This is a genomic window from Serratia proteamaculans (assembly GCF_004684015.1).
Classification (GTDB): domain Bacteria; phylum Pseudomonadota; class Gammaproteobacteria; order Enterobacterales; family Enterobacteriaceae; genus Serratia; species Serratia proteamaculans_F.
In genome coordinates this window covers 1-56,874 of record NZ_SRIA01000019.1, presented here as the reverse complement: position 1 = coordinate 56,874, position 56,874 = coordinate 1, and the positions used below count along the sequence as shown (strand labels likewise).

The window sequence follows — 56,874 nt, the reverse complement described above, 5'->3', positions numbered from 1 at the left end:
GACATTGCGTAATTCCGGCAAAATCCCCAAGTTCTTTTCCTGTACCAGATCCTGATAAATTTTAAGGATCACCGCTTTCACCACGTCAGAATTCCGTGTCAGGCTCTGTTGTTCCATGATGCTATTTAATTCAGCCAGTTGCTTTTGAGTGATTTTCATCGACAAACGTTTCGACGATTTGGCATTCGCCAACTCGCTGCCTAACAGTGTTTTCAGTTCTTGCTGCTGATAGCGGCCGGTAGTGAGGGCATGGAGGTAGTATAGGATCAGCGTTTTATGAAAGTTTTCATCCAGCGAATCATCTATTTTCTGCGTGGCAACGTTCAGAATATCGAGATAGTGCGCAGGAACGCGTACTTCCAGCGCTGATTTAGCCTGCTCAAACTCGCTTTTAATGCGCGGAGTGGACTGGGCGGGAACACTGACTACCGCATCACACTGGTTGCAGACGGCGGCTAAAATATTCCTCACTGTGCCGCGGCGATCGCTGAAATCCACATCGCGTAAACGATAGGTTGCCATTGTTCGCCCGCAGTTTTGGCACAGAACGCTGCGCGTATCACCTTCTTTAACAATTCTCATTGTGAGCTCCTTGCTGAGTTATTGATGCACGCTGATAAAGATGATGTCGGGTTCTATGAAATAAAATTTCACGTACCAATAGCAACCTGACTTCCAGGGGCGAAGAATATGAACATCAGTAGTGGCGTCCTGATGATGTGGGCAGCACTGATATGCATCTCCGCCCGTTTTCTTGATAAGTTCAATCACCCAGTTTTCATCAACCTGGCCGGTAGCAAACAGATTTTTCACATCGATATTGCCACGTACCTCATGGTCATACGCGCCTTGCTGAAGACAGCGTATGGCGAGTTGCTTTACATCCCTGAATCCCATCTTACCTCCCTATACTGTACGCTTATTTACGTACATGCAAGCTGTCTGAAGTATTTAATCGCAGCCAAGTGTACTGAGGGAAGAGGCAGGGCAGCCAAGCAATGTAGGGAAATAACTGGAGAAAAAGATGAAAAGGCGGGATGCCTCGCAGACTAATGTAACGGGCACCTTCCTGCATACCCAGCCTCAGGGGCAACGACAGCCCAGTTCAACCATAAACTGGGCTTCAAACACTATCAGGCTTTAATAACGGATGGTTTCCTGAGAGACCGAATTGGCCTGGACATCATTGGCACTGAGCCAGGTCGGTTTGTTTTTCAAATCACCGAATAATGACAGCTGATCGTCAAAGTGTTTTGAGCGTTTCCCGTCTGGAGCGATAAAACCGGACTGGCCAGGAGGAGTGACCTCGACGCCGGTGACCCCTTTATGGGTAAAGACCACCATGTCATTTTCGGTCCCGCGGTTCATGGCAAGACGATTCTGAATGTGTTCGTCTGAGCCTGCTTGCGGAACGTTCAGGAAGTTTTTGGTTTGATAAGTGGTGTTTGACACCTTGGTATGCCACGCAGTCATCTTCTCGCCTTGCGCTTTATTCAGATCGTTAACGGCGAGCTGCAGCGCTTCCATCATCAGGCCATCGACGTCTCTGCCTTTGAAGATATCAAAGCCTGAGGTCTTGCCGCCGGCGGTCATGCCCTGATAAAGAATTTTGGTACCCACCGAAATATTCTGGCTGCCCGTGGTGCTTTCTCCCGGTTTCATATAACCGGGATCAAGGAACCACGAAGCCTGTTCCGCAGGCAATATTCCGCCCAGTGACAGAGTCAGCATATGTTGCAGCCAGGCACGGAAGATGGGGGTCGCCGGGGTATCGTAATAACCGTCGTTATTCAGATCCCTTTCCTCATAGTCCCACTTGCCGAGGATGGCGGCAGCTTCACGCAGTTGTGGGTTATCGCTTTTGCCGGCGACCTTGACCAGGCGGGGCACAAAAAAACGCGCGTTAGGATCTTCAAACGCGACGTCCATCAGCAAATCCCATAACTGCGTGGGGGTAAAACGCGGCTGACTATCAATACGGGTGAATAACGACTGGATACGGTCGGCGGTATTCCAGGAGTACCACCATTCGTCCGGGGTGGGGAAGCCTTCCGCAGGGCGGTTGTTCCAGTTGGCGATGTAACCCGTTTTCGGATTGTAGACCTGAGGATTGGTGGCAAATGGCATAAAGCCTTGCCACTCGGAGCTGCCGTCACCCGGCATAGGTAGCCGGTTATCGTGCCCCTTAAGGCGTATTGGATAACGCCCGCCCAGGGCATAACCGATGTTGCCTTGGTTATCGGCGTAGTACCAGTTGACGTTGATGGCGGAATGCTGGACCTGATCGAGCCATTGCTGATGGTTTTTTGCTTTGCCGACCTTATTCCAGGCCAGTAAAGTGGCGACTTCTTCGCCTTCCCAGCCACGACGTTTGGCATAGGCCAGGCCTTGCTTGAGATTGTAGTCGATGACGGCACCTTGCACGCTTCGGTACACTGTCAAATGTTGGGCTTCACCGTCCTTCACCGCGATGGTCTCAACGCGTTTTTCCAGAGGACGGTATTTCCCCTGATAGAAGTACTCTTCAGGGTTTTTAGGGTTCAATTTCAACTGGTATATATCGACATTATCGCCGGCCCCCCAGGTACTCCCCCAACTGATATCGCGGTTGTAGCCGAACTCCACCATCGGATAACCAAATGGACTGTTTCCCACCGCGTCATAACCCGCGCCATGTAACCCAACAGAATAAGTATAAGCAGGCTGATAGAAACCGAACTGAGGCCCGTTTAGCAGAATGCTCTTGGCGCCGTCGGTTTTACGGGAGCCCAGGACGATAATGTTACTAAAGGCTTTTTCCTTCGGCGGCTTCCAGCGAGGCGTTTGTTCATTGGCCGTTGCCTCTGTCGGGAGAGCGGCATGGTTCAGGGGGGATGCCGCCGACGGGGCAGAAACATAAGCCCCATTGCGTATCGAAGGTTGCCATTCACCCTTGGGGACGGTGGTAGGTGCGCCGGGGTTATCTTGAGAAAGCAGCAGGTTAAATATCGCTTTGCCTTGCGTCTCGCCATCCTTTTTTATCAGCCCTGCGAGCAATTGCTGGTTTTCCAGCTCGGTGTTGTAGTCGCCGAATCTGTTGACCATGGAGCCGACGAAGACCATGGCCACATCGAAGTCCGTCCACGGAGCCGGTTTAAAATTATGGTCAATAAACTGTTTTGGCATCAACTGTTGCGGATTGGCATCGATTTTTTTCAGCCATGCGTTAATGCCCTGAGCATAGCCATCAAGAATATCGCGATCACTCTGGGGTAACGCGGCCAGTTGAGCTTTGATTTTGGCAGGGGAATACTGTTGGCGGATACCTATATCAAACGACAGGTAGTCTTTGCCTAACACTTCCGCGACACGCCCTTCAGTACTGCGCCGGGACATTTCCAATTGGTATAGGCGGTCTTGAGCGATGGCATAACCATAGCCATAAAACAGCCCGTAAACGTCATTGGCGTAAATGTGGGGAGTACCATAGGTGTCTCGTTTAATCGTCACATCAGCGGCAAAAGTTTGGGCCATAACCAGATTGCAGCCCAACCCGAGGGCCAGTAACAAAGCAGAACGCGGTTGAAATAACAATTTCATGCAGTTTCCTCGTTAACTCGTGGTGATCGCGGCGGTGGTTTGTTAGCTCAGGGAGGGCGAGCTTGCCGTGAGAGTTCCGTTAGCTTGCTACATAAAATCAACAAAGTGATACATAATTTTAACTTTAATGTTGTTTTGTGTGTCCAAAATCACTGTTCAAGGAATGCTCTATTTATCGAAGTGACCATTAATCTCATTATTAATTCGTTACTTTATGTTGAGGTTTCTCGAGGGTGGGGAAGATTGCGATAAAAAGGGATACTTTATTTTTATTTTTATCTTTAAGAGTAAATCATGACTTAAACAGAGCTACTGACGTGGCAATAGGGTGAGCGGGATGGCTGCCAATAGGTACTGTGAGGGCTCTGCTGCAGGTGTAATCTTTAACAGTGAGCCCCGCAAAGGAAGCATGACTGGAGTAAGCATTGAAGAGTCTGGCTGAAGTGAAACTATGTCCAAAGTGATCTGACAATTTGTTCGGTGCCAGAAGTGGACATTGCAAACTAAAAAGGCCTGGTGAATTGACCAGGTCATTTCATGAGATGTCAGTCAACCCACGGCGAACAACTGCTAGTTAGCTTAGATTGTTTTCCCGTATGGCCTTAAGACCGGCCAACGAGAACTGCTTAAAATGTGCTGTCAGCGCTTTCGTTTGCATTGCGACGATTTCCTGTACGGGTCCTGGCATACGATTTCCCGCTACCATCAGCATCATGCAGGGTGCAACCACACTCAGTATACAGGGAAGCAAGCGGGGATCATCTTCTGAAAGCCCGGCGGCTTCGCCCACAATCCGTCTCACCGACTGAATCTTTCCTGCCCCTTCAGTATTAATAAAATCCCCAAGTTGTGTAGAGGGGGACAACATTTCGCGGGCAAACACTCGACCATGCCAATCATCCGGATTGCTCAGTTTTGCCAGAAATGTTTCCAGGAAAGTCCCTAATTTATCTTCTGCGGATACCTCTGATGCAGCCAGTTGGGCTAGTTGATCGCCATCCAGATAATGATGGTGTGCAAGCGTCAGAACGGCGAGATATAACCCGTCACGACCACCAAAGTGATAGTTGATGGCAGCCAGATCAACACCGGCTTTTTTGGCAATCTCTTTGTTGGTGGTTTGCGCGAATCCTTTTTCCGCGATCAGCTCTCCAGCAGCCTCGAGAATGCTTTCCCGCGTGATATCTCCATCGCTTCGGCGTGCTCTGCTCATAATTCACAACGTCCAAATAAGTTAATTTTGCATGCAGGGTTTATTATTGCATAACTATAGTTTAAATTTGATTTAAACTAAGATTCTCAAGGGACATCGGAACACTACTCTTATGAATAAAAAAATCATCGCCGGGGCTGTCGTGATAGCTCTCATCATTGCTGTATTAGCTTTTTGGCTGATGGGGCGTCCCGATGGAGATAAGAGTTTGTTGAAGCTGCATGGAAATGTCGATATTCGACAGGTCTCACTGGCATTTGAAGATAGCGGCCGCATCAGCACGCTCACTGTCGATGAAGGCGATCGGGTTCGTGCCGGACAGGTTATCGCCACACTGGACACGCGTGCGCTGAAGATTCAGGAGCAACAAGCCCTGGCGCAGCTGGATGCCCAGAAGCAGACGGTGCGTGAACAGCAGGCAGGCGCGCGTCCAGAGGAACTGGAACAAGCCCGGGCGCAGTTGTCCTCAGCGCAGGCGCAATTACAGAAAGCAACTGAAGACATCAGCCGTATTCAACGCATCTCCGCCAGCACCGGTGGAAAGGGCGTCAGTAAACAGGAATTGGACACGGCCCGCAGCAATCTTCGTATTGCCCAGGCCAGCGTGAAAGAACGTCAGGCCAGCCTGACACTGATGGAGAAAGGGGTACGCTCCGAGCAACGTGAAGCATCCGTTGCGCAGGTTCGCGCTACCGAGGCACAGCTGGCGTTGATGCAATACCACCTCTCGCAGGCAGAATTACGCTCCCCCGTTGACGCGATAGTCCGGGCTCGTCTTCAGGAACCGGGGGACATGACCGGCCCACAAAAAGCGGTGTACACCCTGGCACTTAGCCAGCCGAAATGGGTCCGTGTGTGGCTGAATGAGAGTGATTTAGGACGTGTGAAATCGGGTATGTCAGCAAAGGTTTTCACGGATTCGTTCCCGGATAAACCGGTAACGGGTAAAGTCGGCTTTATCTCCTCGGTGGCGGAGTTCACGCCGAAATCTGTCCAGACTGAAGATCTGCGAACCAATCTGGTGTTTGAAGTCCGCATTGTCGTTGACGACCCGGATAACGTTCTGCGCATGGGACAACCTGCCACGGTGACCCTTAATACTCAGCCAGAGAATCAGCGCGATGCCGGTAACTGAAAATCAGGATGTTGTTATTGCCCGTGACCTGGTGCGCCTGTTTCCTGGCGTCACCAAGAAAGCGCCTGAAACGCGCGCGCTTGATGGTCTGACGCTCAATATTCGGGCAGGTGAGTTAACGGCACTGGTGGGTCCTGATGGCGCGGGGAAAACCACCTTTCAGCGGTTGATTGCCGGTCTTTATGAGCCCAGTTCTGGCAGCCTGACCGTATTGGGTACAGATGTGACCGCCGATCCGCAGTCAGTGCAAAACCGCATCAGTTACATGCCGCAGCGCTTTGGGCTATATGACGATCTCAGTGTGCAGGAAAATCTCGATTTGTACGCTGATTTGCATGGTGTTCCCTCCGAGGTCAGACAGGAACGCTTCGAACGACTGCTGTCGATAACTGATTTGACCCGCTTTACGGCGCGTCCGGCAGGAAAACTCTCTGGCGGTATGAAACAAAAGCTGGGGCTGGCCTGCACGCTGGTGCGTTCTCCTGACTTGCTGTTGCTCGACGAGCCGAGTGTCGGGGTTGATCCGCTCTCCCGTCGCGACCTGTGGAAAATCATCGAACAGCTGGTTCAGGATGAAAAACTGAGCGTGATCATCAGCACCGCCTATATGGATGAAGCCGAGCGCTGCGCGCAAATCTATGTCATGAATCACGGCAAAATTCTCGCTGAGGGTAAACCTGACATGTTGCGCCAGAAGGCCTCAGGCAGAACATGGTTGGCGGTTCCTCCGCAAGGCACGAAATCACGTATTTTACAGGCCCATCTGCTCGAAAAACGCGACGCCATTGCCGATGCCGTCCCCAAAGGTGATGCCGTCCGCTTTATCTGTCTGTCTCCCGATGATAAAGCCACCCCACATGAGGTGGACGCCACGCCCAGAGAGGCAGAACTGGAAGATGGTTTCATGTTGCTGCTGCATCAGGCGCAGCAGCATGATGTGACAGCGCCAGCCGGGCCGGTAAAAGCGGAAATGGTCTCTGCCCAGAGCAGTGACAACGGCAGTGACAAACCGGTCATCGTCGTGAAAGACCTGGTGCGAAAATTCGGTGATTTCACGGCGGTGGCGAACACTTCTTTTGACGTCAAACGCGGCGAAATCTTCGGTTTGTTAGGGCCGAATGGCGCAGGGAAAACAACCACGTTCCGTATGTTGTGTGGCCTGTTGCCCGCAACCAGTGGACAACTGGAAGTCGCCGGAATGAACTTGCGCACGGCACGTGCAAAAGCGCGTGCCCGTATTGGCTACGTCTCGCAGAAGTTTGCCCTTTACGGCAACCTCAGCGTGCGGGACAACCTGACTTTCTTCGGCGGAGCCTATGGCCTGTCCGGTGAAAAACTAAACCGCCAGATTGAAGCTTCGCTAAAGCAATTTGAACTGAATCCGGATGCCATTAGCGCTGAACTTCCGGGGGGATTCAAGCAGCGTTTATCCATGGCGGTGGCATTGCTGCATGAACCGGAAATCATTTTTCTCGATGAGCCGACAAGTGGGATTGATCCGCTGGCGCGGCGTCTGTTCTGGTACACCATCGGTGAGTTGGCGAATAAGGGCATCACCATTATTGTCACCACGCATTTTATGGAGGAGGCCGAGTATTGTGACAGGATCGCGATTCAGGATGCCGGGAAGCTACTGGCGCTGGGTACGCCGAAAGAAGTCCGTCAGCTCGCAGGGCTGGATCATACTGCGGACATGAATACGGCCTTTATTGCCATCGTCGAAAATTCCCGCTCGCAGGTGGCTAAAAAGGATCTCCAGAATGAATGAGTCAAGGTTCCTTCATCGGCTGGTCTCGCTGACCCGCAAAGAAACCCGCCAACTGGTGCGCGATAAAAGTAACCTTGCGGTTGGGTTTTTACTGCCCATCGTGCTGATCCTGCTGTTTGGCTACGGTGTCTCTTTTGATCTTAGTACGGCGCGTGTCGCAGTGGTACAGGAGCAGCATACCGCTCAGAGCCATCAGGTTATTACCGCATTGCAGGGCAGCCGTTATCTCTCCGTGCAAGAATACCCGAGTCTCGTTGCGGCGCAGGCTGCGCTTCAAAAGGATGAAACGGATGCCATAGTGCGTATTCCTTCCGACTATGCCGAAAGCGCGGCGTCTGGAAATGGCAAATTGCAGGTACTGCTCAACGGTGCCGTTACCAGCGTCGCCTCTGCGGCACAGGGCTATATCACGGGTGCATTGGGTACGCAGACCGCCATTGAGTCTGACAGACAAAACCTCACGTCAACGACAGGAACGGTATCCATTGAGCAACGCATGTGGTTCAACGAGGCCGGGATCAGTACCTGGTTTATTGTGCCGGGGATCCTCGTCCTCATCTTGACGCTGATTGGGGCATTTCTTACCGGATTGCTGATTGCCCGGGAACGTGAAAGGGGAACGCTGGAGGCGTTGTTTGTCACACCGGTTCGCCCACTGGAGCTGGTGCTTGCCAAACTTGCGCCGTATATGGTGATTGGTGCTGTCGATCTCGTTATCTGCCTGCTTGCTGCGCATTATCTGTTTGCGATCCCGATCAGAGGTTCTCTTTTCGCCATCATCACGTCCTCGCTGCTGTATCTGCTGGTCTCTTTGGGGATGGGGTTGACCATCTCGGGTTTTGCTCCAAGCCAGTTTTTGGCGAGCCAGATTGCATTGATTGCGAGTTTTATGCCCGCAATGATGCTCTCCGGTTTTGTTTTTGATATCCGAAACTTACCGGTAGTCGTTCAGGTCGTCAGCCAGATTTTACCTGCCACTCATTTTATGTCGCTTATCAAGACGCTGTTTCTGGGGGGGGACGACTGGCCCCTGTTTTTCCGCCAGTGCGGCATCCTGCTGCTCTATGCGGTTATCCTGATTAATGCCTCACGGCTTTCACTTCGCAAACGGCTGAGGTAGCGCATGATATCTGAACTCCAACAATGGTTGCGGCACATCAGCTTTCTGATAAGAAAAGAAATTCTGACCATCGTTAAAGAACCCGCCAACAGGGTGATCCTGATTGCTCCCGTTTTTATGCAGGCATTACTGTTTGGCTACGCGGCCACCTACGATGTTAACCACGTTGATTATGCGGTACTGGATCAAAGCCGTGGTCAGGCTTCAACCCAGATCATCTCGCATCTGGATGGGACAGGTGTATTTAACCGGACTGCCACGCTGACGTCGGCGTCGCAAATTCAGCAGGTGGTGATGGATGGCAAGGCTCTGATGGTACTGACATTTCCGCCTGATTTTGAAAGTAAGCTAAACCAGGGGCAGACGTCACCGTTACAGGTGATCCTCGATGGCCGTAATTCCTCGACCGCAGGGGCAGCAGCAGGATATATCAGCGCGGTGGTCAACGACTTTAACCAGCGCAGGACAGGCAATCTCTCACCGATAAATGTTGAGGTCCGCGCCTGGTATAACCCGAATCTTGAGTCTCGATGGGGACTGATGCCCACGTTGATTGCGGCAATCAGTATGATGCAGACTCTGCTGTTGTCGGCTCTTTCGGTCGCCAGAGAACGGGAGCAGGGGACCTTTGACCAATTGCTGGTCACACCTTTTACGCCTATGCAACTGCTGATTGGCAAAGCTATCCCGCCGGTTTTGGTTGGACTGGTGCAGTCGACAATCATCTTGTTGGTGATTTTATTCTGGTTCCAGATCCCGATGAACGGATCGCTGTTTCTGCTCTATTTCGGACTGCTCAGCTTCAATATTGCCGCTGTCGGTCTGGGCCTGTCGATTTCAGCGGTTTCCATCAACATGCAGCAGGCCATGTTGTATACCTTCTTACTCATCATGCCGTTGATGTTGCTTTCCGGGTTGTTGACGCCGGTCCAAACCATGCCTGCGGTACTTGATACCCTGACTTATGCCAACCCACTGCGTTTTGCCATTGACCTGGTGCGGCGGGTCTATCTCGAAGGTGCCGGGTTTAGCGACGTCGCCCTTGATTTTATTCCCATGATAGCCATGGCAGTCATCACCATGCCGTTGGCCGCGTGGCTGTTTCGCAACCGACTTTACTGATGCAGGGATCCAGATGAATAACCGTTTTTCACTTTTCAATCGTCATGCATTATCCGCGCTGGCGGCGATGACTGCACTGACCCTCATCAGTGGTTGTACAGTCGGTCCGGATTTCAAAGAACCAAAGGCAGCGGCGCCGACCGACTGGACAACCTGGCGCAGCGGTGATGCCGCGTTGCACGCGTTACCGGGCGGCAGTGTTGTCTCAGATAACCAGTGGTGGAAACGCTATAACGATCCTGTGCTCAATGCTCTGGTAGAGAAAGCTTTATCGGCGAGCCCCGATATTCGCACCGCCACGTTGCGGTTTGCCAGTGCCCGTGCCCAGCAGCAGATAACGGCTTCGCAGCAAACGCCGACGGTGAACGCCACTGGCAGCGTTACCCGCATTCAGCAAAGCGAGAACAGCCCCTCGACACGTGCTCTGAAGGAAGCGTTGCCGAACCCGGACGAACTCATACAACTGATGGCCGCGCCGTCGAACTGGTATCAGGGTGGACTGGATTTCTCATGGGAAATCGATCTGTGGGGACATGTACGTCGCGCAATCGAAGCCTCTGACGCGGATGTTCAATCCCAGAAAGCGATGCTGGAGATGGCAAGGCTGAGTATTGTCGGCGATGTGGTGAATAACTATTACAACCTGCGCGGCATTCAGCAGCAAATTTTGCTCGCAAAACAGGATGAAAAAGCACTGGATGAACGTCTTTCTCTGATTCAGGCGCGCACAGAAGGGGGAGAACTGGATGAGACCAGCCAGGAAAGACAACGCAGTGAACTTGCTGCTACCCGGGCGAACCTGATAGACCTTCAGGCGCAGGAGGGGGTAGCGATGAACCAGCTGCTTTTGTTGTTGGACGAACATCCTGGCGCGTTGCAGCAACAACTGCAATATCGTGCAGACAGCCTGAAACCAGACAAATTGCCACCGCTGCAAATGGGTATTCCATCGGAGGTGGCACTCAATCGTCCCGACATTCGGGCGGCAGAAGCAAAGCTGCATTCAGCAACGGCCAGTATCGGCGTCGCTCAAGCTGAACTTTATCCGAGCATTACGCTGGGGGCACGTATCGGTATGGATACCTACAGCGCGGATAATTTCACGGAGTGGGGCAGCCGCAGTTGGTCAGTGGGGCCGAGTCTTAATCTGCCGCTGTTTGATCGTGGTCGTCGTAAGGCGACGGTGGTTTTGCGGGAAACCGATCAGCAGCAGGCGGCGGTCGATTATCACAAAACAGTTCTAAAGGCGTGGCAGGAAATTGATGATGCCCTGAGTCGTTATGCCGCTGCGCAGCAAAAACTGGCTGAGCAACAAATCCGCGCAGACAGTGCCGAACAGGCACTGAAGCTAATCCAGGCACGCTACGATGGCGGACTCAGCAATTTTATCGATGTGCTGGATGCGCAGCGCAGCAATATCCAGGCCAGGCAGGCGTTGGCTGTGAGCCAGCGCGATGTGATGACGGCATGGGCGGCAGTGAACCGCGCAGTGGGCAATTATCCCCGCTGATCAGATTAGGTGGAACGGAAACTTTAAAGGGCTTTGCGGGTTGGGTAACTTGCTGATTTTAAATCAATAAATATTGATGTGTTTCGTTACCGAACTTTCTTGAGCCCAATTCTGAATCTGAGCACCAAATTCTTCCGATGCAGAGAGGAAACTAAAAATGCATCAGGGGGGATTTTACACGCTAATTGATGGGGTCGGAAATACGGAGGGATTTGCAAAGCGACATGAAAACAAGAAGTTGGCTCCTCTGACTGGACTCGAACCAGTGACATACGGATTAACAGTCCGCCGTTCTACCGACTGAACTACAGAGGAATCGTTTGAACGGTGCGAATAATAACGGGGTGACTCAGGCTTGTAAAGTCAGAAAACGCCTTGATGTTTCGTTTGCTGCAAGATTATTCAACCTGCTGCTTTTTATGGCTTTTATCGCTGCACTGCTGCGCAGTGGTTCACTGTCTACCACTAACCCATGCCATCATGCGTTATGTTGGTGCAAGCTTTGGCTATTCCCCGCCTGTGCAGGGGGAGGTATTACCGACTTTAACATCATTTTTTCTTATTTTTCCGTCGATTAGTTGGTGATTTCTCTTATTCCGTCTGTCTGGCCCGGATCTTGCTGTGGTTTATCTTAACCCAGCCAAGTGGCATGACGGAGGCAGTATGAATTTCAGACGTCTTAAGTATTTCGTAAAAATCGTCGATATCGGCAGCCTGACCCAGGCGGCAGAAGTGCTGCATATTGCCCAACCGGCCCTCAGCCAACAGTTGGCGACGCTGGAAGGAGAACTGAAACAGCAGTTGCTGATCCGCACCAAGCGCGGGGTACAACCTACCGAAGCCGGCAATATTCTTTATGCCCATGCCCAGACCATTTTGCGCCAGTGTGAACAGGCGCAAAGCGCGGTCAATAGCGCCGGGCAGGCGATGAGCGGCCATGTTTCCGTCGGGCTGGCGCCGGGCAGCCTGGCGTCACAGCTGGCATTGCCGCTGTTGCAGGCGGTGCGCGATCAACATCCGGGTATTTTGCTCAGTCTGAATGAAAATATCGGCTCGACACTGGCCGGGCAGGTCGCCAACCAGAACCTGGATATGGCGGTGATCTACGGCGCTAAAATGCCCACGGGCCTGCAAGCGACGGCGTTAATGCGCGAAGATCTTTATCTGGTGGCGACGCGTGCGGTACCAAACCCAGGCAATAGCGTTGAGCTGTTGGACGTTGCCCGGCTGAACTTATTCTTACCGCGCGAGGGGGATGTGGTACGTAGTCAGGTGGAGGAAGCTATGGCGATACGTAAACTGGCCGTCAACGTGATTGGTGAAATTGAAGCCCCAGGCACGCTGAGCGCGGCCATTGCCAGTGGCCTGGGCGCCACCATTTTGCCAGAGTCGGTGGCGCGCGCGATGATTGGCCCGGCCAAGGCATGGATGGCGCGTATCAATGCACCGTCATTGAACGTACCGCTTTCACTGTGCACTTCCACTCAGCAGTCCCTGTCAGCCCCCGCGCTGGTGGTGAAGGAGATCCTGCTTTCTATCGCTGCCAGCCGCAGTCAGGAAAAACGCGTGCTGGCGTTGGTGCAATAATTCGATTAGCTGAGTTGGTAGCGGCTGTCCGGCTGGGTGACGGCGGGTAAATCCGTCTCGTCATTCATTTCGCGCAGGTTGATCTCAATGGCATTGCACATGGCATTGAGCGGCAGATCGTTGGCGGCGGTGCCAAATGGATCTTCCAGCTCTTCTGCCAGGGAATCCAGCGAGATAAAGGTATAGGAGATAAATACCGACACCAGCGGCGTCATGTAGTGCAGATCCGGCACCAGCGCAAAGGGCAGCAGGGTGCAGAACAGGTAGACAGTGCGGTGAACGATCAGGCTGTAGGCAAAGGGGATCGGCGTATTGGCGATACGCTCGCAGCCCCCGAGGATCTCCGACAGGCGGTTGAGGTTCTGGTCGATGCTATGAAAAAGTACGTCTGACAGCTGTGCCGATTGCCGTTTCTCACCCAGCCATTGGCCCATCATCAACAACAGTCGGTTGCAGGGGGAGGCGCTGTTTCTAATGGCCAACAGGTCGGCGTTGGGTAGCAGGCGCTGCAGGTCTGCGCTGCTATCGCTGCCGCGCAGTTGGTGTTTCAGGCAGTAGCTAAACGCCATCAGCAGGGCGGCAAAGTCACGCGCAGCCTGATCCTGGTGCGGCAGCAGGCTTTTAACCTGGCGCAGCAGCGAACGTTGGACAATTAACAGTCCGCCCCACAGTAACCGTGCTTCGGTGAAACGCGCATAACTGACACTGTTGCGAAAGCCGAGAAAGATAGCGATCGCCACGCCCAGCAAGCTAAAGGGGGCCAGAGTGAGTTTGACGCCCAGGTGTTCGTACCACTGGAAACAGAGCACGGCAACAATTGACATCGCCACGTTAAGGCTGAGACGAAACAGAATTTTGGAGAGCACCGAACCGTGCCAGACGAAAAGCCGTCTGAACCAGTGTTGCTGAGGTCTGACAATCATAAGAGTGGTTATTACTGGGGAATAAGAGCCGCTGTTGTAACAGATTAGCAGCGCGATCATCAACGTTCTGATGAGTAAAAGTTAAAAATTTCGCCGAAGATCAGAGGCTGCAAGGTTGAGCCTGACGCCCTGTGGCGGCAAGGATCCTGCACCGAAATTGAACTGTTTCCTGCCATAACCCTCAGATTTTTATTTCGTTTTCATTACATTTTCTGATGACGCATACGCTATGGTAATAGCGTGGGCGCGGGATGCTCCCGGCGAGCGGGGGAAGGCGACCAGCGGTCAGACTGTCTGCTCGGCATCAACATAGGAGAAGATAAATCTGTTTAGTAAGGTGAGATTATGGTGAAGCAACGTAAATATTTAACCCGCAACGAGATTGAAAAAATCTTGCGCGCCGCAGCACGGGGCCGACATCCGCAACGCGATGCCTGTCTGTTAAAAATGTGTTTTATTCACGGCTTTCGGGTCAGTGAATTGGTTCGTTTGACCCTGTCAGACATTAATCTGGAGGCTGGCATTGTTCATGTCCGGCGACTTAAAAACGGGTTCTCCACTACCCATCCTTTAACGCCGGAGGAGTTGCCATATCTGCATGCCTGGCTGGCGCACCGATTTACCCTGGATGACCGCTCGGCTCCCTGGCTGTTTCTGTCGCAAAAGGGCGGGCCGCTTTGCAGGCAGGCGGTATACAGCCTGCTCAAGCGTCTTGGCCGACTGGCCGGGGTCGATGTGACCGCACACCCGCATATGCTACGCCATGCCTGTGGGTTTGCACTGGCCGATTTAGGGGCGGATACGCGGCTGATACAGGATTATCTGGGTCACCGTAATATCAATCATACGGTGATCTACACCGCCAGCAATTCGCAGCGATTCAATGAAATCTGGACTCGAAATGGGGTGCGGAATTTAAGGGTAAGAGTAAAAGCGGAATAACAGCAATTCATTATTAATCAGTGAGTTACTTTAATAAAAATGTGTCATTTTGTATCAAAGTGTCGCCATATTAAGAATGCCCCCCTATTTTGTCAAGTCCCGTCAACCAATTCTTGTATATAACTGATAAATAACACTTATTTTATCCCCTTTTTTGCGTCTATCGGATCCTCATAGCATTTTCTGCCACACCATTTCTGCTTGCATAGCGATTATCTCGGATTATTCGTCATTTTTTTGGTTATTCGTACCGATAAATGAATTTAATTAGAATTTATAACCAATAAATTAATCATAAATAGATGATAAAACTAAATGTGTCACTTTGATACAAAATGGAACATTGCCTGGAAGGCTTTGCCGTTTTGTTTTGGGGTGAATTTGGTGGCGGCGGAGGGATGTCCGTCTGCCGTGAATGAACACCAGCCTTGTTCCGGCCTTATTGGGAACCGGAATTGAAAATCACGTCTTTTAAGGGATTACAAAGCATGAACATGAACAAAAATCTGATTGCGGCCGTGTTGGCCACCGTAGCACTGGGCTCAGTAGTGTCCACCGCCAATGCCGCCAACCAGGGCAGCGGTACCGTGACCTTTACCGGCTCTATCATCAAGGCACCTTGCTCCATTGCGCCAGATTCTGTCGACCAGACCGTCAATCTGGGCAGCGTGGCCAACAAGGCACTGGAGAAGGGCGGCAAATCCTCACCACAGAACTTCAACATCAAACTGCAGAGCTGCGATATCTCAGATCTGACCGATAAAACCGTTACCACCACCTTCACCGGTGCTCCGTCTAAAGCCAATGCCAGTAATTTGGGCCTGAGCGGCACTGCCAGCGGCGCGTCTATCGTGCTGAGTCAGGGGGGCACGGCCATTAAGCTGGGCGAACCTACCACCGCTATTAAAGTCAGTGACGGCACTAACATTCTGGCTTTTGCTGCTTACCTGCAGGGTGAGTCCACCACCACCGCGGCCAGTGGCAGTACGGCGGCCTCCACCACCTATTCCACCATTGTTCCGGGTGACTTCAAATCGGTCGCCAACTTCACGCTGGCCTATCAGTAAGCCTCGCACGGGCGCGATTGCGCCCGTCCCTTTCTGGCGCTACCCGACTGAAGCGAGGTCGCCTCATGTTGAGTTTTAGGTCTTCATGTTTTACGCCTTGCCTGTGGGTTATTTGCGGGCTTGGGGTGTCGTTTGCAACCCTCGCCCACCAGGGGCAGGGGGTGGTCAATATGCAGGGCTCGATTGTCGATGTGCCCTGTGCCATCGCCGTCAGCAGCCGCGACCAGTCGATTGATCTGGCGGTGTTGCCGATTGGCCAACTGATGCGCGATGGCGAAGGGCCGGTCAGCCCGTTCAGCATTCAACTGGTTAACTGCTCATTGCAACAGATGCGCCCCGGCCGTGCCGACTGGACCCAATTCCGCGTGACCTTTGCCGGTGATATCACCGACAGCGCCTTGTTTGGCAGCAGCGGGCAGGCTGAGGGGATGGGGATACAAATCACCGATGCCGCCGGCAACGTGGCGCAGTCCGGCGTGCCGATGCCGCCCGGGGCGTTGGCACCAGGGGAGACGCGGCTGGATTACCGCCTGCGGCTGGTTGGCACGCATCAGATATTGCGCGCGGGGGCCTATCGCACCACGGTGCGGTTCAAAATGGATTATTACTGATGAAGGAACATGCCGTGTTGTTGTTTCCCTCGCGAACTATATGGATATTGCGCCCTTTGGCGGTGTGGGTTGGCTTGATGCTGGGCACCGCAGGGCAACAGGCGTTGGCGGCCGACAGCATCGAATTCAACACCGACGTGCTGGACGTCAAAGATCGAGATGCCGTTGACCTGAGCGAATTCTCCCGTGCCGGTTACATCATGCCGGGCCAGTATTCTCTGGTGCTGCGGGTCAATAAACAGGAGCTGCCGGAGCAGCCGATCACCTTTCTGCCGCCACCGGACGACGCCAAGGGCAGCGTGCCCTGTCTGACGCCGGCGATGGTGGATCAACTGGGGCTGAAAGCTTCGGTGCAACGCAACCTGGCCTGGTGGCATCAGGGGCAATGTCTGGCGCTCGACTCCCTCAAGGGGATGCAGACGCGGGCTGACCTGGGGTCCGGTTCGCTGTATATGAACCTGCCGCAGGCCTACCTGGAATACACCGACGAGAACTGGGATCCGCCATCCCGCTGGGACCAGGGCATTGCCGGCATGCTGTTTGACTATAACGTCAACGCGCAAACGGTCAGGCAAAGTCAGGGGCAAAACAATCAGTCGCTGAGCGGCAATGGCACCACCGGGGCCAACCTAGGGGCCTGGCGCTTTCGTGCCGACTGGCAGGCGCAGTATGACCATACTACCGGCCAGAACAGCGGCTCACAGCAACGCTGGGACTGGAGCCGTTATTACCTGTACCGTGCGATAGCAGCACTGCGCGCCAAGCTGACGCTGGGTGAGGATTACCTCAGTTCCAATATTTTTGACAGCTTCCGTTACACCGGTGCCAGCCTGGTGTCCGACGACAACATGTTGCCGCCGAATCTGCGTGGCTATGCGCCGGAAGTGACCGGGGTAGCGAAAACCAACGCCAAGGTGACTGTCAGCCAGCAGGGGCGGGTGTTGTATGAAACCCAGGTCCCGGCGGGGCCGTTCCGCATTCAGGATTTGAACTCCGCCACCATGGGCAAATTGGATGTGCGCATTCAGGAACAGGACGGCAGCGAGCGCACTTTCCAGGTGGATACGGCAGATGTGCCTTACCTGACGCGTCCGGGCCTGGTGCGCTACAAGATGATGGCCGGTAAACCGTCCAACTACCGCCACAACAGCGAAGGCCAGGTGTTTAGCGGCGGCGAATTTTCCTGGGGGGTCAGCAACGGCTGGTCATTGTTCGGCGGCGGGCTGCTTTCCGCCGGTTATAAGGCGCTGGCACTCGGGGTGGGCCGTGATCTGCTGGCCTTTGGGGCCCTGTCGCTGGACGCCACGCAGTCACGTGCCGAGTTGCCGGGCAAGGGGACGCCGTCCGGCACCTCCTGGCGGCTGAACTACTCCAAGCGTTTTGACGAATATGACAGCCAGGTGACCTTCGCCGGTTATCGCTTCTCCGAACGTAACTACATGAGCATGTCGCAATACCTGGATGCGCGTTACCACGGCGGCAATTACAGCAACAGCAAGCAGATGTATACCGTTTCGTTTAACAAGCAGTTCCGCACTCTGGGGTTGAGCGCGTTCCTGACTGCCAGCCACCAGACCTATTGGGACCGGCCGGCTAACAACAACTATAACCTGTCGCTGTCGCGCTATTTCGACATCGGTTCATTCAAGAACATCAGCCTGAGCCTGTCGGCCTACCGCACGGTGTTCAACAACAGCCACGACGACGGGGTTTACCTGGGGGTGAGCGTGCCCTGGGGCAGAACCGGGACGCTGAGCTACAACAATCAGTCCACTCGCGCAGGCAGTACCAACACCGTCGGTTATTACGACCGTATTGATGATAACAACACCTACCGCCTGACCGGCGGGGTGGGCAACGGCGGGCGCGGCACTGCCAGCGGCTACTTCACCCATGACGGCGATATTGCCGAAGTGACCGCCAATGCCAGCTACCAGGGCAGCCAGTATAGCTCGCTGGGCCTGGCGATGCAGGGCGGCGCGACGGTGACGCCCAAAGGTGCGGCATTGCACCGGGTTACTACGCTCGGCGGTACCCGCATGATGGTGGACACCGCCGGCGTTAGCGGCGTGCCGGTGCAGGGCTACGGCGGCACCACGGACACCAACATGTTTGGCAAGGCGGTGGTGAGTGACATTAACAGCTATTACCGCAACAGCATCTCGGTGAACGTCAACAAGCTGCCGGATAACGTCGACGCCAACCAGTCAGTGGTACAGGGCACCCTGACCGAAGGGGCGATCGGCTACCGCAAGTTCAGCGTGGTAGCGGGCCAGAAAGCCATGGCGGTGATCAAACTGGCCGACGGCAGCGCGCCGCCGTTCGGGGCCATCGTGGTCAACGACCACCACTATCAAACCGGCATCGTCAATGACGAAGGCAGCGTGTGGCTGACCGGGCTAAATCCGGGGGAAGGCATGGACGTGCGCTGGAATGGCCAGACCCAGTGCCGGGTGCATTTACCCAGCCCGCTCCCCGCATCGGCATTGTTGCTGCCGTGCCAGACAGTGGCAGGAACGGCGGTCACTAAAGCCACTGATACCACCGCGCTGGCGGCCGTTGAATCCTAGCCTGACCCTGAAAGCCAATAACAGTGAGTGAGAAAGATGAAATTAAAGACTTCCCTGGCGGTGACTGCCGTCTTGTTGAGCGGTGTGCTGGGCATGCAGCAAGCGTTTGCCGCCATCGCGCTGGATCGTACCCGCGTCATTTTTAATGGCGACCAGAAATCCATGAGCCTGAGCATCAGCAACCAGAACAAGGAACTGCCTTATCTGGCTCAGGGCTGGATAGAAGATGCCGGAGGCAACAAGGTCACCTCGCCGTTGATGGTGTTGCCACCGTTGCAACGGGTTGAACCGGGGGCGAAAAGCCAGGTGAAAATCCAGGCTGCACCGGAGGTGGCAAAGCTGCCGCAGGACAGGGAAAGCCTGTTTTACTTCAACCTGCGCGAAATCCCGCCCAAGAGCAGCAAGCCCAACACCCTGCAAATCGCGCTACAGACACGCATCAAACTGTTTTATCGCCCGGCGGCGCTGGTGACCCGTGATGCCAAGGCCTGGCAGGAGAAGCTGACGCTGACGCGGGTGGGGGACAAGTATCAGGTCAATAACCCGACCCCCTACTTTATCACCCTGGCAAGTGCTTCGGCGGCTCTGGGCGGCAAGGATATCCCGGGCGTTGACCCGGTGATGATCGCCCCCAAAGGCAAGGTGATGCTGGGCGGGTCGGCGGCGGCGCTGGGCTCTGCCCCGGTGCTGACTTACATCAACGACTATGGCGGCCGCCCGAAACTGGTGTTTGGTTGTAACGGCGCTACCTGCAGCGTGCGCAGCAGCAAGGCCGGTTAAGCGCGGCATGCAACGCGGCAATCAACAAGGAGAAAGGTATGAACAGGATTGATCGAACCCCGCCGGTCTGGATTGCCGCGCTGGCGTTGATGGGCACGGCGATGTCGGCACAGGCCGCGCCGGACAACTGGGGCGTCGAGGGCGCGCACGGCGAACTGCATATCAGCGGCGCACTGTCGGCCGGGGCCTGCCGGCTGGATATGACGTCACTGTTTCAGCAGGTGGAAATGGGGGTTATTCCGACGGCGACCTTACAGCGGCCGGGCGACCGGGGTGAGCCGGTGGCGGTGCAACTGCAATTGCGCGACTGCCTGCCGGTTGGCGGGCGTCAGCGTGATGATCGCACCGCCAACCTGACCTGGGACGCTATTCAGCCGGTGGTGTCGGTGTCGTTTGCCGCCCGTATGGACGACGACAACCCGGCGCTGGTGCAGGCACGCGGTGCCTCCGGGCTGGGCCTGCGGCTGCTGGACAGCCAGCGGCGCGATGTGCTGCTAGGGGCGCGCGGCATCCCGCAATTTTTGACGCCCTACAACGACCAGTTGACCTACTACGTGGTACCGGAGCGTACCCGGGCCGCACTGGCTCCGGGGGCGTTTCGCGCCAGCGTGGATTTTCGGCTGAATTATGACTGAGGTGCGGATGATGCAAAACATCTTTGGGTGTGCCTTGGCGCTGGCGTCATTGCTGTTGTCCGGCACCGCACTGGCCAAAATGGATGACACCACCATCAACGTGAAAATCAGTGGCACCGTGGTGGCGAACGGCAGTTGCACCTTCACCGGCACTGGCCCTATTGCGGTCGAGTTTGGCGATGTGTTTATCAATGACATCAAGGACAGTGCCTACAAACAGCGCCTGCCGTACACCCTGGTTTGCAAGGGGGACCCGGGAGGCAAAGCCATTCAAATGAAGCTGACGGGTACCGCTGCCGATTTTGACGGCACGTTGCTGAAAACCGACGCCAAGGGGCTGGGGATCAGCTTGCAAAACGGCGGTACCGCCCTGGCACTGAACCAGTGGGTAGACGTCGATCCTGCCGCGCCGCCCAAGTTTGACGCGGTGCTGGTCAAGCAAAAGGATGCCGACTTTCAGAATGGTCAGGCGTTCAACGGGTCTGCGACCTTAATTGTCGGTTTTAACTGAGGGGCAGAAAGATGACGCAATACAAAGGGCTGTCGGCGGCAATGCTGGCGATGGCGCTGAGCTTTCAGGCCGGGGCAACGCAGACCGGCGACCAGATCGACGTGACCTTTCACGGGGTACTGAAACAGCGCCCCTGCCATATCAGCAATGACCAGGATATAGCGGTGCATTTCGGCAACGTGGGCGTCAACAAGGTGGACGGTAGCCGCTATCTGCAAAAGATCAGTTACAGCCTGCTCTGTGATGAACCGGATGCCGGTGTGGCGCTGATGCTGTCGGTAAAAGGCACGCCCACCGGGTTTGATCTGGCGGCGGTGAAGACCAACGCCGACGGTCTGGGGATACGGGTGTTGCAGGACGGCAAGGCCTTTACCCTCAACAGCCGGATGAAGATCACCTACAAGACGCCGCCGAAGCTGGAGGTGGTGCCGGTCAAGGATCCTAACGTGACGCTGGTTGAAAAGCCGTTCACAGCCACTGCAACCCTGCTGGCGGAGTACGAATGATGCAACGACGAAACAGAATTCACCCGCTGTGGGCAGTGCGTATGCCGGCACTGTTGCTGACCCTGTTGATGACGGCGGGCGCGCAGGCGGCAACCACCGATAACCTGCGTTTTGACGGCACCCTGGTGGCGGACCCTTGCGAGCTGGACCCGAAAACCACCGATATTTCGCTGGATTTTGGCACGGTTGTCGACAAGTACCTGTACCTCAATACCCGCACCCACAGTAAGCCGATCACTATCCGTTTGCTGGGCTGTGACCTGTCGCTGGGCAAAACGGTGTCGCTGACCTTCAAGGGCACCGAGTCGGTGGCCTTGCCGGGGTTACTGGCGGTGAACGCCGGGGGCGCAGGGGGCATTGCCATCGGCATGGAACTGGCGGACGGTACGTCGCTGCCGATCAACAAGGCCACGCCGCTGATGGCGCTGACCAAAGATACCACCACGCTGACGCTGATGAACTATGTGCAAGGCGAACCGGCGGCGATAAAGGAGCACCAGATTGTGACCGGCGATTTTACTGCGGTAGCCACCTTTGCGTTGGACTACCCGTGATGACAACGAACGCAACTAGCGGCTGCCTGCCAGGTTTTAGGAAAGTAATCGCAAACACGGTGAGGGCAGTTGGACAAGGAGGAAGGGTGAGAAAAAACATAATTCCAGCATGGGCAGTCGGTCTGTCCTTATTCCTGATTGCTGTTCCACTATTGATAGCTTCGATGCCAGCGTCCGCATCGATGCAGTACGCGTTTAGGAATTGTGGATATACAGGCACTGGTACATGGTGCCGGAATTCAGGTTCCCAGTTTGTTCGCCGCGATGGTCTATCTGGTCCACTTGGCGCAACGCTGACTTTTATCGATTCGGGAGTTCAGGGCCGTGGCTACGTCCCGCCGGATGTAACCTATGTTACACCCACTCTCCAGTTGTGCTCGGGAGCCATTGCAGGTGACTGTAAGTCTGGACAGTCTACGCGCTCAGTTGCTGAAGGAACCGGGTGGGCATGTACACCTGGTGAAGCCTGGGCGGATTGTATGAATCGCGCAGCAGGCACGCCAGAAGTCCTGGAGGGGCAATTTCTAGGAGGGGAGAACGGAGCATGTTTGATTTTCCGCGACCAGAAGGGAGCCGAGTGGAGTACTGATTATTACGGCTATGCTTGTGGTAAGAGTAAATTGCCTCCGCCTACACCCGATAACTGCGCAGTCAAGTCATCAGAAAATTGGGACATTGCCTTTGGCAACCTCGAGCGTAGTGACATTTCTGCCACGTCCAGTAGCGAACAAACCAAAGATCTGACTTTGACCTGCACTGGTGCCAATGCCCACAACTTCTCCGTCAAACTCAATATGACCGCGACCTCCTGGTCGACGTCGCAACTGGCGACCAGCAACCCCGATTTGGGTGTGCAGGTGACCGTCGGTGGCGTCGCGGCCAAGCTGGGGGATTCGTTCACCATGAAAGTGCCGGGGGATGCGAGTAAAAAAATAGGTTTCTCGGTGCTGCGCAACCCGAAAACCAAGGCGCTGGATATTGCCACCGGCGACTTTAGTGCCTCGGGCACGCTGGTGGTAACAGAGCTGTAAGCCAACTGAACTCGCCGCAGACCAGCGCTGTGGCGAGCAGGGATCCGTTAATCAGGGAGCACGATCATGGACTTTATCTATCGACAGCCTGCCGCTGACGTGCATCTGCCGGATGCCGAGGCGATTACCCGGGTGGTGATTTATTCGCAAGACGTTTTTTGGCGGCAGGGCTTGCAGGCATTGAGCCAGCCATTGCTGCCTGCCGGAGTGGAACCGGTGGTGGTTTCCACGCTGGCGGATGTGGTGCGCGCGGTCAAAAACAGCAAATTGCCGGTGCTGGTGATTTACGCCTATTCGTATGGCGTCGCTTCATTACAGGGAGCGCTGGCAACGCTCAAACAGGTGGCCGAGGTGTCTCCTTTTTGTCGGCAGGTGGTGCTGACCGATGAACTGCAACCGCTGTTTGCAGCGCTGATGAACCGCATCCCCAGTCTGAGGGTGCTGGACGTGTATATGACGTGTGACTTGTTGCGACAGGTGTTGTCAGCACTGCTGAACCCATCCCTGGTGCGGGCCGTTTATCTGCCGCCGCTGCCCAAGGCCGATATTGATCTCAGCTTTCGTCAGCGGGGGGTATTGCGCCTGCTGCGTCAGGGCGTGAAACAGCAGGATATTGCCCGGCGGCTGCAAATTCATGAAAAAACGGTCAGCGGCCACAAGGTGGATGTCTTTAAGCGCCTGCACATTCGCGGCGGGCGGGAAATGATGTTGCTGTTCTCGCTGCTGGACGAGCTCTTCCGCCTGATGCTGGTTGGCTATCCGCTGCCGTTGGCGTGTTTACCGCCGCCAGTGCATAACGTCACCTATTTCGATACCGAGTGGCAAAACCTGAAACGTTAATTATCGAGAAATTACAAGGGCTTTAACCAGAATATGAATGCTTACTTTAGGTCCGGCGCCCTGCGTCGCAGTGTGATGATGGGCATGGTCGGTGGTTTTCTGCTTCTTGGTGGGTGTACAACCTCACCGGAGGCACGGCTGCGCCCGCAGGGCACCGGCAATATGGCGGCGACGCCGATGAAAGTGACCCCCGTTGCTGCCAAACCCGCAGCCGAACCGCAAGCGCCACAGGCAGTGGAAAAAGACAGCAAGGTCACGCAATGCAATAACGAGCTGGCGGCGCTGAAGACGGTGAATGCCGCGCACTATGGCCGCTATCGCAGCGAGATGGATCATCTGGTGGCCAGCGGTCGGCGTTATATGGATGTGCAGGCCGGTATCAGTAACGATATCAACGACATTATGACGCCGCGCTACCAGTACGGCATGGCCAGCCTGTGTTGGCGTATTCGTAATGCGCTGTCGCAGTCGCTGATGGCGCAGGCGGATATCCCGCAGGGGCGTGGGCAATGATCAAAGTCTGGTCAGTCACGGCGCGCAGCCTGCTGGCGGTTCCCCTGTGTTTCGCCGGGGGGGCGACGGCGGCTTATACCCCACCGGAACCGCTGTCTTCGGTCGACGCTCTGGTGCGGCCGCAGCAGGATAACGGCTATGGTTTGGGTGCCTTGATCGCCTCGCAACAGCAAAAGGGGGGCGATGAAAAGAAAACCGCCGCAGCACCGGCATCCGTTTCAGCGGCCGCTGCCGCGGCGCGTCAGGCCCAGTCCGCTCGCCGCCAGGCGGGTGCGTTGCAGGCGGAAATCGCCCGGCTTAAGGAACAGCTGACGGCCAGCCAAACACAACAACAGGCGGCGGTGAGTGAGCAATCAGCCCTGCAAGAAAAACTGCAAAAGTTAAGTGTACAGGTGGCTTCCGGCAGCCGGGATGACCAAAAATTGCTGGACAGCGAAGCGGCGCGCGCCACGCTGGCAGCCGATAAAACGGCCCTGCAACAGCAGCTGGAGAGCCAATTGGCCAAAGAGCGCTCGGCGGCGGCGCATCTTGCGACCACCGGTGATGCACTCAAAGAACGTGACGGCCAGTTGCGGGTTCAGCAGCGGCAATTGGATGCACTGCATGCTCAGTTGGCCCTGAGCGGGGATAACCAGAAACAGCTCAGCGCCCGCACGGCGGAACTGGCGGCAGCGCAAACGGCATTGGCCGCGTTACGTGCCCGGCCCGCCGGTCCGCAGGCCGATCTGACCACCCCAAGCGGCAAGCAGGACTACGTGGTCGGCCAGAGCATTGCCGCCAGCCTGCGCGATCGCTTGCAGAGTTACACCAGCGCCGGCTTGACGCTGGAGCAAAGTGGCGTGCTGGCCGGCATCAGCGACGGCCTGAAGGGCAACATGCAGATGAAAAAGGCCGATATGGATGCCGTTTATCTCCAGTTCGCCACCAAACTGCAGCAGCAGGTGAGCAAACAAGTCAGCGACGGCGAAGCGTTAATCGCCAAGAAGAGCCAGGGGCGCACACCAGTGAAACAAGTGGATGGTATCACCTATTTTGTGGTGAAAAAGGGCAAGACTATCCGCGATCCGGATGCGCCGGTGATGCTGTCGCTGACGGAAGCCATCGTCGATGGGCGTACGGTCAGTACATTGCCGCAACTGGTATTGACGGTGACCGACGAAATGCCGGCCGTGGTGCGTGAGGCGTTGCCATTGCTCGGTGAAGGTAGTGAGGTGCAGGCTTATGCGTTGGCTAAGTCGGTTTACGGTTCACTGCCGTTACCGCGTGGCGTCGAGGCGTTCACCGTGCTGAGTTATGACCTGAAGGGCTTGACCCCGCCACGCACCGCCAAGAAATAACCGGCAGTGGCAGCGGGGCGGTCATTAGCGGAATGGCGGCTCGTTAAAGGTGCGCAGCTTACGGGAATGCAGGCGATCGCCCTCGGCACGCAGCAGATCGATGGCGCAAATGCCTATCTGCAAGTGTTCCGAGATTGCGCCTTCATAGAAGCGGTTGGCCTGCCCCGGCAGTTTGATCTCGCCGTGCAGCGGTTTGTCGGAAACGCACAGCAGCGTACCGTAAGGCACCCGAAACCGGTAACCCTGAGCGGCGATGGTGGCGCTTTCCATATCTACCGCCACAGCGCGGCTGAGGTTAAAACGCAGCGCCGAAGCGGAATAGCGCAATTCCCAGTTACGGTCGTCGGTGGTGACCACTGTCCCGGTGCGCAGGCGTTGTTTGACCTCTTCGCCGGGCATGCCGCTGACCATTTTGGTGGCGTCATACAGCGCGCGCTGCACTTCGGCAATACTCGGAATTGGGATATCCGGCGGCAGTACCGAATCGAGCACGTGATCGTCACGCAGGTAGGCGTGGGCCAGCACATAGTCGCCAATCGACTGGCTTTCGCGCAGGCCGCCGCAGTGGCCAATCATCAGCCAGGCGCTGGGGCGCAATACCGCCAGATGGTCACAAATGGTTTTGGCATTGGACGGGCCAACGCCGATATTGATCAGCGTGATACCCTGGCCGGTGCGAGAAATCAGGTGGTAGGCCGGCATTTGGTGGTTCTTCCAGGCCAGGTCAGAAACGGCCTGATCCGGGGCGGTGGTTTCCGGCGTGATATAGATGCCGCCGGCGCTGGACAGCGCAATATAGGGGCTGGCCGGATCGGCTATCTCGGCACAGGCCCAGCGCACAAACTCATCCACGTAACGGGTGTAGTTGGTGAACAGCACGAATGGCTGGAAATGTTCCACCGGGGTACCGGTGTAGTGCCGCAGCCGCGCCAGCGAAAAATCGGCCCGCAATGCGTCAAAATGCGACAGCGGGAAGGTGCTGGTGGCGTGGAACAGGCCATCGGCGGTTTCATCACCAATCTGCGCCAACTCGGTGGTGGGGAAATGCTGAGCCAGGCTGGCGCTCATGGTGCGATCCAGCATCAGGTTGGAGCCGTCAATCACATAAGGGAAAGGAATTTCCAGCTGCGACGGCCGCACTTCGATATGCGCATCGTATTCACTCGCCAGCAGGGTCAATTGTTCGGTCAGATAGTGGCGAAATAACTGCGGACGGGTAATGGTGGTGGTGTAACAGCCGGTATGGGTGAAGCGGCCATAGGCACGGGTTTTGGTCTGTCCGGGCGAGGTGCCGTCCCAACTGACGCGCAGTTCCGGGTAAACAAACAGCCCCTGGGTGCGAGCCTGCATGTCGGGCAGGCCGCCATGACTGATAAAGTCGCCCACTGCCTGGCGCAGTGCTTCAACCGAGGCGTCATACAGCGCTTCCAGTTTATCGATCGCCTGAGCGGGGGTAAGGCCGGTGCCGGATTGCTGACTGATCATACTTTCTCCTTGGTTCTCCCGGCTCTGTGGCGGGAGGCAGGCGGATGCCGAAATCAATTCACAGCAACAGGTTAGCTGAAGACGGGCGCAAAAGCTTTTGAGAAAGGGTAAGGGGCGAATAAATTCGCCCCTCAGGCCGTAGAAAAAGTGCTCTGTTGTTTCATGGTAGGGGCGCTGCATGCTGCGCCCTATAGCATAATCAATGGGTTAAATCGGGTCGAACATGTTCGACCCCTACAGGTTTAGCCCTTATCAGGTGATGTTCAGGAGGCGGGGGCGGCCTGTTCGACCTTCAGCGAGACCAGACCGATACCGAGTTTTTTCGGTGTAAAGCCGCCGCTGGCCGCTTCCTGCGGTTCGGTCGGTGCTGGAGGGGTGATGCTGATGTTCTGCGCGCCGCCGGGGTTGTCAAAGCGCAGCGTCACGGTTGTGTCCTTATCGGTGAGCGTCACAAACTGCTCCTGATCGCCAACCCGTACCGAGATCGGTTCACCGATATTTTTGCCGTAGGCGCGGGCGCGCAGCACCAGATCGAAGACGGACGGCAGCGGGTCGACGTAATCGATATTCACCTTCGGTGCCAGGTTGGCGTCGGACCAGCGGCCCCAGTCCTCGACGGCGGCCACGCCGGTGATCGCCTTCACCTGTTCCGGCATACCCGGTAGCATGAAGGCGATGGCGTCCGCACGATATTTAACCGCCGCATCGTCCACTTTCAGCTTATCTATGGCGTTCTGGTAGGCGGCAACGCTGTCCGCCTCTGGGCTGCTAAAATTGACCTTGCCGCGATAGCTCCCGCCTTTGGCCTGCACGATATGCGGTGGGGCTGCCAGATTGCCCGACGCGACGCAGGTATCGGTGCTCAGCGCCAGCTCGGGCGCCCATACCCGGCCGATTTCATAGCATTTGTCGACCCAGACGAACTTCTCGCCCGCACCCAAACCGGCAAGCTGTTTTTTCAGCGGCGTGGACAGATAGACGTTAAACATCGGCTCAATCTTGTTATCCGTCACCTTCAGAATAAACGGCACCTTAAAGGTCATGCCGGAAAAGCTAAAACGGCTGCCCTGGTTATCCAGGCTAAAGTCGCTGATGCTGTTCGGGAAGCCCCATTGCTTGACCACCGCCGGTTTCCAGGCGTTGATTTTCTCGTCGATATTCAGGAACACCGTCGCCAACGTCGGGCTGGACAGGCTGCTGCGGCCAAGGCCAATGTAGTTATCGCCGCCCATCACGTCGAGCACCGTGGCACCGTTGTCCAGCGTGCTGCGCTTCTCGTTATGCAACGCGGCTTGCGGGTGAGTCCCGTCGATAATAAAGAACAGGTTGCGGCGTTTTTGTTTGGTCAGAATGTCATAGGCGGTGTTGTTCATCGCCAGATGATCCGAAGACACCACGATAACGGTGTTTTTGAAATAGTCGGACGCTTTGATTTTGTCGATCAGTGCCGCAATGTGTTGCTGGCTACAGGCCACCGCGCTTAACGAGCGGTTTTCTTTGTTCTGCCAACTGAACGACTTTTTGCTGCAACTGGCGGAGATAAAACCGTCTGGGTGGTGGGTGTCGACGGTCAACGCAAACAGCGAGAACTTTTTATCCTGTTTGGACAGCTCGACAAACTTATCGAACACCAGATCCAGCACGGTATCGTCGTACCAGCCCCAGTCATTTTTGTAGCCTGGGTCGTTGACCTGGCCACGCAATTCTTTAAAGCCGTAGGCATGGTCAAAGCCGTGCGATTTCAGGAAGGTGTCTTTGCCTGCGAAGGCCAGTTCGGCACCCTGATAAAAGTAGTTGTCGTAGCCGGCAGATTTCAGCACGTCGCCCAGGCAGATGTTTTCCGGGTAAAAGGTGGACACGGCGCTGGAGGCGTTGCCGTCAAACGGCGCAAACAGCGGGATACCGCACTGCGAGGCGACCATACCGGCAATGGTGTAGCCGGTGCCGGGCAACTGTTGGGTGTTGCTAAAATCAATGCTGTTTTCGCGGTGCTGATTCAGTTCGTCGCTCAGGCCGGGGAAGAGATCCGCATCCAGGTAGGTTCTTTCCAGGCTTTCGGCATAGATATACACCAGGTTCGGCGCTTTACCCTGCACGCTCTTTTTCGGCGCTTTGTAATAGGTATCAAAGTCGGCGGTATCACCGCTGATCTGGCTTCTGACCAGCAGGGAGATGTCTTGAAAGGCCGGGGTGGTGCCGACGGAAAACAGCGCCAGCAGCACGGCGAGCACACTGTAAACCACACTGCTGCTTTTTGCCTTGCGCCGCACCAGGCTCCAGGTCAGCACGGCGAAGATCAGCGCCAGCACCGCCAACAGGCCGATAAACGGCAGCAGGTATTTGCCGATGCCGGCGCCCTTCAGGCTGCTGGTGAGGGTGTAGAGCACCGCATCGGTAATGCCATCGCCGGTAAAGTAGTTACTGGCGATCAACACCACGTTAAGGATCAGATAGCTGCCCAGCAACGTCAGCAGGGTGGCCAGCCACCAACGGTTGGCGGCGGCCCGGGTCCGGTAGATGAGAATTGAGGCTAAAAAAAGTGCAAACGAAATTAATGCTGAAACCATCCACCGTACCCTGTCTGATTAAAAAGAAAATCTTAACTGCCCTGACAAATGCCGTTGACCCGCGCACAGCGCGAAAGAGGAAGGGTATAGCGCATTGAAAGCGGCAGGGTCAATGTGAGTTTGCGCTGCGTCGATGCGGCAGAGCGCGATTGGTCATTTTTGTGACAGTACTGTGACACTAATCACGTCTGAGGGCAGCAGAGCACAAAATATGCCCTCTCCTTGGGGAGAGGGTCAGGGTGAGGGGAAGCAGACCAATAATGCGCTCCTTTAATTCAGCTCCACCGCATATTGCTCCACCGGGGTGATTTTCTTGATCAGCTTGTTGTCGAACAGGAACTGTTCGTAGGCCTGATAGCGTGCCTTATCCAGTTTAGCCGGATCGCGGGCGAACAGCGGCAGGCTGGCTTGCCAGGCCTGTTTGTTCAACTCGGTATTCAGTTCCGGGTGGGCCTTGGCGAACGCCAGCCAGCTTTCCTGCGGGTGGGCTTGCAGGTAATCATTGCCTTTTTTCAGCGCCGCGAGGAATTTTTTGATTTTCGGCTCGCCTACCGCGTCGCGATTGGCGACGATAATCAGTTCGTCGTAGGCCGGAACGCCGTAATCTTCCACGTTAAACACCACCGGATCCTTGCCCTGCAATTTCAGCTCCAGCGCTTCAATATTGCGGTAGCCGCCGATCACCGCATCGACCTGACCTGCCAGCAGGGCGCTGGTTAGCTGGAAGTTAACGTTGATCGCTTTGGTGTCGTCGGGGTTGATATGTTCATGTTTGAGCATGGTTGCCAGTGTGGCCTGTTCGATGCCGCTGACCGAGTAACCGATTTTTTTGCCCTTCAGCCCCGCGGGGGTAGTAATGCTTTTATCCAGCGTGATCAGGGTATTGAGCGGTGAATTAATCAGGGTGCCCACTCGCACCAGCGGCAGGCCCTGGTCGGCAAAGAAATGCAGCTGCGGCTGATAGGTAATAGCCAGATCGGCCTGTTTGGCCGCTACCAGCCGTGGCGGCAGCGCCGGATCGGAAGGCGGCACAATCTTGATGTCCAGGCCTTCGGCCTTAAAGGCGCCGATCTGCTCGGCCACCATAATCGGCGCGTGATCGGGGTTGATATACCAGTCGAGCACCAGCGTCATTTTTTCAGCGGCGGTGGCTTGTCCGGCCAACGTGGCGCTGAGCAGCAGTCCGCACAGGGTATTCTTAATCATGGTCGATCCCTTGTTATCAGTCATTTTCCGGCGCCCAGTTGATCAGGCGCAGCAGCAGTGCGTCCACCGTCACCCAAAGCAGGACGGTCATCAGCACCAGAATAAACAGCGCGGCAAAACAGACGTCGGTCTGCATGCGCGCGTTGGCGTTAAGCATCACGTAGCCCAGGCCTTCCGCCGAGCCGACCCATTCACCGATGATCGCGCCGATCGGGGCGACGGCGGCGGCCATACGCAGCCCGGAGCCAAAGGCCGGCAGCGCCGCCATCAGCCGCACGTGCCGCAGTTGCGCCCAGGGAGAAGCGCGCAGGGTGCGGGCCAAGTCGAGATAATCGTTATTGACCCGGCGTAGCCCATCGAAAAAGGCCGAGGTGACCGGGAAGAAGATCACCAGCACCGCCATCACTACTTTGGCGCTCATGCCAAAGCCAAACCACAGCACCAGCAGGGGAGCCAGTGCAAACACCGGGATCGCCTGGCTGGTCAGCACCAGCGGCATCAGCCAGCGTTGCAGCCGTGGGGAATAAATCATGCACAGCGCCAGTACGGTGCCGAGCAACACCCCGGCCAGCAGGCCGCAGGCAATTTCAGCGGCGGTGATCAACGTGTGGTAACCGAGGTAAGCCCGGTCGTTCCACAGCGCCTGCGCTACCGCCGAGGGTGAGGGCAGCAGAAAGGCCGGAATATCCCCCAGGGTGGCCAGCCCCCACAGTAATAGCAGGCCGACAAACACCGTCAGGCTGCGGCGCATTCGTGACAGACGGCTTTCTACCTGCGGTTTCATCCGGCGGCCCTCACCAGTTGCAACAACAGCTCGCTTTGGCTTTTCAGCAGTTGCGGGTCGTCCGGCGCTCGTGGCGGCAAACCTTCGATAACATGGCTATCGTCGATACCGGCAGGATGGCGGGACAGCACCAGCAGATGATGGCTGAGACGGCAAGCCTCCATTGGGTCGTGGGTAATCAGCAACACGGTGTGCTGCGCCAGCAGTTCGGCGGCCAGTTGCTGGATCATGGCGCGGGTAATGGTGTCCAGTGCCGAGAAAGGCTCATCCATCAGCACAATTGGCTGGCGTTCATACAGGGTACGGGCGATGGCGGCGCGCTGACGCATGCCTCCGGATAGCGCAGCCGGTAAGGCATTGCCATAATCACTCAGCCCCACGCGTTCACGCAGGTGTTCCGCCCAGTGTCGATCGACCTTTTCACCGCGCAGCCGCGCACCCAGGCTAATGTTTTGGTCAATGGTCAGCCACGGATAGAGCAAATCCTTTTGCCCCATATAAGCGATACGTCCGGCAATCGGCAGGCCATCGCTGCCGGTCACCGAGCCGGAGGTGGGTTTTGCCAGCCCGGCAATAATCTTCAACAGGCTGGTTTTGCCCGCACCGCTGGCACCGAGCAGGGCGACAAAACTGCCGCCTGAGATATCGAAACTCAGCCGTTCGAAAATCACCTGCGGGCCAAAGCGCAGGGTTAAATCCCGTACCTGGATCCCTGGCCTGCCACCATGGTGCTGCGCGTTGTCTATACTCATTGGGCATTGAGCCCCATTTGCCAGAAGGCGGACTCCAGCCGGGTGGCGGTGGTGAAAATCACTGACAGTTCGTTCAGGCGGCTTTCGGCACCACGCTGGTGGCCGACGTTTTCCAGCAGACTGAGAGCGGCCTGCACCCCGGCCAGGTAGCCCGGATCGCCATAGTTGCGGATCCACGAGGCATAAGGGTTGCCTTCCATCACCGTGGCAGGATCGCCCAGCAGTCGCAGGCCGATCTCGGCATAGCCGGCGACGCAGGGCAACAGCGCCGCCAGCAGATCGAGAGCATCCCCTGAGTGGCCGATATCGAGCACATAGCGGGTGTAATTGAGGGTTTCCGCGGCTTCGGGCTCGGCGGCAATCTGCGGCTCGCTGAGGCCCCAGTCGGCGCAATAGGCCAGATGCAAAGGCAGCTCGGCCACGATCGCATTGAGTGACGCGGTGGCGGTGCGCATCTCCGGCAGGGTGCGCAGTTTGCTGACCAGCAGAGCGTAAGCGCGGGCAAAGTGGATCAGGAACAGATAATCCTGGGTCAGATAGCGGCGGAAAGCGGGCTCGGGCAGCGTACCGGCGGCCAGTTGCTGAATAAAAGGGTGAGCGACGTAGTCCTGCCAGTGGTTACCGGCGCGCTGGCGCAGTTGTCCGTAAAGACCGTTGTCGAATTGGGGAGTAAACATGGGACCTCCAAAAGTAAGTGGAGATCCGGGCGCGCTGAGGTATGAACAGGCAATGACTGATAGCGTTATTGCCGACCCGTCCCTTCGCTGGCATGACCCAGATCAGGTTCAAAGGGTTCGGCTTGCGCCATCTCAGCCCATTACAGGACACCCCTCGGAGGAGCCTGTTATACGATATTTACTTTTTGATTACAATGCTTGGACGGGGGGAAGCCTGGAGGATTTTCTCCGCCAAAAACGGTTCGTTTAGTGCGGTCGAAGACAATTTCTCTGGCTTGCAGGGGGGCATGTTTGTCACTGTAATCCGGTCATAAATGAACCTAAGGATACTACCCATGAAGAAAATCGGATTTCTCTCTTTTGGCCACTGGACACCTTCGTCACAGTCGGGTACCCGCTCGGCTGGCGATGCGCTGTTGCAATCGATCGACCTGGCTGTCGCGGCAGAAGAGCTGGGGGCGGACGGAGCTTATTTCCGCGTACATCACTTTGCGCGCCAGCTTGGCTCGCCATTCCCGCTGCTGGCTGCCATCGGTGCCAAAACCCAGCGTATTGAGATTGGTACCGGCGTGATCGACATGCGTTATGAAAACCCGCTGTATATGGTGGAGGACGCCGGAGCCGCCGACCTGATTTCAGGTGGGCGCTTGCAGCTTGGCATCAGCCGTGGCTCCCCTGAGCAGGTGATTGATGGCTGGCGATACTTTGGCTATACGCCTGCCGACGGTGAAACCGAGGCCGATATGGCCCGTCGCCACACTGAAGTGCTGCTTGACGCGCTGCGTGGCGAAGGCTTTGCCGAACCCAGCCCGCAGCCGATGTTCCCTAATCCCCCTGGCTTGCTGCGCGTTGAACCTTTCTCTGCCGGCCTGCGCGATCGCATCTGGTGGGGGGCCAGCTCAGACGCCACGGCAGTTTGGGCGGCGAAGCTGGGAATGAACCTGCAAAGCTCGACGCTGAAAAACGACGAGACCGGCGAGCCGTTCCACGTGCAGCAGGCCAAACAGATCCGCGCTTACCGCGAGGCCTGGAAGGTTGCCGGACATAAACGAGAGCCGCGGGTATCGGTCAGCCGCAGCATCTTTGCGCTGATGGATCAGCGGGATCGCAACTATTTCGGCAATAGCGGGCAGGAAGGCGATCAGGTCGGTTACATCGGCGATCAGACCCGGGCGATATTCGGCCGCAGCTATGCCGCCGAGCCGGAACTGTTGATTAAACAACTGGCGCAGGACGAAGCGATTGCTGAAGCGGATACCTTGTTACTCACCGTGCCAAACCAGCTGGGCGTTGAGTATAACGCCCATGTGATTGAGTCGATCCTGACGCATATCGCACCGGCGCTGGACTGGCGCTGATCGGCCGCTGACCCAAAGCCTGCCGCACTGTTCTGGGCAGGCTTGACTTATTTTGCTCATTTTGTATTTTAAGGACATGCATACTTTTCTGATTATCGTCCCCGAAGGGGGCATGTTGTTTGAGTCGGCGGGCATTGCCGATATCCTGATGCAAGCCAACCGTTTGAGGCCCAATGACGCTCCGCTCTACCGAATGATGATAGTCACCACCCAGTCTCACCGGGTGGTGCATGGGTCGTCGGGGTTGAACCTGTTGGCCGATCACCGCCTTTGCGATCTCGATCCTGAGCAGGAACGCGACACCATCATCGTCACCGGCAAAGGGGCGACTGAAGAAGAAAGTGCCTGTGTGGTGGATTGGCTGCGCCGCGCTGCACCCAAAGCCCGGCGAATTGCGTCGGTTTGCGGCGGTGCCTTGCTGCTTGCCGAAGCCGGTTTACTCGACGGACGCCGTGCCACCACCCATTGGCGATTGCTGGAAACCTTGCAAACGCATTTCCCCAAAGTACAGGTCGAAAATGGGCCGTTGTATATTCAGGATGGCTCGGTCTGGACCTCCGGCGGGGTGAGTTCCGGCTTTGATCTCACCCTGGCGCTGGTGGAAGACGATTACGGTTTTGTACTGGCGCGTGAAGTGGCGCAAGACCTGGTGATGTTTCTGCGTCGGCCCGGTGGTCAGGCACAGTTCAGTCGTTACCCTTTAAATCAGGCTAAAATGCCCGGCCCAATCCGCGATCTTCAGTCGTGGATCCTGGAAAATCTGACCGAAGATCTTAGTGTAGAAAAACTGGCGGAACGGGTCGCCATGAGTCCGCGAAACTTTACCCGGGTGTTCACCCGTGAGAGTGGTATCCCGCCCGCCAAATTTGTCGAAGAAGGGCGCTTATACCTGGCCCGGCAGCGTCTGGAGCAGAGTTCGGCAGGTATCGATCAAATCGCCATCAGCTGTGGTTTTGGTAATGGCCTCAATCTGCGGCGCGTTTTCGAAAGGCATTTGCAACTCACGCCTACCGAGTATCGTGAACGTTTTCATTCCCGCATGTTGGCGTAAAGTGATCTACAAACGTCATTTACGTCATGTCTCTCTCGGCTTAGTTTGGTAACAGAGCCAATAACGAAGGAGTAGATCATGGTCAAAGTAGGCATTAATGGATTCGGCAGGATCGGCAGGAATGTGTTGCGTGCTGCGCTGGGGCGCAGTGACTTTGAAGTTGTGGCAATCAATGATTTGACCGACAGCAAAACCCTGGCGCATCTGCTGAAATACGATACGCTTTCGGGCACCCTGGCAGCCAGTGTCGAAGCCGGTGAAAACCAGTTGTTGCTCGATGGTCGGCCGATTCATGTGTTCTCCGAAAGAGATCCGGCAGCGATCCCATGGAAAAGCGTGGGGGTTGAAGTGGTGATCGAGGCAACGGGTTTCTTTGCCGACAAAGCCAAGGCCGAAGTGCACATCACCAAAGGCGGCGCCAAGCGAGTCATTATCTCGGCACCGGCCAAGGACGACGATATTACGATCGTGATGGGCGTTAACCATCAGCATTACGATCCGGCCAAACATTTTGTGGTCAGCAACGGTAGCTGTACCACTAACGGTCTGGCACCTGCCGCTCAGGTATTGCACCAGGCTTTCGGCATTGAATACGGCCTGATGAATACCACGCATGCTTACACCAATAGCCAGGCATTGCACGATCAGCCGGAAAAAGACTTGCGCGGTGCTCGCGCCGCCGCAGAGTCGATTGTGCCTTATTCCAGTGGCGCGGCCAAAGCACTCGGCAAGGTGATCCCGGAGCTGGATGGGCGCTTGACCGGTTACTCGCTGCGGGTGCCGGTACCGGTGGTATCCATCGTGGACTTAACGGTGACGCTGAAACGCGACGTCACGGTTGAAGAGATCAACGCCGCCTTCCGCCAGGCTGCCGGATCCGGCCCTCTCAAGGATATTCTGGGCTACAGCGAAGAGCCTCTGGTGTCCAGCGACTATAGAGGCGATCCGCGTTCATCGGTGATTGATGGGCTTTCCACGCTGGTGATTGGTGGCAAGTTGGTCAAGATCCTTGCCTGGTACGATAACGAGTGGGGTTTCTCTAATCGTCTGGTAGATCTGGCGGTTCTGATGGAAAAACGCGGTTTGTAGAAGAGTAGGGGCGCTGCATGCTGCGCCCTATAGCATAATCAATGGGTTAAATCGGGTCGAACATGTTCGACCCCTACTGGTTTAGCCCTTAAACAGATTTGCTGGCAGTCTGAATTACAGTTGCGCGATCCGCATTAAATCTTGTTTGGCCCCTGGCGCGACCGCCAGCACCGGCCCGCCGCGCAGCAGATGTTCCCCGTTGGTATTAAACGGATGGGTCCAGCCACCGGCCTCGTTGACCAGGCAGTAACCCGCCAGACAATCCCACGCGTGCATATAAGGCTCGTAATAGCCCACCAGTCTTCCGGCGGCCACCCAGGCCAGCATCATGGCACCGGAACCGTTGCGGAAGAAATTGCCGCCCACGGCGGTGATCGCGGCGGCTATTTCGCCAACGCGCTCGGGCGTTACATAGCTGTTGGCACCAAAACCGGTAACGTGGTTTTGCATGGTGCGCTGCGGATCCACCCGTAGCGGTTTGCCATTAAGCGTGGCACCTGCACCGCGTGCCGCAACAAAGCACTCTTGCTGGCAGGGGGCGACAATCACCCCAATCACCGGCTCACCCTGATGGATTACCGCAATCGACACACACCAGTTCGGCATGCCGTTAACGAAAGGGCTGGTGCCGTCGATCGGATCCACCACCCAGGTGTAGCCAGAATCACCGGGCTGCAGGCCAAACTCCTCCCCCAAAAAACCGTCGTTCGGGAACTGCTGGGCGATGTGTTCACGGATCAACAGTTCAACCTCACGGTCGGCTATCGATACCACGTCCTGTGCATCACGCTTGGTTTCAATCACCAGGCCTTCGCGACGGTTGAAATAGTCCAGCGCTTTGTCGCCGGCCGCTCGCGCAGCCTGCTCGGCCAGCGCCAGGCGTTGGGAAATCAGCTCATTCATTTTCGCTCCTTAAGGTTTTGAGGCTTAGGGGCATTATGTCCTTCTTTTATGAAGATAATCTTATCGGCCTGCTATGTCCCGCACCAGGCGCCTGCCTGCACGAAATGCTTCTTAACCCGAAGGAAACGGAACGAAAACTACGGGTTAATTTGCTGCGATCAGCCCTGAACCATTGATATGGGCGCGCGGAACGGCAAGTGCCTGGAACATATGCCTGATGCTATCGTGAATGAAGTGCTGGCCAGACTGGCAGCCATTCTGAGTTGATGCTCAAGGTGCAGAAAAGCAAAAGACCCGCCTAAGTCTCCTTAAGCGGGTCTTTCGAATTTGGCTCCTCTGACTGGACTCGAACCAGTGACATACGGATTAACAGTCCGCCGTTCTACCGACTGAACTACAGAGGAATTGTCTGAACGGGGCGCATCATATCCAGCCACCCAGAATGTGTCAACGCTAAATTCGTCTATTCAGTGCGACTGCTCAGCAACTGAACAATGCGGGCCGTTTATGGCTGTTCCGCATCGCTGTCGGCTTGTAGCCGCTGCAAACGCGCCAGCGGATCCTGTTTATAGAAGCGGCAGAAATGCTGGTACATCACCGGGAAACGGTTAGCCAGCAGTTCGGGGGCGCTGAAAAAATACTCCGACAACACGGCAAAGCACTCGGCCGGATCGGTGGCGGCATAGGCGTCCATGCTGGCGGCTTCTTCACCGACCATGTCTATCTCATCTTGCAGGTTTTCCATCGCGGCGTGCAGGTCATGTTCCCAGGCGGCGATATCGCGCAGCGGGATAGGGGGAATGCCGGTGGCGCTGCCGCCGTTGCGCATATCCAGCTTGTGCACTGCCTCGTGGATCACCAGGTTAAAGCCGGAGAGATCGAATGAGTCCTGCACGTCCTGCCAGTTGAGCACTATCGGCCCCTGTTCCCAGCTTTGGCCTGACTGCACCACTGGCCCGGAGTGCACCAGGCCGAAGTCGTCCTGCCATTCTTCGTCCACCACGAATGGCGTGGGGTAAAGCAGGATCTCATTGAAACCGTCGAGGCATTCGGCCCCCAGTTCCAGCACGGGTAATGCGAACAATAGGGCAATGCGTGCCTGCATTTGCGGGGTCAGCACCAATCCTTGTAACGGGACAATGCTTTTGTGTTGCAAAATCTGCCCGGCAACGGCGATCAGCCGCTGTTGTTCCCGCTCATCCAGCGGAGAGAGCAGGGGGATTGCCAGCGCGTCTTGCCACTGGGCAAGCGTTTCCGCCTGCGGTTGTTGCGTTTTCCACGGCCATTTAATCATTGCGTTGCTCGTAAACTCGTCACTTGAACGTTCGGCTGGAGGCTAACTCTGTAAAAATGCCGCAAAAAGGGGCATGATAGCAAGCACTTGAAGGAGAGATGCCGGAGCGGCTGAACGGACCAGTCTCGAAAACTGGAGTAGGGGCAACTCTACCGGGGGTTCAAATCCCCCTCTCTCCGCCATTATTCAAGCACTTAGGTAAAATTCTTTCAACGATCCCCGTCACAGATAACTCTTGGCAATATCACCGAATTCCACTTGTACTGGCAAAAATGACACACTCATTTCCCCGTAACGCGAAACTCCTTGCGGTATAAAGACGGCGACGTCTTGAACTGCCGCTGGAAATAGCGACGCATCGACAGCGCGGTAGCAAAGCCTGAGGCTTGCGCAATGCGCTCGACGGGCTGATCGGTTTTCTCCAAAAAACGTTGCGCCATAGCCAGGCGTTGGTTAAGTAGCCACTGCATTAACGTGGTGCCGGTGGTTTGCTGAAAACGCCGGGTAAAGCTGCGGCGACTCATGCAGGCTCTTTCCGCCAACGCGTCCAGTGTCTGCGGGTGCTGCAGATTTTCCGTTGCCCAATTCAGCGTTTGCATAAAACGGTCACCGCCTGCGGTGTTATACACCGGTTGCTCGATAAACTGTGCCTGGCCTCCCTGACGGTGTGGTGGCACCACCAATTGCCTGGCCACCGCATTGGCGCTCTCCGCACCACAGTGTTTGCGCACCAGGTGCAGGCAGCAGTCGATGCTGGCGGCGGTGCCAGCGGAAGTGACGATATCGCCGTCATCCACGTACAGCACATTCTTGTCTATCGATACCTGAGGATAACGTTGCAGAAAATCCGTCATCCATTGCCAATGGGTGGTTGCCGGCCGGCCGTTGAGTAAGCCGGCCGCCGCCAGCACAAAGCTCCCGACACACAGACCGACCAGGGTGGCACCCCGTGCATGGGCGTCGAGCAGGGCAGCAATAAGCTGTGGCGATGGCGTGACTTCGGGATTGCACCAGCTTGGTACTATCAACATATCGGCTTCAGCCAATGCGGCTAATCCATGATCGGCAATTATCGAAAAACCGGCGTTGGTCTTTAACGGGCCGGGTTCGGTGGCGCAAATCAACAGTTGATAAGCCGGTTCCCCGTTGCTGTTCAGTGCCTTCTCAAATACCGCGCAGGGTACCGAAAGGTGAAACGGGATGATGTTATCAAAAACTACGATACCCACTTTAAGCGGCGCCATACTGCTTCCTTTTCATCATTAATCCTCTGTGGGCGATTTGGCCCGATGATACCGCTTTTGGTTATTAGACTACCTGTTGCCGTAGCACTGCAACCTGCAGAATTGAACCCGACCGCAGCAGGAGACGACTTGCTGATTTTTGTTCTCACAAGGATAAACCAAAATGAAAAAACTGATGACCTGTACGGCATTGGCACTCTCGATGGCCGCTTCCAGCCTGAGTTTTGCCGATGACAAGCAAAAGGCGCCCACCATTCGCACCATGAGTGGGGCACAGGCCAGCACATCTTTGCCGGTTAATGCCACAGCGCTACTGGTGATTGATTTTCAAAATGAGTATTTCACCGGCAAGATGCCCATCCCTGACGGGACTAAAGCGCTGAAGAACACGCAACGGCTGGTCAGTTTCGCCCATCAGCACAAGATGCCGGTGTTCTTTGTGCGGCATATTGGCCCGGCAAATGGGCCGCTGTTTGCCGAAGGCAGCAAGTTTGCCGAGTTCCACCCGGATCTGCAGCCGTCCGGTAGCGATCGGGTGATCACTAAAGCCACCCCCAGCTCGTTTGTGGGCACCGATCTGGATAAGCAACTTAAACAGGCGGGTATCAAGAAGCTGGTAGTGAGCGGGTTGATGACCCATATGTGCGTCTCTTCAACGGCACGTGATGCGGTGCCACTGGGCTATGAGGTGATAATTCCTGAGGATGCCACCGCCACCCGCGATCTGGCTACCTGGGATAATCAGGTTGTCAGCCACGCCACGCTGCAGCGTGCTGCTTTGGCCGGGGTGGCCGATGTGTTTGCTGAAATCAAAACCACCGATCAGGTCTTGGCGTTGCCGGTGAAATAAGCGGCTTTCCAGGATGCAGGCCGCCGGCCACCTTGCAGTATTTCATGGCTCGCCTAAGCTGATTTCAACCATCACTTTTTTATGGGTAATCGCTATGTTGACTGTGTTACGTAGTTCCGTTTTAGGCGCGGCGGCCTTGTTATTCCTCGTGGGTTGTCAGCAAAAGGCACATCAGCCGCCACCGCCGTTGCAAGCGCAGCTGGACAAGCTTTCCACCATGTTGGCGGGCAGCCACTTCCTGCGGCAGAACTGTAACCGCACGGACATTCCAGACGATGTCAAATTACAACGCACGGCGATGCGGGTGGCGGAACACCGTGGCTGGGATACCCAGGCGTCGGGTTATCAGCAGTTGCCGGCACTGGCTCAGGCGCGTTATCTGGCCATACTGGAGGATCGTCAGTTGCTGACGGACAAATGTGCCGTGATGAACACTCACACCGCCAATTTTGTTGCCGCAGCCAAGTCCGATCAGGAAGACTACATGGAGTAATCCCCGCCTACACGGGCGCCGCATGCTGCGCCCGTCCTATCCCAATCCGCGTCTGCGGCTAAAATATTCTTTGCAGGATAAGCATCTGTCGCTCATTATTTGAAATGTTGTTTCACTTTTATCCCATGAGCCGATCGTGAATTTATATGCTGCCCTGCGCCAGCGTGTGGAAAATACTCCCTGGTACCCCAAACGCAAAAGCTACCGCGTCCTGTTTTGGCGAGAGATCACGCCGCTGGCGGTACCGATCTTTATGGAGAACGCCTGTGTCCTGCTGATGGGGGTGCTGAGCACCTTTCTGGTGAGCTGGATAGGCAAGGAGGCGATGGCCGGAGTCGGGCTGGCAGACAGCTTCAACATGGTGATTATCTCTTTCTTTGCCGCGGTCGATCTTGGCACCACGGTGGTGGTGGCCTTCAGCCTCGGCAAGCGGGATCGCAAACGCGCGCGGGCGGCGGCGCGCCAGTCGCTGGTGTTGATGACGTTGGTGGCTTTGGTGCTGGCGGTGGTGATCCATCTGGCTGGCGAACAAATTATCGATGTGATCGCCGGTGCTGCCACGCCGAAGGTAAAAGCGCTGGCGCTTTCTTATCTGCAAACCACAGTCTGGAGCTACCCGGCGGCGGCCATTGCACTGATTGGCAGCGGTGCGTTGCGCGGAGCCGGGAATACCAAGATCCCGCTGTTGATCAACGGCGGCATGAATATCCTGAATATCATCATCAGCAGCATCCTGATTTATGGCATGTTGGGCTGGCATGGGCTGGGTTTCGTCGGCGCTGGGCTGGGGCTGACCATTTCGCGTTATATCGGCGCGATAGCCATTATTTATGTGCTGATGATCGGTTTTAATCCGGCGCTGCATATTACGTTGAAGAGCTATTTTAGCCCGTTAAAGCTGACCATTTTGTGGGAAGTGCTGGGGATAGGCATCCCTGCCAGTATCGAATCGGTGCTGTTCAACGGTGGCAAATTATTGACGCAAATGTTTGTCGCCGGTATGGGCACCAACGTCATCGCCGGTAATTTTATCGCTTTCTCTATCGCCTCACTGATTAACCTGCCGGGCAATGCCCTGGGATCGGCGTCAACCATTATTGTCGGAAAACGCCTGGGGAAAGGGCAGGTAGCCCAGGCGGAACGGCAGTTGCGCCACATATTCTGGCTGGCGACCCTTGGGCTAACGATCATCGCCTGGGGCACCGCGCCGCTGGCAGGGGTATTCGCCTCGTTTTATAGCCAGCAAGACGATGTGAAGGAGGTGGTGAAAGTGCTTATCTGGCTCAATGCCGCCTTTATGCCAATCTGGGCCGCCTCCTGGGTATTACCTGCCGGTTTGAAAGGGGCGCGTGACGCGCGTTTCGCCATGTGGGTATCGATGCTGGGCATGTGGGGTTGCCGCGTGGTGGCCGGTTATACACTGGGCATTGTGTTGGGGATGGGCGTGGTTGGCGTTTGGTTGGGCATGTTTATGGATTGGGCGGTGCGCGGCGCACTGTTCTACTGGCGCATGGTCAGCGGGCGCTGGCTGTGGAAATACCCGCGGATAAAATCGAGCGTCACCGAGGGAAAAGCCGTGGTGAAGTGACCCTTAGCTGTCAGCTAACGCTGGCTGATTATTTTCCTGCCGCCACTGGGCCGGTGATACGCCGTGGACCTGTTTGAAGGCTTTGGAAAAGTGCAGTTGGTTTTCATAGCCGACCGAAATTCCCACCACTTTGATCGCCGTCCCGCTGTTGCGCAGCAGGCTGGTGGCGAGAGTCATACGAAAGTTAAGCAAATACTCCTTTGGCCCGATACCGTAAGCTCCCTTGAAGAGCCGGCACAGGTAACTGCGGTTGATATTGCAGTAGGCAGCCAGGCGCTCAATGGTTAGATGCTCGTGATAGCGGTTTTCAATCAGTTTGACCGCTTTGTGCAGATGCTGCGCCTTGTCGCTGGGGTGTTCGTCGCTGCCCTGTAGCGCGTTGTCGATCAACGCAGAAAAAAACAGATAGCACAGACCGAGCGTTTTCAGGCGGTGCTCGTCGTCATGAGTGACGATGCGGCGCAAGTAGCGCAGCGCCTGGGGAGTCTCGTCAGTCGGGCGCGGGCGATAAATCGGGAACTGGCGGCTCAGGCGGCACTCTTCGAAAATCTTGCCGGCCACCAGTCCGTCGACCTCCAGCCACATGTAATGCCAGGGATCTTTTTTATCGGCGCGATAGGTGGTTACGTCGTGCGGGTGGATCAAAAAACCTTCTCCGGCAACCACCGGAAACGTACCGTATTCGCTGTGCAGTACACCGGTTCCACTTATCACATAATGAAATAGATAGTGCTGACGGACTGCCGGGCCAAAGCTATGCCCCTTATCACAATTCTCCTCACCATATTGGTACAGGTTCAGCTCAATGTTGTCGGTGCGACTCAGGGTAAAACTCTTATGCATCAGCCATTGTCCTTGTTTTTCCGTCTACTTTAACAGTGTAGCTGCCGCCCGATAGCCGGAGGGGCATCAAATACAGACCTGGCTCACAGTTTTTGCGCTGCGTCATTTTTCGCCATAATGAGGTCACATTCATCCATATCTTGCACCGGCGTGGCAGGGTAATTTCAGCCTATCGAAAACCAGTGCAGCGGAGAAACAGGATGATTAAAGTAACTTTTATGGGCGCAGGCAGCACCATCTTCGCCAAGAACGTACTCGGCGATATCATGGCAACGCCGGCATTGAAGGAAGTGGATATTGCGCTGTATGACATTGATAGCGCCCGTCTTAACGAATCGTTCGCCATGCTGAGCAATATCAACCGCAATATTAACGCCGGCAGGGCGAAGATCACCCCCTATCTCGGGGTGGAAAATCGCCGTTCGGCGTTGAAAAACGCCAATTATGTGGTTAACGCTATCCAGGTTGGCGGCTACGATCCTTGCACCATCACCGACTTCACCATCGCTAAAAAGTACGGTTTGCAGCAGACCATTGCCGATACTCTGGGGATAGGTGGCATCTTCCGCGCACTGCGTACCATTCCGGTGATGTTTGACTTCGCCCGGGATATTGAAGCGGTATGTCCGGATGCCTGGCTGCTGAACTACACCAACCCGATGGCGGCCCTGACCGGTGCCATGCTGCGTCATACCGAAGTGAAAACCGTGGGGTTGTGCCACAGCGTTCAGGTCTGCGCAGAGACATTGTTGAAAAGCGTGGATATGCCGACCGATGACGTGCAGTTCCATATCGCCGGTATTAACCATATGGCCTGGCTGCTGGACGTTCGCCGCCATGGCGAGGATCTGTACCCGGAAATCAAGCGTCGCGCCAATGCGCTGCAAGGCAAGCATGATGATATGGTGCGCCATGAAATCATGAAAACCTTTGGCTATTACGTTACCGAGTCCTCGGAACACAACGCCGAGTACATGCCTTATTGGATCAAGCGCAACTATCCGGAACTGATTGAACGCTTTAACATTCCGCTGGACGAGTATCCGCGCCGCTGTATTGAGCAGATTGAACAATGGCAGCAACGCAAGCTGGCGCTGACTAATGACGCCAATCTGACTCATACCCGCACGCATGAGTATGCGTCTTACATTATTGAAGCGATGGAAACCGATCGCCCGTACAAGATTGGCGGCAATGTGCTCAACACCGGTTTAATCACCAACCTGCCCGCCGAGGCCTGCGTTGAGGTGCCTTGCCTGGTGGATGGGCAGGGGATCTCTCCATGTTACGTCGGCCATTTACCAGAGCAACTGGCGGCGCTCAACCGCACCAATATCAATACCCAACTGCTGACTATCGAAGCGGCGGTCACCCATAAACGCGAGGCGATTTACCACGCGGCACTGCTGGATCCGCATACTTCAGCCGAGCTTTCGATTGATGATATCCGTAAACTCTGCGATGAACTGATTGAGGCCCACGGTAACTGGCTTCCCGCCTACCACTGATCGCTGAACTGACTGTATTACCTCCTCAAAACGCACAAGGCGCAGGGCTTCCTGCGCCGTCATAAATGGGATGGTGAGCCATGTTTTATTTAAAGAACAAGAACTTTTGGATCTTCGGTGCCTTCTGTTTTTTCTATTTCTTTATTATGGGGGCGGTGCTGCCGTTCTTCCCAATCTGGTTGCATGATGTCAACCAACTCGACCAGCAGCAAACAGGTTTGGTATTCGCCTGTATGGCGCTGTTTGCGCTGGTATTCCAGCCGATTTTTGGTTTTGTCACCGACAAATTTGGCCTGAAGAAACACCTGCTGTGGATGATCATTTTCCTGCTGCTGTTTCTGGCGCCGCTGTTTATTTATGTCTTCTCGCCGCTGCTGCAAACCAACTTTGTGCTCGGGGCGTTGCTGTGCGGGATTTACCTGGGGTTGGTGTGCAGTGGTGGCTCGCCGGCGATTGAAGCCTATATCGAGAAGGTGAGCCGCCGCAGCCAGTTTGAGTATGGTCGTGCCCGGCTGTTTGGCTGCATCGGCTGGGCGATTTGCGCGTCGATCGTCGGCTATATGTTTACCATTAACAACCAGTTTGCGTTTTGGCTGGCCTCGAGTTTTGCACTGGTGTTGGCCGGCCTGCTTTATATGTTCAAACCTGAGCAAAACAACACGCTGGCGGTAGCGGACGGCTTGGCGTTGAACCACAAACCGATCAAATTGAAAGCGGCGTTGAGCCTGCTGAAAATGCGCAAGTTTTGGTGCCTGGTGATGTATATCGTTGGGGTGGCCTGCGTGTACGACGTGTTCGATCAGCAGTTCGCCAACTTCTTCACTTCGTTTTTCAGCGACCGACATGCCGGGACGCAGGCGTTTGGCTATGTCACCACGCTGGGTGAGTTTCTTAACGCTTTTATCATGTTCTTTGCGCCATTGATCATCAACCGCATTGGCGGCAAAAACGCGCTGTTGATTGCCGGGGTTATTATGTCAGTGCGGATTATCGGTTCGTCTCAGGCGGACTCGGTAACTGCGGTGATTTTCCTCAAAACCCTGCACATGTTTGAAGTGCCGTTCCTGTTGGTGGGCATTTTCAAATACATTACCACCCAGTTTAACGTGAACCTTTCCGCCTCGATTTACCTGTGGGGCTTTTGCTTCTTCAAGCAGCTATCGGCCATCGGCATGTCCTATGCGGCGGGCCTGATGTACGTCAACTACGGCTTTAAAACCTCGTATCTGATCCTCGGCTGTATTGCCTTGCTGTTTACCCTGATCTCGGCCTTTGCCCTGAGCGGTAAGGTCGCGGTGGTAAAACAGGAGGGCGTACTGCCGATGGCGGCGAGTTAGTTAATACAGCAACGTCATAAGGCTAAAGAACAACAATGTCAGGGCGATGATAAACCCGGTTTGCAGCGTTTTGCGCATCAGACGGCCCTGGCCCCAGCGGGTAGCACTCAGGCGGTTGTCGATCGCAAACAGCGCCGGCACCATCAGCAGCACATAAACCAGCATCAGCATGGCGGTCAAAGGTTGTTGGCTCATGCAAAATCCTCCGTACCGGTAGGGATGGGGGGGACGATAGCGATTTTTTGTCTGCTACGGTGTTCAATCATATGTCTCCAAAGAGGGCCGCCCGAAGGCGGCCGCCAGTTCACTGCCTGTCATATTGAGATGATTGTCGGCCACTGCCGGGGCCAACGCAGTCATAATATTGCGAATGATAATCATTATCAATATGTAAAGTGAAATTTATTGTGGGGAAGGTTTGGTGGGGGTGTTTATCGTAAAAGAGCACGCCGGATGGCGTGCTCTGTGATAGGGCTATCCTCGACGATTATTTTTCATCTGGCAGCGCGTAAGCAACGATATAGTCGCCCAGCTTGGTGCCAAAGGAACCATGGCCGCCGGCAGAAATGACCACGTACTGCTTGCCGTTGACCTCATAGGTCATTGGCGTCGCCTGGCCACCGGCCGGTAACCGCGCTTCCCACAGTTTTTCACCGTTGGTCACGCTGAAGGCACGCAGATAGTTATCCGCCGTTGCGCCAATGAAGAACACATTCCCGGCGGTTGAGACCGGTCCGCCCAACATCGGCATCCCCATTTTGAACGGTAACGGCAGCGGAGAGCTGTCGCGCACGGTACCGATACGTTTTTTCCACACGATATCGTTGGTTTTCAGATCCACCGCAGAAATATACCCCCAGGCAGGCTGTTTGCACGGCAGGCCAAGTGGCGACAGGAACGGGTTCAGGGTCACGCCGAACGGCACGCCATACTGCGGCTGGACGCCGGCTTCGGTACCGCTACCGCCTTTATCGCCGACCGGCGGCTCGATTGGGTTGCCTGGGCCGCGTGGGATCAGTTTTGACACAAACGGCAGTGCGATAGGGTTGGCGATGGCCACCTGACGGTCAGTATCGACAGACAGGCCACCCCATTCGAACATGCCGAGGTTACCCGGGAATACCAGCGTGCCCTGCTCGGAAGGCGGGGTGAAGGTGCCTTCATAACGCAGGCTGTGGAACATCACCCGGCAAACCAGTTGGTCATAAATGGTGGCGCCCCACATATCCGCGCCGGTCAGTTTTTTCTCTGGGCGGAAAGTCAGCTCAGAGAAAGGCTGAGTCGGTGACAGGCGGTCGCCCTTGGCCGGGCCTTGCGGAACCGGTTTTTCTGGGGCCGGAACCACCAGTTCGCCGTTGGTACGGTTAAGAACGAAGATGTTGCCGGTTTTGGTCGGCACATAAATCACCGGCACCTTGTTGCCGCTCTTGTCGGTGATATCCGCCAGCGTTGGCTGGGCAGGTACGTCCATATCCCACAGGTCGTGGTGTACCGTTTGATAGAACCACACCAGCTTACCGGTAGAAGCGTTCAATGCCAGCAGGCCGCTGGCGTAGCGCTCCATGTTCGGCGTGCGATCGCCGCCCCAGATATCCGGCGTGGTCACCCCCATTGGCAGGTATACGATATCCAGCTTGGCATCGTAAGCGGAAGGCGCCCAGGAGTTTGGCGAGTTCGGCGTGAAGTGATGTTCATCCGCCGGAATGGCGTTGGGTTCATCGGCTCCCGGATCAAACGCCCACAGCAGTTTGCCGCTGTTGACGTCAAAACCGCGGATCACGCCCGAAGGTTCGCGATTGGAGTAGTTATCGGTCACCGCACCGGCAATGACAATCACCTTATCGGTGATCACCGGCGGTGAGGTCGGCTCATAATGGCCCGGAGTGGCATACGGCATATTGCTTTGCAGATTGAGTTCGCCGTTATTGGCAAAATCGGCGCAAGGCTTGCCGGTCTCAGCATCCAAAGCAAACAGGCGGCCATCATTCACCGGCAGGATAATGCGGCGTGCGCACTGTGCCGGAGAGGCGTCTGTAGCCGCGCCTGCAGCGGCAGGGGTCTCATGATAAGAGACGCCACGACAGGTAATGTGCTGGAAGGTCGGGTTGAACTTCAACTGAGGATCAAACTGCCACTTTTGCTTACCGGTGGCCGCATCCAGCGCGAATAACTTCTGGTGCGGGGTACACAGATACAGCGTGTCGCGGATTTTAATCGGGGTCACTTCGTTGGTGATTTCCCCCGGATCGTTGGCGGTTTTCAGGTCGCCGGTCTGGAAGGTCCAGGCTTCCTTGAGCTGGCCGACGTTTTTGTCGTTGATCTGGCTCAGTGGGGAATAACGAGTCCCTTCCTGAGTACGGCCATAGGCCGGCCAATCGGCGTCTGAAGCCTGAGGTTCAACCTTCACCTGAGCCGGTTCAAGGGTGCCGTTGATCTCTTGCGGATCGTTAAACACCGCATAGGCCAGCACTGCGACGGTAAACACCAGCGCGATACTCAGTGCGCTGTAGGCCAACTTGCCGCTGGCAATCAGCTTGTGATAGATAAACGGCAACACCAGCCACAGGCCGAAGAAGAAGGTGACGTCCAGACGCGGCGTCAGTGCCCAGAAGTCCGGGCCGACCTCCCACAGTGCCCAAATGGTGGTGCCGAGTAAAAATACGGCATACAGCAGCAGGGCAGTGGCGCGGCGGCGAGCCAACAGCCAGGCGGTAACCAGCAACACCAGGCCGGCAATGATGTAGTACAGCGAACCGCCGAGCTTGGCCAGCCAGATGCCGCCTCCCAGCAGATAGAGTCCGCTCAGCGCGGCAAACAATGCCGTGATGATGATGAGCGGCGACAATGATGCTTTGTTTTGCATAGTATTATCCTTACCAAAATGTAAAGTCCCCGATTTAGAGATTAAGCCATATCCAAAAAAACACGCGGTTTCTCCCTAAAAATCCATCCCGTGCGTTCGGCAAACCCTCTCCAGCGCCAAGGCTAAAAGGCAGTGGCAGTTAAAAAGGGAAAGTTTTGGATATTGATACTCTCTGTTCTGAGGACAAAAGTACTGAATCAGGCGTCGTTCTCTGCAGCCCCGCGGCGATGATGTCAAACGAACGGGACAGCGTCGGCTGAAACGCGGCTAGGTTACTCTAATTGTTATTTTTTCATTGCATACCTTGTGCTTTTTTTGCGGTTTTTTGTTGTTTTTATGAATGGAACTCATAAGCTCAAGCGGATTTAACGCATAGTTATTTGCCTGGCGGCCACCTACAGTAATCACACTTTGACGGCCATGCATCAGCGGTTGTCGGTACGAAACGATTGGAGGAAGAATGCAAAAACGTCAATTAGGCCGCAGTGGGTTAGAGGTGTCGGCGTTGGGGCTCGGCTGCATGGGGTTGAGTTTCGGTTATGGCCCGGCGACAGATAAAGCGCAGGCCATCGCCCTGATTCGCTCCGCCGTGGATCAGGGCGTGACCTTTTTCGATACCGCAGAAATCTATGGGCCTTTTACCAACGAAACCCTGGTGGGCGAGGCCCTGGCGCCGGTACGCGATCGGGTGGTGATTGCCACCAAGTTTGGTTTTGAACTGCCGCAGCCGGATGGCAAACAGGTGCTCAACAGCAGACCGGAACATATCCGTCAGGCCGTGGAGGGATCGCTCAAACGCCTGAATATTGAAACCATAGACTTGCTTTATCAGCACCGAGTCGATCCCAATGTGCCGATTGAAGACGTTGCCGGTACGGTGAAGGCGTTGATCCAGGAAGGGAAGGTGAAACACTTCGGCTTATCGGAGGCAGGGGTACAGACTATTTGCCGTGCCCACGCCGTACAGCCGGTGACGGCATTACAGAGCGAATACTCGCTGTGGTGGCGCGAGCCTGAGCAGGAAATTTTGCCGACCCTGCAAGAATTGGGGATTGGTTTTGTGCCCTTCAGCCCATTGGGGAAAGGCTTCCTGACCGGGGCGATCAATCAAAGTACGACTTTTGACAGTAGCGATTTCCGTAATGTCGTGCCGCGCTTCAGTGCCCAGGCGCGCAAAGCCAACCAGACGCTGGTGGATGTATTGGGGCAAATTGCGCAGCAAAAAGGGGTGACGCCGGCGCAGATTGCACTGGCCTGGTTATTGGCGCAACAGCCCTGGATTGTGCCGATCCCCGGGACCACCAAACAGCATCGACTGCAAGAAAACCTGGGCGCGGCGGAACTGGTGCTGACGACGGATGAACTGCGCAGTATTGAAGGGGCGCTGGCCGCCATTGAGGTGCAAGGCGATCGCTACCCGGCGCATCTGCAACAAAACGTCGGGCGTTGATCCGGCGCCTCCTGCCATAAGCCGTCGGCAGGAGGCGGTTCAGGTTTTGCGCGGGTAACGCATGGCCTCGACAAACAGTGCAAAGGCGGTGGTGTGCTGCCTGCGACTGGGGTAATAGAGGTAATAGCCGGGGAACTGCGGGCACCACTCGTCAAGCACCTGGACTAAACGCCCGTCGGCCAGTTCATGGGTGACGGTATCTTCAGGCACGAAGGTGATACCGAAACCTAACAGTGCTGCGTCAATGCGTTGGCGCAGGCTGTTAAAGGTGAGCTGCCCCTCGACCCGCACTTTAATCTCGCGTCCGTCTTTTTCGAATTCCCAGGCGTAAAGGCCGCCCATGGTGGGTAAACGCATGTTGATGCAGCGATGGTTTTGCAGCTCCTGCGGGGTATTTGGCGTGCCGTATTGTGCAAAATAGGCCGGGGAAGCGATGGGGATCATGCGCATATCCGCGCCGATACGTACCGCAACCATGTCTTTGGCGACCTGTTCACCCAGGCGAATACCCGCATCAAAACGGCCGGCGACAATGTCAGTCAGAGAGTTATCCATGGTGATTTCGACATTGATGTCCGGGTAATCCGCCAGAAATGACGTTAATACCGGCCACAGCACTGAGTCGACGGAATGTTCTGCGGCGCTAATGCGAATGTTGCCCGCCGGCCGTTCGCGCATTTCACTCAGGGCATCCAACTCGCTTTCAATCTCGGCAAAACGTGGGCCGAGGCTGTTAAACAACCTTTCTCCGGCCTCGGTAGGGGCCACGCTGCGGGTGGTTCGGGTCAGTAAACGCAGTTCGAGTCGTTCTTCCAACCCCCTGATGGCATGGCTCAATGCTGATTGGGAAACGCCAAGTTTTGCCGCCGCTCGGGTAAAGCTACGTTCGCGGGCGACCATCAGAAACGAAATTAAATCGTTAAAGTTCTCTTTTAACATCCCGGCCTCACAGCATGGGCAGAATTCATGGCGATATTCTAGCCGTTTGTCGGCAGCGGTGACAATTAATGAATTCAGCTCATAGCTCCTTGCGCATTTTGCCATCTAGTCCTGATGCGGGCAGGCGAGCTATCTTCTGTCCGGTAACGTGAGCCACCGACAGGTGTTATTCGATGAAATGCCTCGCAGCCTCTACCCTTATTCTGTCCCTATTAGCGTCGGCCGCAGTTGCCGAAACGGAGAAACAAATGAAAATTCAACGCAGCGGTTCCCAACCTTCTCGTCCGGGGCCAGAAGAGTATTTTACCGGTAAGGTGCGGATCGATGCGCCATTTGCCGGCAGCGAACCGGCCCGCGTGGGCGGGGCGACGGTGACCTTTGAGCCGGGTGCCCGCACGGCCTGGCACACCCATCCACTTGGCCAGACGTTGATCGTCACCCAGGGGCGCGGTTGGATCCAGGTATGGGGCGAAGAAATCCAGGAAATGAACCAGGGCGATATCGTCTGGATCCCGGAAGACGTCAAACACTGGCACGGCGCGACACCGGAGACGGCGATGACCCACATTGCCATCGCCGAGTCATTAAACGGCAGCCCGGTGGACTGGCTGGAGCAGGTCAGTGACGCGCAGTACCAGAAGTAAGATCTGTGTTGCCAGCAGGTTAGGGCGTCAGACGCTGGCCATCTGCTCACAAAAGCGCAGCCGATTACCGAAGGGATCGGTGATGTTGAGTTCTTTCCCCCAATCTGCGGTTTCAACGCCCGGTCTGGCGTAGCGATACTGCCTGGCCGATAGCTCCTGGTGCAGTGCGTCGATATCGCGGGTGGGAATGAATACCGCAGAACCCGGCGTGCTGTCACCGTAGTGTTCGCTGAGATGAAGCGTCAGGCCGGAGCGGGTGATCTGCATATACAGCGGCAGGTCTTCACTGAAACGGTGCTCCCAATCCAGCGTGAAACCGAGAAAATCCAGATAAAACTCCCTGGCCTTTTCAACCGAGAAGATGCGAAGAATGGGGATAGCGGCGGAGAATTCCATGGTCGTCCTCACTTAAGCGTCAGTCTGAAGAGTCACTATAATGTCAGAGGAATCGTGATACACAATCGTATTTCGACTACAGACGACTCAATGTGTCACGGTTTATCATTCAGTCACATTATTGATAACAGGGATGGGAAAGACATGGCCGATTGGCTGGCAGTGACAAGGAAAAATGTACGTAACTATCGGGCGGCGCTATTCGCTGGTTTTGTCGGCGGCAATATCGCCAGTTTTGTGAAGTGGGGCACCGAAAACCCATTACCGCCACGTACGCCGGACAGAGCCATTCCGCCGATGGAGATGCTGAATGATTTAGGCATCAAAACCGGCGATCTGGTCTATCAGTATTCCGGGCATGTGGTCAACTGGGGCGTAGCTGGCGTTCACCATCTGTTCTCTATCTTTTTCGCCATGGCGTACTGTTTCCTGGCGGAAATTTTCCCCAAAATTAAACTGTGGCAAGGCGTAGCGTTTGGCTTGCTGATTACGCTGATCTTCCACGGTGTGGTGCTGCCGTTGGGCGGTTGGGCACCACCGGCCTGGGATCTACCGGCTGACGAGATATTTTCCGAAACGCTGGGTCATATTCTGTGGATGTGGACCATTGAGATCTTCCGTCGTGATATCCGTAATCGCCTCACCGGCAAACCCGATCCCGAATTCCAATAATCTTTTAAGGCCCGCACGATGCGGGCCTTAAAAGGATCGGATGCTTAGCGCTACAGCCCTCCGAGACACAGGTACTTAATCTCAAGATAATCCTCGATACCGTATTTTGATCCCTCACGGCCCAGACCGGAGTTTTTAACCCCGCCGAAGGGGGCGACTTCGGTGGAAATCAGCCCTTCATTAATGCCGACGATGCCGTATTCCAGCGCCTCGGCGACGCGCATGATCCGGCCAATATCCCGGCTGTAGAAGTACGACGCCAGGCCAAACGGCGTGTCATTGGCCAGCTCAATGGCTTCGGCTTCGCTATTGAAACGGATTAACGGCGCTACCGGGCCAAAGGTCTCTTCATGGAAGATTTTGGCCTGCCGTGGCACGTTGGTGAGAATGGTCGGCGTAAAGAAATTATTGCCCAAGGCATGGGGTTTGCCCCCCAACAGAACGGATGCGCCGTGTTGCACCGCGTCGGCGATATGCTCACTGACTTTTTCCACGGCGGCGGAATTAATCAACGGGCCAATAGTCACGCCGTCGTCCAGGCCGTTGCCCACCTTCAGCTTCTCTACCGCCGCTTTGAGCTTTTCGGCGAAGGCGTCGTAAATACCGTCCTGCACCAGAAAACGGTTGGTACACACGCAGGTCTGGCCGGCATTGCGGTATTTGGAAGCCACGGCGCCTGCTACAGCGGCGTCCAGATCGGCATCGTCAAACACGATAAACGGCGCGTTGCCGCCCAGTTCCATACTGGTCTTTTTGATGGATGGGGCACACTGCGCCAGCAGTTGCGCGCCGACCTCGGTGCTGCCGGTAAACGACAGCTTGCGTACGTCCGGGTTGGCAGTCAACTCTGCGCCGATGGCCTGGCTCGGGCCGGTGATTACGTTGCAAACACCGGCCGGTAAGCCTGCTCGCTCGGCCAGCACGGCAATAGCCAATGCAGAGAAGGGGGTCTGGCTGGCAGGGCGGATCACCCCGGTACAGCCTGCGGCCCAGCCGGGGCCTGCTTTACGGGTGATCATCGCCGCCGGGAAATTCCACGGCGTAATGGCAGCAAATACCCCAATCGGTTCTTTCTGTACGATAATGCGACGCCCGGCCTGGGGCTGCGGAATGGTGTCGCCGTAGACGCGTTTGCCCTCTTCGGCAAACCATTCGATAAAGGACGCCGCGTAGGCAATCTCCCCCCGGCTTTCTGCCAGCTGCTTGCCCTGTTCTGCGGTCATGATCAGCGCCAAATCGTCCTGATTCTCCATCATCAATTCGAACAGGCGGCGCAGCTTGCCGGCACGCTCTTTGGCGGTCAATGCGCGCCAGGCCGGTTGGGCTTTCTTGGCGGCGGCAATCGCCTGCGCGGTTTCTTCGGCACCCAACGCAGGCACCTGACCGACCAGTTCGCCGGTGGCGGGATTGTGGATCTTGATACTCTGGTCGCCTTTGATCGGCAGCCATTGCCCGTCGATATAATTGGCCTCGCGGAACAGCGCAGGATCTTTGAGGGTGGCAGAGAAGTGATTGCTCATCGGTTATCTTCCTTTTTCAGAATTCAACACAGGGTGACCTATCCCAAACGCACCCCTTTACCCTAGCAAATTTTTCCGCCTCTATTTGCCCGATCCATGGCAACTCATCAATTTGCTGCCATAAGCACCTTCTGTACAAAAAACATCCGCCGTCGGGACGATACTGAAATCAGCAGGCATATGACCCTTTTCGATGTGATTAAAAGGAGTGTGCAAATGATGAAATCAGTGGACAGACATCTTTATGGCTGCGGAGAAATGGATTTTTTGGCTTCCAGCATTGCGTTAATGGAGTGGCAGGGAAGAGAGGTCGACGCCGGCAAAGTGGCTGGCAATATGTCGGAGTCGCAAAGCCGCTTGTTCTTTGAACGCCTGAGCTATTTCCGCCAGCTTTATCAGGCGGCCACAACGGTGGAACACAGCGTATAAACTCCGAGTATTCCCTCTCCTTTGGGAGAGGGTTAGGGTGAGGGGAGACAGGCAGCAGCAATGTTAAAGCCCCTCACCCCGGCCCTCTCCCTTGGGAGAGGGGGAAGTTCATCCGCATATCTGTGCAGATTTATTCCGACCACACCCCAGTATTGAGCGTTGCCGGGGAGTACTCCAGATTGCGGCCGCGCCATGGCAGGGCTTGTGTAAAACGCCATGCGCTGTGGATATCGAAGCGCCAGTAACGTTCCGCACCGGCCACCCCCTGGCCCATTTCTGTTTGCCAGAGGATCTGTGTTTCTCCCTGCAGATGTAAAATATCCCCGCGTTCAAAATCGATAAACAGCAACGCCGCCCGCGGTTGCGCCAACAGATTGCCCAGGGTATTCATGTAGCGATTACCGCGAAAATCCGGTATCCACAGAGTACTTCCCTCCAGATAGATAAACCCCGGTTTCCCGCCCCGGTGCGAAATATCCACGCCACCTTGCGCCAGCTGGGTATGGGCAGCGCTGGCGACGAAACAGGTATCCGCGTTGCGAATCAACGCCTGTGCGGCCGCATCCAGCGTGGTGAGATATTCAATTGGCGCAGGGTTGGCGGGGGCCGGATACAGCTCGCGCCGCTGAATATACTGCGGACAGTTGCCGAAACTCTGCCTGACGTCGATCTCAATGCGGTTTTTGTCGGTGCGCCCGATGATGCCGTTGGCGCGGTTGCGACGCCGGTTGCTAAAATCCAGTCCCAGCGCCCCCACGGGCTGGCCGGACTGCAATGCCGCTTGCGCAGGATCGTCGTTGCGACGTGGTGCGCCGATGCGCAGGTGGGTATTGTCCGGCGTACGCAAAAAACCGGGTGGGCCACTGAATAGAGTGGCTACCGGCCAGCTCTGTTCGTCCAGCGTGGCGACAAACAGGTAAGGCAGCGCTTCGAAAAACTTGCGGTGCTGGTCGGGCATGGTGGGGAAAATACCGCCGCCCACCTGGTAAAAACCGGCCAGAGTTTGGGCGCGTAATTCGTCAGGGTGGAATATTTGCGGGATCATCAGAGTGCCTCCGGGAAACCTCGGCCTTCGGGA

Annotated in this window: 52 protein-coding genes, 3 tRNA genes, 1 pseudogene and 1 riboswitch (1 of these 57 only partly in view); of the genes and pseudogenes, 33 read left to right on the top strand and 23 right to left on the bottom strand. The window is 55.8% G+C overall.

Annotation, left to right across the window (positions count from 1 at the left end):
• The 4 genes from E5C26_RS15950 to E5C26_RS24895 form a co-directional block, all read right to left on the bottom strand.
• Positions 1–582, bottom strand: partial view of a hypothetical protein gene (locus tag E5C26_RS15950; protein WP_135317191.1) — the 5' portion only. The gene continues 18 nt to the left of window position 1, outside the view; 582 of the gene's 600 nt are visible here — the first part of the coding sequence; its start codon is at positions 580–582; the stop codon falls past the left edge of the window.
• Between the two features lie 18 nt (positions 583–600).
• A complete protein-coding gene (locus E5C26_RS15945; RefSeq protein WP_135317190.1) occupies positions 601–897 on the bottom strand; it encodes a hypothetical protein in 297 nt (98 codons plus the stop codon).
• A 243-nt stretch (positions 898–1,140) separates the two neighbouring features.
• On the bottom strand, positions 1,141–3,579 hold the full coding sequence (locus E5C26_RS15940; protein ID WP_135317189.1) for a penicillin acylase family protein: 2,439 nt from the start codon (positions 3,577–3,579) through the stop codon (positions 1,141–1,143).
• Between the two features lie 574 nt (positions 3,580–4,153).
• Entirely contained in the window at positions 4,154–4,792 is a 639-nt protein-coding gene (locus tag E5C26_RS24895) for a TetR/AcrR family transcriptional regulator (protein WP_135317188.1), read from the bottom strand.
• Positions 4,793–5,000: 208 nt separating this feature from the next.
• Here E5C26_RS24895 and E5C26_RS15930 point away from each other — a divergent pair, with 208 nt between their 5' ends.
• From E5C26_RS15930 to E5C26_RS15910, 5 genes are read left to right on the top strand one after another with little or no spacing between them, the layout of a single operon-like run.
• Positions 5,001–5,927 (top strand): HlyD family efflux transporter periplasmic adaptor subunit, encoded by a 927-nt coding sequence (locus tag E5C26_RS15930; RefSeq protein WP_240776048.1) that lies wholly within the window; start codon positions 5,001–5,003, stop codon positions 5,925–5,927.
• A complete protein-coding gene (locus tag E5C26_RS15925; protein ID WP_135317186.1) occupies positions 5,914–7,695 on the top strand; it encodes an ATP-binding cassette domain-containing protein in 1,782 nt (593 codons plus the stop codon). The genes E5C26_RS15930 and E5C26_RS15925 overlap by 14 nt, the downstream gene beginning before the upstream one ends.
• On the top strand, positions 7,688–8,815 hold the full coding sequence (locus E5C26_RS15920) for an ABC transporter permease (RefSeq protein WP_135317185.1): 1,128 nt from the start codon (positions 7,688–7,690) through the stop codon (positions 8,813–8,815). The genes E5C26_RS15925 and E5C26_RS15920 overlap by 8 nt, the downstream gene beginning before the upstream one ends.
• Before the next feature lie 3 nt (positions 8,816–8,818).
• Complete coding sequence (locus tag E5C26_RS15915; RefSeq protein ID WP_135317184.1) at positions 8,819–9,937, top strand: ABC transporter permease; 1,119 nt, start codon at positions 8,819–8,821, stop codon at positions 9,935–9,937.
• 13 nt (positions 9,938–9,950) lie between these two features.
• Positions 9,951–11,447, top strand: a complete 1,497-nt coding sequence (locus E5C26_RS15910; RefSeq protein ID WP_135317183.1) for an efflux transporter outer membrane subunit — start codon at positions 9,951–9,953, stop codon at positions 11,445–11,447.
• A gap of 239 nt (positions 11,448–11,686) precedes the next feature.
• Here E5C26_RS15910 and E5C26_RS15905 read toward each other — a convergent pair.
• Positions 11,687–11,762, bottom strand: a tRNA-Asn gene (locus E5C26_RS15905).
• A 348-nt stretch (positions 11,763–12,110) separates the two neighbouring features.
• On the opposite strand from E5C26_RS15905, the gene nac reads away from it, so the two are divergent.
• Positions 12,111–13,034: a nitrogen assimilation transcriptional regulator NAC gene (gene nac, locus E5C26_RS15900; RefSeq protein ID WP_135317182.1), complete on the top strand. Its 924-nt coding sequence runs from the start codon at positions 12,111–12,113 to the stop codon at positions 13,032–13,034.
• Between the two features lie 5 nt (positions 13,035–13,039).
• Here nac and E5C26_RS15895 read toward each other — a convergent pair whose 3' ends face one another.
• Positions 13,040–13,957, bottom strand: coding sequence for a bestrophin family protein (locus E5C26_RS15895; protein WP_135317181.1), 918 nt, complete (start codon positions 13,955–13,957; stop codon positions 13,040–13,042).
• A 348-nt stretch (positions 13,958–14,305) separates the two neighbouring features.
• Between E5C26_RS15895 and E5C26_RS15890 the strand changes: the two genes are divergently transcribed.
• The 13 genes from E5C26_RS15890 to E5C26_RS15830 all read left to right on the top strand — a co-directional run bounded on the left by E5C26_RS15890 (position 14,306) and on the right by E5C26_RS15830 (position 25,854).
• Positions 14,306–14,899 carry a tyrosine-type DNA invertase gene (locus tag E5C26_RS15890; protein WP_135317703.1) on the top strand — a complete coding sequence of 198 codons (594 nt, stop codon included), beginning with the start codon at positions 14,306–14,308 and terminating at the stop codon, positions 14,897–14,899.
• A gap of 488 nt (positions 14,900–15,387) precedes the next feature.
• On the top strand, positions 15,388–15,966 hold the full coding sequence (locus E5C26_RS15885; protein ID WP_135317180.1) for a fimbrial protein: 579 nt from the start codon (positions 15,388–15,390) through the stop codon (positions 15,964–15,966).
• A 125-nt stretch (positions 15,967–16,091) separates the two neighbouring features.
• Positions 16,092–16,577 carry a fimbrial protein gene (locus tag E5C26_RS15880; protein WP_240776047.1) on the top strand — a complete coding sequence of 162 codons (486 nt, stop codon included), beginning with the start codon at positions 16,092–16,094 and terminating at the stop codon, positions 16,575–16,577.
• Positions 16,577–19,147, top strand: coding sequence for an outer membrane usher protein (locus E5C26_RS15875; protein WP_135317178.1), 2,571 nt, complete (start codon positions 16,577–16,579; stop codon positions 19,145–19,147). The genes E5C26_RS15880 and E5C26_RS15875 overlap by 1 nt, the downstream gene beginning before the upstream one ends.
• A 36-nt stretch (positions 19,148–19,183) precedes the next feature.
• Entirely contained in the window at positions 19,184–19,927 is a 744-nt protein-coding gene (locus E5C26_RS15870; RefSeq protein ID WP_135317177.1) for a fimbria/pilus periplasmic chaperone, read from the top strand.
• A gap of 38 nt (positions 19,928–19,965) precedes the next feature.
• A complete protein-coding gene (locus E5C26_RS15865) occupies positions 19,966–20,562 on the top strand; it encodes a fimbrial protein (RefSeq protein ID WP_135317176.1) in 597 nt (198 codons plus the stop codon).
• A gap of 10 nt (positions 20,563–20,572) precedes the next feature.
• On the top strand, positions 20,573–21,073 hold the full coding sequence (locus tag E5C26_RS15860) for a fimbrial protein (protein WP_167796664.1): 501 nt from the start codon (positions 20,573–20,575) through the stop codon (positions 21,071–21,073).
• An 11-nt stretch (positions 21,074–21,084) separates the two neighbouring features.
• The gene (locus E5C26_RS15855; protein ID WP_135317174.1) at positions 21,085–21,579 is read left to right on the top strand and encodes a fimbrial protein; all 495 of its coding nucleotides are present in this window, start codon (positions 21,085–21,087) and stop codon (positions 21,577–21,579) included.
• A gap of 41 nt (positions 21,580–21,620) precedes the next feature.
• The gene (locus E5C26_RS15850; RefSeq protein ID WP_135317702.1) at positions 21,621–22,133 is read left to right on the top strand and encodes a fimbrial protein; all 513 of its coding nucleotides are present in this window, start codon (positions 21,621–21,623) and stop codon (positions 22,131–22,133) included.
• Entirely contained in the window at positions 22,133–23,164 is a 1,032-nt protein-coding gene (locus E5C26_RS24985) for a fimbrial protein (protein WP_135317173.1), read from the top strand. The genes E5C26_RS15850 and E5C26_RS24985 overlap by 1 nt, the downstream gene beginning before the upstream one ends.
• 66 nt (positions 23,165–23,230) lie before the next feature.
• Positions 23,231–24,004 carry a helix-turn-helix domain-containing protein gene (locus E5C26_RS15840; RefSeq protein WP_135317172.1) on the top strand — a complete coding sequence of 258 codons (774 nt, stop codon included), beginning with the start codon at positions 23,231–23,233 and terminating at the stop codon, positions 24,002–24,004.
• Positions 24,005–24,037: 33 nt separating this feature from the next.
• Complete coding sequence (locus tag E5C26_RS15835) at positions 24,038–24,517, top strand: hypothetical protein (protein WP_135317171.1); 480 nt, start codon at positions 24,038–24,040, stop codon at positions 24,515–24,517.
• Positions 24,514–25,854, top strand: a complete 1,341-nt coding sequence (locus E5C26_RS15830; protein ID WP_135317170.1) for an FKBP-type peptidyl-prolyl cis-trans isomerase N-terminal domain-containing protein — start codon at positions 24,514–24,516, stop codon at positions 25,852–25,854. Before E5C26_RS15835 ends, E5C26_RS15830 begins: the two co-directional genes overlap by 4 nt.
• Positions 25,855–25,878: 24 nt before the next feature.
• On the opposite strand, the gene E5C26_RS15825 is transcribed toward E5C26_RS15830, so the two are convergent.
• The 6 genes from E5C26_RS15825 to E5C26_RS15800 all read right to left on the bottom strand — a co-directional run bounded on the left by E5C26_RS15825 (position 25,879) and on the right by E5C26_RS15800 (position 33,325).
• Positions 25,879–27,339, bottom strand: coding sequence for an AMP nucleosidase (locus tag E5C26_RS15825; protein WP_135317169.1), 1,461 nt, complete (start codon positions 27,337–27,339; stop codon positions 25,879–25,881).
• Positions 27,340–27,602: 263 nt separating this feature from the next.
• Positions 27,603–29,906: a phosphatidylglycerol--membrane-oligosaccharide glycerophosphotransferase gene (gene opgB, locus E5C26_RS15820; RefSeq protein WP_135317168.1), complete on the bottom strand. Its 2,304-nt coding sequence runs from the start codon at positions 29,904–29,906 to the stop codon at positions 27,603–27,605.
• Positions 29,907–30,176: 270 nt separating this feature from the next.
• Complete coding sequence (locus E5C26_RS15815) at positions 30,177–31,112, bottom strand: ABC transporter substrate-binding protein (protein ID WP_135317167.1); 936 nt, start codon at positions 31,110–31,112, stop codon at positions 30,177–30,179.
• 16 nt (positions 31,113–31,128) lie between these two features.
• Positions 31,129–31,896 (bottom strand): ABC transporter permease, encoded by a 768-nt coding sequence (locus E5C26_RS15810; RefSeq protein ID WP_135317166.1) that lies wholly within the window; start codon positions 31,894–31,896, stop codon positions 31,129–31,131.
• Positions 31,893–32,648: an ABC transporter ATP-binding protein gene (locus E5C26_RS15805; protein WP_135317165.1), complete on the bottom strand. Its 756-nt coding sequence runs from the start codon at positions 32,646–32,648 to the stop codon at positions 31,893–31,895. Before E5C26_RS15805 ends, E5C26_RS15810 begins: the two co-directional genes overlap by 4 nt.
• Positions 32,645–33,325 carry a TenA family protein gene (locus E5C26_RS15800; protein WP_135317164.1) on the bottom strand — a complete coding sequence of 227 codons (681 nt, stop codon included), beginning with the start codon at positions 33,323–33,325 and terminating at the stop codon, positions 32,645–32,647. Before E5C26_RS15800 ends, E5C26_RS15805 begins: the two co-directional genes overlap by 4 nt.
• Before the next feature lie 62 nt (positions 33,326–33,387).
• A riboswitch (TPP riboswitch) is annotated at positions 33,388–33,490 on the bottom strand.
• Between the two features lie 170 nt (positions 33,491–33,660).
• On the opposite strand from E5C26_RS15800, the gene E5C26_RS15795 reads away from it, so the two are divergent.
• The 3 genes from E5C26_RS15795 to gap all read left to right on the top strand — a co-directional run bounded on the left by E5C26_RS15795 (position 33,661) and on the right by gap (position 36,823).
• Positions 33,661–34,683, top strand: a complete 1,023-nt coding sequence (locus E5C26_RS15795; protein WP_135317163.1) for an LLM class flavin-dependent oxidoreductase — start codon at positions 33,661–33,663, stop codon at positions 34,681–34,683.
• Positions 34,684–34,759: 76 nt separating this feature from the next.
• Positions 34,760–35,734 carry a GlxA family transcriptional regulator gene (locus E5C26_RS15790; protein WP_135317162.1) on the top strand — a complete coding sequence of 325 codons (975 nt, stop codon included), beginning with the start codon at positions 34,760–34,762 and terminating at the stop codon, positions 35,732–35,734.
• Positions 35,735–35,812: 78 nt separating this feature from the next.
• Positions 35,813–36,823 carry a type I glyceraldehyde-3-phosphate dehydrogenase gene (gene gap / locus E5C26_RS15785; RefSeq protein WP_135317161.1) on the top strand — a complete coding sequence of 337 codons (1,011 nt, stop codon included), beginning with the start codon at positions 35,813–35,815 and terminating at the stop codon, positions 36,821–36,823.
• 114 nt (positions 36,824–36,937) lie between these two features.
• On the opposite strand, the gene E5C26_RS15780 is transcribed toward gap, so the two are convergent.
• Positions 36,938–37,726, bottom strand: coding sequence for an inositol monophosphatase family protein (locus E5C26_RS15780; protein WP_135317160.1), 789 nt, complete (start codon positions 37,724–37,726; stop codon positions 36,938–36,940).
• Positions 37,727–37,844: 118 nt separating this feature from the next.
• Between E5C26_RS15780 and E5C26_RS24810 the strand changes: the two are divergent.
• Positions 37,845–37,993: pseudogene (locus E5C26_RS24810) on the top strand (type II toxin-antitoxin system PemK/MazF family toxin); the annotation flags it as partial.
• A 61-nt stretch (positions 37,994–38,054) separates the two neighbouring features.
• Here E5C26_RS24810 and E5C26_RS15770 read toward each other — a convergent pair.
• Together E5C26_RS15770 and mtfA are read right to left on the bottom strand one after the other, a co-directional pair.
• A tRNA-Asn gene (locus E5C26_RS15770) sits at positions 38,055–38,130 on the bottom strand.
• A 101-nt stretch (positions 38,131–38,231) separates the two neighbouring features.
• A complete protein-coding gene (gene mtfA, locus E5C26_RS15765) occupies positions 38,232–39,020 on the bottom strand; it encodes a DgsA anti-repressor MtfA (protein WP_135317159.1) in 789 nt (262 codons plus the stop codon).
• 92 nt (positions 39,021–39,112) lie between these two features.
• Between mtfA and E5C26_RS15760 the strand changes: the two genes are divergently transcribed.
• Positions 39,113–39,202 (top strand) — tRNA-Ser (locus E5C26_RS15760).
• Between the two features lie 99 nt (positions 39,203–39,301).
• Here the strand turns inward: E5C26_RS15760 and E5C26_RS15755 are convergent.
• Positions 39,302–40,264, bottom strand: a complete 963-nt coding sequence (locus tag E5C26_RS15755; protein ID WP_135317158.1) for a GlxA family transcriptional regulator — start codon at positions 40,262–40,264, stop codon at positions 39,302–39,304.
• 163 nt (positions 40,265–40,427) lie between these two features.
• On the opposite strand from E5C26_RS15755, the gene E5C26_RS15750 reads away from it, so the two are divergent.
• The 3 genes from E5C26_RS15750 to E5C26_RS15740 all read left to right on the top strand — a co-directional run bounded on the left by E5C26_RS15750 (position 40,428) and on the right by E5C26_RS15740 (position 43,195).
• Complete coding sequence (locus tag E5C26_RS15750; protein WP_135317157.1) at positions 40,428–41,114, top strand: cysteine hydrolase family protein; 687 nt, start codon at positions 40,428–40,430, stop codon at positions 41,112–41,114.
• 94 nt (positions 41,115–41,208) lie between these two features.
• Positions 41,209–41,607: a type II secretion system pilot lipoprotein GspS gene (gene gspS / locus E5C26_RS15745; protein WP_135317156.1), complete on the top strand. Its 399-nt coding sequence runs from the start codon at positions 41,209–41,211 to the stop codon at positions 41,605–41,607.
• A 136-nt stretch (positions 41,608–41,743) separates the two neighbouring features.
• Positions 41,744–43,195: an EmmdR/YeeO family multidrug/toxin efflux MATE transporter gene (locus E5C26_RS15740; RefSeq protein WP_135317155.1), complete on the top strand. Its 1,452-nt coding sequence runs from the start codon at positions 41,744–41,746 to the stop codon at positions 43,193–43,195.
• Between the two features lie 3 nt (positions 43,196–43,198).
• Here E5C26_RS15740 and E5C26_RS15735 read toward each other — a convergent pair whose 3' ends face one another.
• A complete protein-coding gene (locus E5C26_RS15735) occupies positions 43,199–44,038 on the bottom strand; it encodes an AraC family transcriptional regulator (RefSeq protein WP_135317154.1) in 840 nt (279 codons plus the stop codon).
• A gap of 200 nt (positions 44,039–44,238) precedes the next feature.
• On the opposite strand from E5C26_RS15735, the gene E5C26_RS15730 reads away from it, so the two are divergent.
• Entirely contained in the window at positions 44,239–45,546 is a 1,308-nt protein-coding gene (locus tag E5C26_RS15730) for an alpha-glucosidase/alpha-galactosidase (RefSeq protein ID WP_135317153.1), read from the top strand.
• Positions 45,547–45,626: 80 nt separating this feature from the next.
• Positions 45,627–46,883: an MFS transporter gene (locus E5C26_RS15725; protein ID WP_135317152.1), complete on the top strand. Its 1,257-nt coding sequence runs from the start codon at positions 45,627–45,629 to the stop codon at positions 46,881–46,883.
• Here E5C26_RS15725 and E5C26_RS15720 read toward each other — a convergent pair whose 3' ends face one another.
• A complete protein-coding gene (locus tag E5C26_RS15720) occupies positions 46,884–47,078 on the bottom strand; it encodes a hypothetical protein (protein WP_135317151.1) in 195 nt (64 codons plus the stop codon).
• A gap of 292 nt (positions 47,079–47,370) precedes the next feature.
• Positions 47,371–49,746, bottom strand: coding sequence for a glucose/quinate/shikimate family membrane-bound PQQ-dependent dehydrogenase (locus E5C26_RS15715; RefSeq protein ID WP_135317150.1), 2,376 nt, complete (start codon positions 49,744–49,746; stop codon positions 47,371–47,373).
• A 460-nt stretch (positions 49,747–50,206) separates the two neighbouring features.
• Between E5C26_RS15715 and E5C26_RS15710 the strand changes: the two genes are divergently transcribed.
• Positions 50,207–51,196, top strand: a complete 990-nt coding sequence (locus E5C26_RS15710) for an aldo/keto reductase (RefSeq protein ID WP_135317149.1) — start codon at positions 50,207–50,209, stop codon at positions 51,194–51,196.
• 39 nt (positions 51,197–51,235) lie between these two features.
• Here E5C26_RS15710 and E5C26_RS15705 read toward each other — a convergent pair whose 3' ends face one another.
• Complete coding sequence (locus E5C26_RS15705) at positions 51,236–52,135, bottom strand: LysR family transcriptional regulator (protein ID WP_135317148.1); 900 nt, start codon at positions 52,133–52,135, stop codon at positions 51,236–51,238.
• Positions 52,136–52,383: 248 nt separating this feature from the next.
• On the opposite strand from E5C26_RS15705, the gene E5C26_RS15700 reads away from it, so the two are divergent.
• The gene (locus E5C26_RS15700; RefSeq protein WP_135317147.1) at positions 52,384–52,779 is read left to right on the top strand and encodes a (R)-mandelonitrile lyase; all 396 of its coding nucleotides are present in this window, start codon (positions 52,384–52,386) and stop codon (positions 52,777–52,779) included.
• Between the two features lie 27 nt (positions 52,780–52,806).
• On the opposite strand, the gene E5C26_RS15695 is transcribed toward E5C26_RS15700, so the two are convergent.
• Complete coding sequence (locus E5C26_RS15695; protein ID WP_135317146.1) at positions 52,807–53,175, bottom strand: glyoxalase superfamily protein; 369 nt, start codon at positions 53,173–53,175, stop codon at positions 52,807–52,809.
• 144 nt (positions 53,176–53,319) lie between these two features.
• Here E5C26_RS15695 and E5C26_RS15690 point away from each other — a divergent pair, with 144 nt between their 5' ends.
• On the top strand, positions 53,320–53,847 hold the full coding sequence (locus E5C26_RS15690) for a YagU family protein (protein ID WP_135317145.1): 528 nt from the start codon (positions 53,320–53,322) through the stop codon (positions 53,845–53,847).
• A 50-nt stretch (positions 53,848–53,897) separates the two neighbouring features.
• Here E5C26_RS15690 and gabD read toward each other — a convergent pair whose 3' ends face one another.
• Complete coding sequence (gene gabD, locus E5C26_RS15685) at positions 53,898–55,367, bottom strand: NADP-dependent succinate-semialdehyde dehydrogenase (protein ID WP_135317144.1); 1,470 nt, start codon at positions 55,365–55,367, stop codon at positions 53,898–53,900.
• Between the two features lie 216 nt (positions 55,368–55,583).
• Between gabD and E5C26_RS15680 the strand changes: the two genes are divergently transcribed.
• Positions 55,584–55,796 carry a glycogen synthesis protein gene (locus E5C26_RS15680; protein ID WP_135317143.1) on the top strand — a complete coding sequence of 71 codons (213 nt, stop codon included), beginning with the start codon at positions 55,584–55,586 and terminating at the stop codon, positions 55,794–55,796.
• 130 nt (positions 55,797–55,926) lie between these two features.
• On the opposite strand, the gene E5C26_RS15675 is transcribed toward E5C26_RS15680, so the two are convergent.
• Positions 55,927–56,841: a pyridoxamine 5'-phosphate oxidase family protein gene (locus E5C26_RS15675; protein ID WP_135317142.1), complete on the bottom strand. Its 915-nt coding sequence runs from the start codon at positions 56,839–56,841 to the stop codon at positions 55,927–55,929.
• Positions 56,842–56,874 lie beyond the last annotated feature (33 nt).

Coding starts and splice junctions, on each gene's coding strand:
- E5C26_RS15920 (WP_135317185.1), top strand. CDS start 7,688: ATGAATGAGTCAAGGTTCCTTCATCGGCTGGTCTCGCTGACCCGCAAA.
- gap (WP_135317161.1), top strand. CDS start 35,813: ATGGTCAAAGTAGGCATTAATGGATTCGGCAGGATCGGCAGGAATGTG.
- E5C26_RS15800 (WP_135317164.1), bottom strand. CDS start 33,325: ATGTTTACTCCCCAATTCGACAACGGTCTTTACGGACAACTGCGCCAG.
- E5C26_RS15675 (WP_135317142.1), bottom strand. CDS start 56,841: ATGATCCCGCAAATATTCCACCCTGACGAATTACGCGCCCAAACTCTG.
- E5C26_RS15690 (WP_135317145.1), top strand. CDS start 53,320: ATGGCCGATTGGCTGGCAGTGACAAGGAAAAATGTACGTAACTATCGG.
- E5C26_RS15875 (WP_135317178.1), top strand. CDS start 16,577: ATGAAGGAACATGCCGTGTTGTTGTTTCCCTCGCGAACTATATGGATA.
- E5C26_RS15805 (WP_135317165.1), bottom strand. CDS start 32,648: ATGAGTATAGACAACGCGCAGCACCATGGTGGCAGGCCAGGGATCCAG.
- E5C26_RS15730 (WP_135317153.1), top strand. CDS start 44,239: ATGATTAAAGTAACTTTTATGGGCGCAGGCAGCACCATCTTCGCCAAG.
- E5C26_RS24985 (WP_135317173.1), top strand. CDS start 22,133: ATGACAACGAACGCAACTAGCGGCTGCCTGCCAGGTTTTAGGAAAGTA.
- gspS (WP_135317156.1), top strand. CDS start 41,209: ATGTTGACTGTGTTACGTAGTTCCGTTTTAGGCGCGGCGGCCTTGTTA.
- nac (WP_135317182.1), top strand. CDS start 12,111: ATGAATTTCAGACGTCTTAAGTATTTCGTAAAAATCGTCGATATCGGC.
- E5C26_RS15790 (WP_135317162.1), top strand. CDS start 34,760: ATGCATACTTTTCTGATTATCGTCCCCGAAGGGGGCATGTTGTTTGAG.
- E5C26_RS15865 (WP_135317176.1), top strand. CDS start 19,966: ATGAACAGGATTGATCGAACCCCGCCGGTCTGGATTGCCGCGCTGGCG.
- E5C26_RS15885 (WP_135317180.1), top strand. CDS start 15,388: ATGAACATGAACAAAAATCTGATTGCGGCCGTGTTGGCCACCGTAGCA.
- E5C26_RS15850 (WP_135317702.1), top strand. CDS start 21,621: ATGCCGGCACTGTTGCTGACCCTGTTGATGACGGCGGGCGCGCAGGCG.
- E5C26_RS15815 (WP_135317167.1), bottom strand. CDS start 31,112: ATGATTAAGAATACCCTGTGCGGACTGCTGCTCAGCGCCACGTTGGCC.
- E5C26_RS15795 (WP_135317163.1), top strand. CDS start 33,661: ATGAAGAAAATCGGATTTCTCTCTTTTGGCCACTGGACACCTTCGTCA.
- E5C26_RS15735 (WP_135317154.1), bottom strand. CDS start 44,038: ATGCATAAGAGTTTTACCCTGAGTCGCACCGACAACATTGAGCTGAAC.
- E5C26_RS15840 (WP_135317172.1), top strand. CDS start 23,231: ATGGACTTTATCTATCGACAGCCTGCCGCTGACGTGCATCTGCCGGAT.
- E5C26_RS15705 (WP_135317148.1), bottom strand. CDS start 52,135: ATGTTAAAAGAGAACTTTAACGATTTAATTTCGTTTCTGATGGTCGCC.
- E5C26_RS15835 (WP_135317171.1), top strand. CDS start 24,038: ATGAATGCTTACTTTAGGTCCGGCGCCCTGCGTCGCAGTGTGATGATG.
- E5C26_RS15695 (WP_135317146.1), bottom strand. CDS start 53,175: ATGGAATTCTCCGCCGCTATCCCCATTCTTCGCATCTTCTCGGTTGAA.
- E5C26_RS15895 (WP_135317181.1), bottom strand. CDS start 13,957: ATGATTGTCAGACCTCAGCAACACTGGTTCAGACGGCTTTTCGTCTGG.
- E5C26_RS15750 (WP_135317157.1), top strand. CDS start 40,428: ATGAAAAAACTGATGACCTGTACGGCATTGGCACTCTCGATGGCCGCT.
- E5C26_RS15825 (WP_135317169.1), bottom strand. CDS start 27,339: ATGATCAGTCAGCAATCCGGCACCGGCCTTACCCCCGCTCAGGCGATC.
- mtfA (WP_135317159.1), bottom strand. CDS start 39,020: ATGATTAAATGGCCGTGGAAAACGCAACAACCGCAGGCGGAAACGCTT.
- E5C26_RS15710 (WP_135317149.1), top strand. CDS start 50,207: ATGCAAAAACGTCAATTAGGCCGCAGTGGGTTAGAGGTGTCGGCGTTG.
- E5C26_RS15755 (WP_135317158.1), bottom strand. CDS start 40,264: ATGGCGCCGCTTAAAGTGGGTATCGTAGTTTTTGATAACATCATCCCG.
- E5C26_RS15680 (WP_135317143.1), top strand. CDS start 55,584: ATGATGAAATCAGTGGACAGACATCTTTATGGCTGCGGAGAAATGGAT.
- E5C26_RS15945 (WP_135317190.1), bottom strand. CDS start 897: ATGGGATTCAGGGATGTAAAGCAACTCGCCATACGCTGTCTTCAGCAA.
- E5C26_RS15700 (WP_135317147.1), top strand. CDS start 52,384: ATGAAAATTCAACGCAGCGGTTCCCAACCTTCTCGTCCGGGGCCAGAA.
- E5C26_RS15810 (WP_135317166.1), bottom strand. CDS start 31,896: ATGAAACCGCAGGTAGAAAGCCGTCTGTCACGAATGCGCCGCAGCCTG.
- E5C26_RS15855 (WP_135317174.1), top strand. CDS start 21,085: ATGACGCAATACAAAGGGCTGTCGGCGGCAATGCTGGCGATGGCGCTG.
- gabD (WP_135317144.1), bottom strand. CDS start 55,367: ATGAGCAATCACTTCTCTGCCACCCTCAAAGATCCTGCGCTGTTCCGC.
- E5C26_RS15830 (WP_135317170.1), top strand. CDS start 24,514: ATGATCAAAGTCTGGTCAGTCACGGCGCGCAGCCTGCTGGCGGTTCCC.
- E5C26_RS15860 (WP_167796664.1), top strand. CDS start 20,573: ATGCAAAACATCTTTGGGTGTGCCTTGGCGCTGGCGTCATTGCTGTTG.
- E5C26_RS15940 (WP_135317189.1), bottom strand. CDS start 3,579: ATGAAATTGTTATTTCAACCGCGTTCTGCTTTGTTACTGGCCCTCGGG.
- E5C26_RS15780 (WP_135317160.1), bottom strand. CDS start 37,726: ATGAATGAGCTGATTTCCCAACGCCTGGCGCTGGCCGAGCAGGCTGCG.
- E5C26_RS15715 (WP_135317150.1), bottom strand. CDS start 49,746: ATGCAAAACAAAGCATCATTGTCGCCGCTCATCATCATCACGGCATTG.
- opgB (WP_135317168.1), bottom strand. CDS start 29,906: ATGGTTTCAGCATTAATTTCGTTTGCACTTTTTTTAGCCTCAATTCTC.
- E5C26_RS15720 (WP_135317151.1), bottom strand. CDS start 47,078: ATGAGCCAACAACCTTTGACCGCCATGCTGATGCTGGTTTATGTGCTG.
- E5C26_RS15725 (WP_135317152.1), top strand. CDS start 45,627: ATGTTTTATTTAAAGAACAAGAACTTTTGGATCTTCGGTGCCTTCTGT.
- E5C26_RS15870 (WP_135317177.1), top strand. CDS start 19,184: ATGAAATTAAAGACTTCCCTGGCGGTGACTGCCGTCTTGTTGAGCGGT.
- E5C26_RS15915 (WP_135317184.1), top strand. CDS start 8,819: ATGATATCTGAACTCCAACAATGGTTGCGGCACATCAGCTTTCTGATA.
- E5C26_RS24895 (WP_135317188.1), bottom strand. CDS start 4,792: ATGAGCAGAGCACGCCGAAGCGATGGAGATATCACGCGGGAAAGCATT.
- E5C26_RS15925 (WP_135317186.1), top strand. CDS start 5,914: ATGCCGGTAACTGAAAATCAGGATGTTGTTATTGCCCGTGACCTGGTG.
- E5C26_RS15910 (WP_135317183.1), top strand. CDS start 9,951: ATGAATAACCGTTTTTCACTTTTCAATCGTCATGCATTATCCGCGCTG.